Origin of the sequence: Luedemannella helvata (genome assembly GCF_039528415.1) — a bacterium.
Classification (GTDB): domain Bacteria; phylum Actinomycetota; class Actinomycetes; order Mycobacteriales; family Micromonosporaceae; genus Luedemannella; species Luedemannella helvata.
In genome coordinates, this window is the sequence record NZ_BAAALS010000021.1 from 56,447 (window position 1) to 113,075 (window position 56,629).

Consider the following 56,629-nt stretch of genomic DNA (forward strand, 5'->3'; position numbering starts at 1 on the left):
GCCCCGCGCCACGCGCGCCCCGCGCCCCTCGCGCCCCGCGCCACGCGCGCCCCGTGGCCCCGGCCGGCGGTTTGGACGGAAAGGCGTGTTATTCGGAATCGCATTACACGCGGAACCGTCCAAACGTCGTCCGGCGCGCAGCGCGCAGCGGGCCGCGGGAGGGGCGCGGCGTGCGGAGGGCGGGACGCGGCGCGCGGCGGGCGGGCGGGGCGGGGAGCGGGTACTCGGGGAGAATGTCGGGGTGACTGACGCGGATCTTGAGTCGGGCGACCAGGGCGGCCAACCGCCCAGCTATCCGGAGGACGCGGCCCATGTCGCTCGGCGGATGGCGACCGCCGCCGAGACCGTCCGCGCCAATCACTGGTGGTGGGACGCGGCGGCCGACGCCTACCAGGCGGAGCACGGCGCCTTCCTCGGCGATGTCCGGTTTGTCTGGGGTCCGGAGGGCCTCGACGAGGCGGACGTGACGCTGCTCGGGGACGTTGCCGGGCGGCGGGTTCTGGAGATCGGGTCCGGCGCCGGGCAGTGCGGGCGGTGGCTCGTCGCGCGGGGCGCGCGGGCGGTCGCGGTCGAGCTGTCCGCGCGGCAACTGTGGCACTCGAGGAGGCTCGACGGGCGCTCGGGCGTACGGCTGCCGGCCGTCCAAGCCGACGCGAGCCGCCTGCCGTTCGCGGAGCGCAGCTTCGACGCCGTGTGCTCCTCGTACGGGGCGCTCCCGTTCGTGGCGGACGCCGGGGCGGTCTGTGCCGAGGTGGCCCGGGTGCTGCGGCCCGGTGGGCGGTTCGTGTTCTCGGTGACCCACCCGGTCCGGTGGAGCTTTCCGGACGATCCGGGCGAGGAGGGCCTGACGGCCGTTCAGTCGTACTTCGACCGCCTGCCGTACGTCGAGCAGGACGAGGAGGGGGTCGCGAGCTACGTCGAGCACCACCGGACGGTCGGGGACTGGGTACGGATCGTCGTTGGGTCCGGGCTGCGACTGTTGGACATCGTGGAGCCGGAGTGGCCGGTGGGACACGATCAGGCGTGGGGCGGCTGGAGTCCGCTGCGGGGCCGCTTGCTTCCTGGTACAGCCATTTTCGTCTGTGACCTTGACCCCGGAAATTTGCGCTGACCGTGTATTCCGACGAGTCGGTGGGGCGGAGTATGGCCGGCATTCGTCACGTTTTCGCACCGATCTGCCACTGCGGTCGATCTGGGGTGGGGGGAACGTTGGACCACGTGCTGATGCGCGGGGTAAGCTTCTCGATGCACTCGTGGGCCGCAACCTCGGCAGGGAGCAGGTTCGCGGTCGTCTCCATACTCCTGTGATCAACGGTGGTTGCGGAAGTCATGCGCGGCGGCTGGCCCGCGGGCGTCTTTCAGGTCTTCTAGACACCCAAATCCACCGGAGCAACAGCCCAGATGACGAGCAGCATCGAGACCATCTCGAGCGGCAAGGTCGCCGTCGACGACCTCGGTTCCGAGGAAGCGTTCCTCGCCGCGATCGACGCGACCATCAAGTACTTCAACGACGGCGACATTGTCGAAGGCACCGTCGTCAAGGTCGACCGGGACGAGGTCCTGCTCGACATCGGCTACAAGACCGAGGGTGTCATTCCCTCGCGCGAGTTGTCGATCAAGCACGACGTTGACCCGTCGGAGGTCGTCTCGGTTGGCGACCACATCGAGGCCCTGGTTCTCCAGAAGGAGGACAAGGAGGGCCGCCTGATCCTCTCGAAGAAGCGTGCGCAGTACGAGCGCGCGTGGGGCACCATCGAGAAGATCAAGGACGAGGACGGTGTGGTCCGGGGCTCCGTCATCGAGGTGGTCAAGGGTGGCCTCATCCTCGACATCGGGCTGCGCGGCTTCCTGCCCGCCTCGCTCGTCGAGATGCGTCGTGTCCGCGACCTGCAGCCGTATGTCGGCCGCGAGCTCGAGGCCAAGATCATCGAGCTGGACAAGAACCGCAACAACGTGGTCCTGTCCCGCCGGGCCTACCTCGAGCAGACCCAGTCCGAGGTGCGCAGCGAGTTCCTCAACAAGCTCGCCAAGGGCCAGGTCCGCAAGGGCGTCGTGTCCTCGATCGTCAACTTCGGCGCGTTCGTCGACCTTGGCGGCGTGGACGGCCTCGTGCACGTGTCCGAGCTCTCCTGGAAGCACATCGACCACCCGTCCGAGGTTGTCGAGGTCGGCCAGGAGGTCGAGGTCGAGGTGCTCGACGTCGACCTGGACCGCGAGCGCGTCTCGCTGTCGCTGAAGGCGACCCAGGAAGACCCGTGGCGCCAGTTCGCCCGCACCCACGCGATCCAGCAGATCGTGCCGGGCAAGGTCACCAAGCTGGTGCCGTTCGGCGCGTTCGTGCGCGTCGAGGACGGCATCGAGGGCCTGGTGCACATCTCCGAGCTGGCCGAGCGCCACGTGGAGATCCCGGAGCAGGTCGTGCAGGTCGGCTCGGACGTCATGGTCAAGGTCATCGACATCGACCTGGAGCGTCGCCGGATCTCGCTGTCGCTCAAGCAGGCCAACGAGGGCTTCGTCGAGGGCGAGGAGCACTTCGACCCGACCCTCTACGGCATGGCCGCCACGTACGACGCCGAGGGCAACTACGTCTACCCGGACGGCTTCGACCCGGAGACCGGGGAGTGGCTCGAGGGCTTCGACAAGCAGCGCGAGGAGTGGGAGCGGCAGTACGCCGAGGCCCGCGTGCGCTGGGAGGCCCACACCAAGCAGGTGCAGACGGCCCGCCAGGCCGACGCCGAGGCCCCGGCCACGCCGGCCGGCGCCACCACCGGCGGTGCGTCGTCCACGACGCCCGCCAAGCCGGCCGAGGAGCCCCAGGGCACCCTCGCCACCGACGAGGCGCTCGCTGCCCTCAAGGAGAAGCTCGCGGGCGGCAAGGTCTAGCGCAACACCACAACGGCCGGTCGGGACCCAGTCCCGACCGGCCGTTCGCGTTCCCGAACCTGCCCGCCCGCGTGGCCCCGCGCCCGCGGGGGCCTACCCGCGCCCGCCGCCCGAGCCTGCAAAGTGCGCACTTCGCACGTCATGCGGACCGGGATAGCCGCCAAAGTGCGCACCTGGCCGGGATGGTCACGGGGTTCGGTGAGTTGATCACGCCGTGAGGTGGGCCCGTCATGGGCCGCCCGCCGTCACGCGTCGCGGTGCGGCGTCGGCCGGGCTCAGGGGAGGTGCCAGACTGGCGCCATGCTGTTCGTGGGACTCACCGGTGGCATCGGCGCCGGCAAGACGGCCGTCGCCACGCGCCTCGCCGAGCTGGGCGCGATCGTCATCGACTCGGACGCGCTCGCCCGCGAGGTGATCGCCCCGGGTACGGACGGACTGGCGGAGGTCGTGGCCGCGTTCGGCCCGGAGATCCTCGCCGCGGACGGGTCGGTGGACCGCGCCGCCTTGGCCCGCCGGGTTTTCGCCGATGAGGGTGCGCGCCGCCGTCTGGAGGCGATCATCCATCCGCGCGTCGGCGCGCGTACGGCCGAGATCGCCGCGGCGGCGCCGCCCGGTGCGGTCGTCGTCAACGACGTGCCGCTGCTGGTGGAGGCGAACCTGGCCGACCGGTACGAGCTGGTCGTGGTGGTGCAAGCGCCGCAGGAGCAGCGGATCGCGCGGCTGGTGGGCACGCGGGGGATGGCCGAGGACGAGGCGCGGGCGCGCATCGCGGCGCAGGCCGACGACGCGGCCCGGCGCGCGGTGGCCGACATCGTGATTCTGAACGACGGCACGCCGGAGCAACTGAGAGACCGGGTCGACGAGGTGTGGCGTTCCCGACTGCTGCCGAGTGCCGCGCAGGACAGGTAGGGCCACCCGCGACGGCCGGTGAACGCGTGCGATGACGCACCGCGCCCATCCGCGCGGGGCGCCCTCCGGCGGCGCTGCGCGCCGCTGGGGCTGCTCCCTCGCGCCGGGTCGATCGAGTCGGTGTGGAGACTCGTCGTGCCCCGGACGGCCGCCGCGGGCGGCCTACGCACCGACCGTACCGTTGGGTATCACGCGACACAATCGCAATCCCGTGGGGCGATCAGCACGTCCCGTAATCCGGTCTTGTCAGGGCCCCGGCGTACGGTGGAGCCATGCTCGACATCCCCCGCCTCGACGGCACGTTCCAGGTGGTCAGCGACTATCAGCCGGCCGGTGACCAGCCGGCCGCGATCGATGAACTGGCGCGCCGGGTGCGCCGCGGCGACCGCCACGCGGTGCTGCTCGGCGCTACGGGCACGGGCAAGAGCGCCACGACGGCATGGCTCGTGGAGCGGTTGCAGCGGCCGACGCTCGTGCTCGCTCCGAACAAGACACTCGCGGCCCAGCTGGCCAAGGAGTTCCGGGAGCTGATGCCGCGCAACGCGGTGGAATATTTCGTCTCCTACTACGACTACTACCAGCCCGAGGCCTACATCCCGCAGACGGACACCTACATCGAGAAGGACTCCTCCATCAACGAGGAGGTCGAGCGTCTGCGGCACTCGGCGACGATGTCGCTGCTCACCCGGCGCGACGTCGTCGTCGTGGCGACCGTGAGCGCCATCTACGGCCTGGGTACGCCGCAGGAATACCTGGAGCGTGCCGTGAAGCTGCAGGTCGGCACGGAATGGGACCGCGACAAGCTGCTGCGCCGCCTGGTCGACATCCAGTACACGCGCAATGATCTGGCGTTCAACCGCGGCACGTTCCGGGTGCGTGGCGACACGCTGGAGATCATCCCGGCCTACGAGGAGCTGGCCGTGCGGGTGGAGCTGTTCGGCGACGAGGTCGAGAAGCTCTACTACCTGCACCCGTTGACGGGCGACGTGGTCAGGGAGGTCGACCAGTTGCTCATCTTCCCGGCGACGCACTACGCGGCGGGGCCGGAGCGGATGGCGCGCGCGATCGCCGACATCGAGGCCGAGCTGGAGGAGCGGCTGGCCGAGCTGGACCGGCAGGGCAAGCTGCTGGAGGCCCAGCGGCTGCGCATGCGGACGAGCTACGACCTGGAGATGATGCGCCAGGTGGGCTTCTGCTCGGGCATCGAGAACTATTCGCGCCACATCGACGGCCGCGAGGCAGGCAGCGCGCCGCACTGCCTGCTCGACTACTTCCCGGACGACTTCCTCACGGTCATCGACGAGTCACACGTGACCGTGCCACAGATCGGCGGCATGTACGAGGGCGACGCGTCCCGCAAGCGCACCCTGATCGAGCACGGCTTCCGGCTGCCGAGCGCCGCCGATAACCGGCCGCTGCGGTTCGACGAGTTCCGCGACCGGGTGGGCCAGACGGTCTACCTGTCGGCCACGCCGGGTCCATGGGAGTTGGAGCAGACCCAGGGCGAGTTCGTCGAGCAGGTTATCCGCCCGACCGGCCTGGTCGACCCCGAGGTCGTGGTGAAGCCGACCAAGGGCCAGATCGACGACCTCATGCACGAGATCAAGGTGCGTTCCGAGCGCGACGAGCGGGTGCTGGTCACCACGCTGACCAAGAAGATGGCCGAGGATCTCACGGACTACCTGCTGGAGCACGCCATCCGGGTGCGGTACCTGCACTCCGAGGTGGACACGCTGCGCCGCGTGGAGTTGCTGCGCGAGCTGCGCAAGGGCGACTACGACGTGCTGGTCGGCATCAACCTGCTGCGCGAGGGTCTCGACCTGCCCGAGGTGTCACTCGTGTCCATTCTGGACGCCGACAAGGAGGGCTTCCTGCGCAGCGGCACGTCGCTGGTGCAGACGATCGGCCGGGCGGCCCGTAACGTCTCCGGCCAGGTGCACATGTACGCCGACAAGGTCACCCCGTCGATGGCGCACGCGATCGACGAGACGAACCGCCGGCGGGCGAAGCAGCAGGCGTACAACGAGGCCAATGGCATCGACCCGCAGCCGTTGCGCAAGAGGATCGGCGACATCCTCGACGACATCTACCGCGAGGCGGACGACACCGAGGCCAAGTTCGCGGCCGGCGGCAGCGGCCGACAGCAGAGCCGCGGCAAGGCGCCGGTCAAGGAGACGCGCAGCCGCAGCCGCGCGATCTCCGCGCCCACGGAGGGCATGGCCCGCGCCGAGCTGGCCCAGCTCATCTCCGACCTCACCGACCAGATGCTCGCCGCGGCCCGGGAGCTGCAGTTCGAGTTGGCCGCCCGCATTCGCGACGAGATCTCGGAGCTCAAGAAGGAGGTCCGCCAGATGGACGTGGCGGGCGCGCGCTAGCGGCAGCCCGGGCGAGCCAGCCGCCGATCCGCCGGATGAGATCGTCGCTGGCAGCGTTCTCCGCGTGGCCGAAGCCGGGCTCGATCCACAGCTCGCTGGTCTGCCCGGCCGCCGCGTGCAGCGCGTGCGCGTGGTCGAGTGGGAAGTACCGGTCGGCGTCGCCGTGCACCACCAGCAGCGGTACGGGCGCGAGCCGCGCGGCGGCCTCGGTGGGGGACTCCGGCAGCTGATCGGCGGGCCAGGCGACCGCCGACACGCGCGTGCGCAACGCCACCCGGCTCACCACGCGCCCCAGCCGTCGCTCCACCACCCAGTGCAGCCGGCGCATGGGCACCGTGTCCCGGTAGTACCAGCGGCTGGGCCCGCTCACGGCGGCGACGCCGACCAGGAAGTCCGCGGGAAACGCGGCCGCGTGCCGGACCACGCACGCCGAGCCCAGGGAGAAACCGACAGTGGCGACCGACGCGTACCCGAGCGATCGCGCCCAGTCGACGGCCGCCGCCACGTCGTAGATCTCCTGGTCGCCGACGGTCGACGCCCCGCCCGAGCGGCCATGCCCCCGGAAGTCGAAGGTGACCACCCCGCCGAATTCGGTCAGGATGGCGGCGACCCGCCGCATCGCCGGCGTGCGCCATGATCCGGTGAAGCCGTGCGCCGCCACGAACGCCAGGTCCGTCGACGGACCCGGGTCGTGCTGCGCCGACAGGACGACGCCGTCGGCGGTGCGCAGCTCGGCCACGGTCAGGCGGGTACGTCGTTGAAGTGCTCGACCACGGGCGGGGCGGCGAAGTATGGCCCGATGAGGCCGCGCCACTGGCCGAAGCGCTCCGTGTCGCGGAAGTTCTCGAGGTGCGCCTCGACGGAGTCCCACTCGACCAGCAGGACGAACCGCGACGGCGACTCGATGCCGCGGGTCATGCGGACGGACCGGCAGCCGGGGGTGCCGCGCAGGATCGGGTGGGCCTTGCCGTACGCGGCGGCGAAGTCGTCCTCCTGGCCCGGCGTGACGTCGATCAGAGCAACTTCAAGAACCATGTGCGCAGCTTGCCATGGCGGCCGGCGCGCCGAGGCGCCGTGTTTCAGCTCCCGGTACGACTGTGATCTACATAACGTGCCGGCACCTGAATCAAGCTCATAAACCACTTCTGACCTGGCGGGTATCAATGTGATGAGAAGTTGCCACCCTCCTGCCCGTGACTGCGGTTCATGCGCAAGAATGGGCCAGACAACTGGAGGGGAGTATTCCCCGACGACAGGGTCGTCAGCACGGCGAGACCGGAACCCAAACCCGGTCGGACCCGGCCCTGTCGGCTGCCGGGCGCGTCGCCGGCGGCGGAAGAGACCTCCGCTGAACCATGCGGCGCCTCGGCGTCGGGCTCCGAGTCCGACAACGGGTGCCGCGTGTCCTGCGGAGGTTCTGGGCGCATGCATGTGCCGGGCTGGATCTGGGCCGTCACCCTCATCGGGTTGACCGGTCTGCTCATCGTTGACCTACTTCTGGTGGCGCGGCGGCCACACGTACCGTCGACCCGGGAGTCGACCCTCTGGGTGAGCTTCTACGTCACCCTGGCGGTGCTGTTCGGATTGGGCATGTGGCTCTTCTGGGGGCCGAAACATGCCGGCGAGTTCTATGCCGGCTGGCTCACCGAGTACAGCTTGTCGATCGACAACCTGTTCGTTTTCGTCATCATCATGAGCAGGTTCGCCGTCCCCCGGATCTACCAGCAGAAGGTCCTGCTCATCGGCATCGTGCTGGCGCTCGTCATGCGCGGCATCTTCATCGGCCTGGGCGCTGCCGTGGTCGAGCGCTTCGTATGGGTGTTCTACATCTTCGGCGCGTTCCTGCTCTACACGGCGTGGAAGTTCATCAAGCAGGGGGAGCCCGACGACAGCGACTTCAAGGAGAACGCGCTGATCCGGTGGAGTCGCCGGGTCCTGCCGATGACCAAGAAGATCGAGGGCCCGCACCTGACAGAGGTCGTCAACGGCAAGCGCCTGTTCACCCCCATGATCGTCGTGATGATCGCCCTCGGCACGACGGATCTGCTGTTCGCGGTCGACTCGATCCCGGCGATCTTCGGCCTCACCCGCTCGCCGTTCATCGTCTTCACCGCCAACGTGTTCGCCCTCATGGGCCTGCGCCAGCTGTACTTCCTCCTCGGCGACCTGCTCGACCGGCTGGTCTACCTGTCGATCGGGCTGGCCGTGGTGCTGGCCTTCATCGGCGTGAAGTTGGTGCTGGAGGCGCTGCACGAGAACAACGTGCCGTTCATCAACGGCGGCGACCCGGTGCACGTGCCGCACATCCCGATCTGGCTCTCGCTGCTGTTCATCGTCGCTTCGATGGGCACCGCCGCCATCGCCAGCCTGGTGAAGTCGCGCAACGACACCCGTCGCGCGGTCCGGCAGGCCGAGCAGAACGGGCCCGTGAGCGCCGACAGCGTGTGAGCTGACGGCTCAGTTGACGACGACGCGGTGGGCGGCGACGAGGGTCGCCGCCCGCTCGCCGGCGACCTCCTCCAGCACCACGCGGCCGTGCGGCTGCGAAGCGTGCAGCACCCACCGCTGGTCGCCGTCGGGCGTCTGCGCCACGAAACCCACGTGGTCGACCTTGCCGCCGGTCGCGAAGAAGTACAGGTCGCCGGGACGCTCGCTGCCCAGCGGTACGGGAGCGGTCGACGCGGCCTGGTCGGCGGCGTCGCGCGGCACGGTCACCCCGAACCGGCGCCAGGTCAGGTGCACCAACCCTGAGCAGTCCACCCCGTACGCGGACGCGCCGCCCCAGATGTAGGGCACGTCGCGCAGGCGGTCCGCCATCGCGACGATCTCCTGGGGGTCGACCGGCGGGGCGGCCGGCTCGGGCGTGACGTCGTCCTCGACCGCCCAGGCGGGCTCGAAGCGGCCGGGCACGGCGACGGGCAGCCAGCCGTCGTGCGAGCGACCCGAGGCGACCAGGCGCGTGCCGAACGTGACGCCCGGCATGACCAGCGCCCCGTCGGGCTCGTCGCGCAGCGTGGTCGCGGTCGCGTCGACGAGGTGCACCATGCCGGAGCGGTCGGGGGCCAGCTCGATCTCCTCGTCCTCGGCCGCGCCGCGCCGGCCCCGCCGTCGGCCCGTGGCGACCCGGATGCCGGCGGCGAACATGCTGTCGACCGTGGCGAGCTGGTACGACGGCAGCCAGCCCGGGTAACCCCGGGGGTCCAGCGACGTCGGCTGGCCCAGGGCGATCACGTGCGCCCAGTCACCGCGCAGCTCCAGGATCCGCACCCGCTCGCCGAGCAGCAGTTGGGTGAGCACGCGCCCCCGCAGGTCGTCGCGGTCGGCGGGGGTCATCTCGTTGACCCACATTCGCGGCTTGGCCGGATGGCTCAGCGCCGGACTGTCGACGGGACGCACCCGGTCGGGGCCGACCCACAGCGTCGCGACGGCGACGCAGACGGTGGCTTCCTCACCCGGCGACAGCGTGGGCTCGCTCAGCGCGAGAAGGGATCCCAGGCTCACGTTCACTCCCAAGACGGTGGCACGTCAGATTCGTTTGCACAAGGCATCAAACCGGCGATCCCGAGGCCGGGCGCGTCGGGTAGGACAACGGCCGGTCCGGCATAGCCCGGACCGGCCTTCACCAGCGGTTCCGCCAACCACCAGGCGGCGTCGAGGTCGCTCGTGGCGGTCGTGCCGGCGGCGGCGACGAGGCTCGCCGCGGCGCCCACGCCGATCGGTCCCTCCATCATCGATCCGACGACCGTCCCGAGCCCGTACTCCTCGGCGAGCGCCAGCATGGTGCGGGCCGGACCGAGGCCGCCGCACTTGGCCAGCTTGATGTTGACCAGGTCGGCCGCCCGCCGGCGGATCACCTCGACGAGGTCACGCGGCGACCACACGGCCTCGTCGGCGAGGATCGGCGTCGACACGCGGTCGGTCACCCAGGCCAGCCCGTCCAGGTCGGCGCGGGCCACGGGCTGCTCGACCAGCTCCACGTCCAGGCCCGCGTCCTCGATGGCGCGGATGACGCCCACCGCTTCGCGGGGCGTCCATCCCTGGTTCGCGTCCAGGCGCAGGGCCGCGGCCGGTCCCGCGGCCTCGCGGGCCGCGCGCACCCGGGCCAGGTCACCCGCCGCGTCGGTGCCGACCTTGATTTTGAGTACGTCGTACCCGTCGGCGACCCGCGCGGCGGCCGCCTCGGCCAGCTCCGCCGGGGTGCCCGCCGAGAGGGTCACGTCCGTGGGCACGCGCCGCGCGGCACCGGAGCCGCCGAGCAGCCGCGCGAGCGGTACGCCCAGCCGCTGGGCCGCCAGGTCGTGCAGCGCCACGTCCACGGCCGCCTTGGCGGCCTCGTTGCCGGCCACCGCCCCGCGGACGGCGCGGCACAGGCCGAGCAGCTCGTCGGGGTCGCGGCCGCGCAGCAGCGGGGCGAGCACCTCGTCGACGCAGGACTGCGAGCCGGCCACGGACGCGCCGGTCACCTGCCACACCTGGGGTGCCTCGCCGTAACCGACATGACCGGCGTCGTCGGCGACAGTCACGACCAGAGTGGTCATCGTGGTGGTCCGCCGCAGCGCCGTCACGAACGGCGTGTGCAGCGCCGCCGTGACCCGGCGGGAACGCACCTCGGTGATCGCCACGGCCCAGCAGCCTAGCTCATGGCCGGGGCGAGATCGTGGCGGTCGCGCCAGCTGGCGGCGGCGATCCGGGCCAGCAACGCGCAGGCGTCATCGGCCACGTCGTTGCGGGCCAGCGGCGTGGTCGCGCACACCGCGAGCACGTACGGCGGGGCGTCGGCCGGGAAGATGACGCCCGCCCCGTGGCGTGCCCCCATGACCCAGCCGTTCTTGTGCGCGATGCGCGTACCGGGCGGCAGGCCGGCCGCGAGATCCTCCACGCCGCGCTGCGCCTCCAGTGTGGCGAGCATGGCCCGCGACGAGGCCGTGGACACGAGCGGGGGACCGGTGACCACGGCCGACAGCAGGGCGCCGAGGTCGGCCGCCGTGACCGTGTTGGTGATGCCCGCGTCGCGGGCGGCGGCGTCCTCGATGCCCCGACCGACGACGCTGTGCCGGGCGCCGACCGCGCGCCAGGCCTCCGCCACCGCGGCGCGGCCGACCCGGTCGAGGACCAGGTTGGTGGCGAGGTTCGACGAGCGGGTGATCATCCGGTCGGCGAGCCAGCGCAGCCGCACCTCGCGGCCCAGCGCGGCCCACACCCCCGGATCGTTGTCGTAGCGCTCCGTGCAGGCGAACGCGGGCGCCCCGGGCGCGGACGAGGCGAACTCGTTGACGACCGGCACGGCGGCGTCGAGGTCGAGCCGGCCGGCCTCCACCAGCCGGTACGCGGCGGCGAGGACGGCGACCTTCATGGTGCTCGCGGCGTAGTGCTCGACGTCCGCGAGACGCGCGACCGCGGGCGGGGCGTCCAGCCGGGCGCACCAGACGGACACGGTTCCCTCGACGGCGTCGAGTTCCGGCATCAGGTCCAGCAGGGCCGCGCTCACGGCGGGCACGTTACCCGCCGTGAGCGGCCGGCAGCGCGGCGGTACTGCCGCGTACGGTCAGCCGGGGCGCCAGGAGGCTGGCGTCGGGCACGATCTCGCCATCCAGCTTGCGCATGAGCAGGGTGACCGATTGCGCGCCGACCTCCTCGGCGGGGATCAGCACGGACGACAGCGTCGGCTCGGTGCGCTCGGCCACCTCGTCCGGGCAGATCGCCACGACCGACAGGTCGTCGGGCACCCGCCGGCCGTGCGCCGCGAGCGCGACCATGATGCTCGCGACCGCGGCCTCGTTGTGCACCACCAGGCCGGTGACCTCGGGGTGGCGGGTGAGCAGCGTGTGCACGGACGCGGCGACCTGGTCGGTCTCCTCCTCGCACGCGATGGCGATGCCGCTGAGGCCGAGGCGGTCGGTGGCGTCGAGGAAGCCGGCGCGGGTGCGCTGCGCGAAGCCCGTGCCGCGCTCGTACACCGCGGGCGGGGCGCCGAGCAGCGCCAGGTCCTTGTGGCCGAGGCTGGCCAGGTGCTCCACGCATGCCGCGCCCGCCTGGAAGAAGTCGAGGTCGACGCAGGTGAGCCCGTCGGGCTCGGCCGGGAAGCCGATGAGCACGCTGGGCCGGTCGAGCTCGCGCAGGAGCGGGACCCGGGTGTCGTTCAGCTCGACGTCCATGAGCACGATCGCGTCGACCATCGCGCTGGCCGCGACCCGCCGGAGCCCGTCCGGGCCCTCGTCGGCGGTGACCAGCAGGACATCGTGGTCGTACTGCCGGGCGGTGGTGACCACCGCGATGGCGAACTGCATGAGTACCGGCAGGTGCATGCCGGACCGCAGGGGCAGCACGAGCGCGATGACGTTCGACCGGTTGCTGGCCAGCGACCGCGCCCCGGCGTGCGGGTGGTAGCCCAGCACCCGGATGCTCGACAGCACCCGCTGGCGGGTCGTCGAGGAGATCGCGCGCTTGCCACTGAGCACGTACGACACTGTGCTCGGGGCCACGCCGGCGTGGCGGGCCACATCGGTGATCGTGACCATGGCGCTCCGGAGAGGTCGGGTACGCGGGGAGGACACTACGCCTCGGCTCCCGGTCCGTCGAATCTCAGCTCCGCGACCCGGGTGCCGGGCGCGTCGAAGATCAGGTACAGGTCCCGGACGCCGGTGGCGTCGGCGGCCGGGGCGGACACCTCCGTCCAGGCGTACCCGCTGCCGGTCGGCGGGACGGTGAGGGTCGCGACCACCTGGCCGCGCACCGGGTCGTCGACGCGCAGCGTGATCGTGCCCGCGCTGTCGGCGGCCTGCGCGACCCGGGCGCCCACGGCCCGCACGCCCCGGCCGAGGTCCACGCCGTCGAAGGTGATCCAGGCGCCGGGCTCGATCGCGCCGACCGCGTCGCCGGCCACGGTGGACTCGTCGACCAGCGCGATGCCGCAGTAGTCGTCGTGGTCGGCGGCGCGCAGGGACCGCCCGCTCACGGCTCGCGGGGCGATCTGCTCGCCGCGCACGTCCACGACCGCGGTCGCCCGCACGTCCGTGGCCGAGGCGCCCACCATGACGGTGTGCCGGGCCTCCTCGACGACCATCCGGCCCTGGGTGACGTCCCAGAAGGCCAGGTCGGCGGCTCTCAATGGCAGCGTGACCGTGGCGGACCCGCCCGGCGCAAGGCGTACCTTCGCGAAGCCGCGCAGCTGGCGCACCGGCAGCTTGACCCGCGAGCGCTGCTGGCGGGTGTAGAGCTGCACGACCTCCGCCACCTCGTACGCCCCGGTGTTGACGACCTCGACGGTCACGGTGACCTCGCCGTCGGCGTCCAGCGCGGGGGAGCTGACCCGCAGGTCGCGGTACTCCACGCGGCTGTAGGTCAGGCCGTGGCCGAACGGGTAGAGCGGGGTGCCGCGGAAGTACAGGTAGGTCGCGTCGCTGGCGATGATGTCGTAGTCGAGCAGGTCGGGCAGGTCGGCGTCGTCGGCATACCAGGTCTGGGGGAGCCGGCCCGCCGGGCTCACGTCCCCGAGCAGCACCTCGGCGAGCGCGTTGCCGAACTCCTGACCGCCGTGCGCCGACCACAGGATCGCGGGCACGTGCTCGTCCGCCCACCCGATCGCGTACGGGTAGCTGCTGGTCAGCACCAGCACGGTCGACGGATTGGCCGCGTGTACGGCCTCGATGAGGCGCTGCTGGGTCGGGGGCAGGTCGAGGTCGACCCGGTCCTCGCACTCTCGACCATTGATCAGCGGGTGGTTGCCGAGCACGACGATCGCCACGTCCGCCTCGCGGGCGGCGGCCACGGCGGCGTCCACGCCCGAGCGGACCGGTTCGATGCTGAGGCCGAGCGCCTCGGCGGGCGTGCGCGCGGTGGCGCCGAGCGAGCCGTCCTCGGTCGCGGCCACGTACCGGTCGCTGGCGACGTGCTTGAGGACGAGCGCGCCGTCGGCGCGCTCGGCGAGGCGGAACGTCTCGCGGACGACCCAGCCGTTCGGGCCGGGCTGGTTGTTGACCAGCGGGGCGCCCTCGGTGCCGGCTGCGGTGACGTGCCGGCCGTTGGCCACGGCGCGCAGGGAGTAGACGCCGTTGCCCCAGTCGAACAGGTCGAACTGGCCCTGGTCGGAGGCCAGGTCGAACTCGCCCTGGCCGGCGGCCAGCCGCAGCGCGGCGCCGTCGGCGTGCTCGGCGGCGGTGACGACCCGGTCGCCGCCGGCCTCGCGCAGCACGACCCGGTCGACGCCGTCCTCGTGGCTCACGACCGCGTCGCCGAGGCGGTCGGTCAGGCCGCGCCGGGCGGTCGCCTGGTAGGGCAGCGTGCCGCTGTACCAGTCCTCGAAGAGCACGTCGGACAGCGGCCCGAGGACGGCCACCTTCCTCGGCGCGGCCAGGGGCAGCAGGCCGGCGTCGTTCTTGAGCAGCACGATCGCGGCACGGGCGGCCTCCCGGGCCAGCCGCTGGTGCTCGGAGCAGTTGATGACGTCGGCGGTGATCGCCGCGAAGGGGTTGGCCTCGGCGGGGTCGAACTCGCCGAGGCGGAACCGGATGGCGAAGATGTGCCGCAGCGCCGTGTCCACGTCGGCCTCGGTGATCAGGCCCCGCTCCAGCGCCCCGGTGACGCGCGCGATCGTGATCTCCGACTTGGCGTCGTTGTCCGTGAAGCTGTCGACGCCCGCCTTCAACAGCGCGGCGGTCGCGGCTGCGTGGTCGGGGTAGTAGGCCTGCGATTCGACCACGTTGGACGGTGCCTGCGCGTCGCTGACCACGAGGATCTCGTCGGTGGTCCAGGTGCGCAGCGCCTCGTTGATGAGCGGGCTCAGGTGCGCGGGCCGGTTGTTGACCAGGTTGTACGACGCCATGACGGCGACCGCGGCCCCGTCGGCGATGGGCGCCCGGAACGGCGGCAGTTCGTACTCGTGCAGCACCCGCGGGCTGAGGTTGCTCGACGTCCGGTCGCGGCGGGTCTCGTTGTTGTAGCCGAGGAAGTGCTTGAGGGTCGGCGCGGTCTTCAGGAACACGGGGTGGTCGCCGCGCAGGCCGCGCGAGTACGCGGTGCCCATGGCACCCGTCAGCAGCGGGTCCTCGGCGTAGCCTTCCTCGTTGCGGCCCCAGCGCGGGTCGCGCAGCTGGTTGACCACCGGGGCCCAGACGTTGAGGCCGGCCCGCTCGGGGTCCTTGTGGTGCAGGCCGCGTACCTCGTCGCCGACGGCCTCGCCGACCCGGCGCACCAGGTCGAGGTCCCAGGTCGCGCCGAGGCCGACGGCCTGAGGGAAGACCGTGGCCTCGCCGAGCCACGCGAGCCCGTGCAGCGCCTCGGTGCCGGTGCGGAACGTGCCGACGCCCAGCCGGTCGATGGCGGGCTGATGCTGGTGCAGGAGAGCGATCTTCTCCTCGAGCGTGAGCCGGGAGAGCAGGTCGGTGATCCGGTCGGCCAGGGGGACTGCGCCGTTGGTGTAGGCGCTGGCCTCGGAGTCGCTCATCGGGACGCACCCTTCTTCAGCATCGCGAGCGGGTGGAGCAGGGCGGTCGAAGCGCTTCGACGCGCCACGGGAGTGGCCGTTACCCAGGACTTTCGAAGCGCTTCGACGAAGGGTCGAAAGTTACCCCGTTCAAAACCGGGGCATTTCCGGATTGTTAGCCGGAGCTGTCGGCCGTGTTTCGAAAGCGAGGCTCAAGCAGCGTCGCACCGGCATTGGTCAATCGTCAAGGGGTCGGCAGATGCCGATGTTCGTACCTACCATGAGGTAAGCGCTTTCAGATTGGTGCCGGGAGCGCGCCGGTACTGGTGGGGAAGCATCGGAAGCGCGAAGGTCGGCGGCGCGGCGGGCACCGCGCCGCCGATCGCGACGTCGAAAGATCCGGCCCGGCCGGCGCGGTGCTGATGCGGCCGGCGTGCGCCGGCATCAGGCGGTGGGAAGCCGACCGGAGTCCACTGTCTCCAGTACGCCCGCCGCGCCGCCGGTCGCGGTCGCGTTGTACCCGAGCGTCGAGGCGACGATGCGCGCCCCGCCGGCCTGCGGCGCGACCGTGCGCGCGGCGAGTTCCGCGGTGGCGACCTCGATCACCCACGGCGCGAGGGGAGCGTAGTAGCCGCCCAGGAGGACGACCTCCGGGTTGACCAGGTTCGCCAGTATCGAGGCCCCGTGCCCGAGGTCGCGGCCGAGCTGGGTCAGCACGGCGAGCACCTCCGGCTCGCGCTGCTGGGCCCGGCGGACCACGTCCGCCACGCCGATCTCCGCGTCGACGAGCGAGTCGTGCCCGAGCTTGCGCAGCACCGCGCCGATGCCGGCGACGGCCTCCAGGCAGCCTGTCCGGCCGCAGGGGCAGGTGGGCCCGGCGGGGTCGATCGCCAGGTGGCCGATCTCGCCGCCGAAGCCGCGCGCGCCGCGCAGCAGCCGGCCGTCCGAGATGATGCCCGCGCCGATGCCGGCCTGGCCGGTGAGGTACGCGAGGTTGGCGACGCCGGCGTGCGCGCCGTAGCGGTACTCGGCGAGGACGGCGAGGTTGGCGTCGTTCTCGACGGCGACGGGGTAGTCCGGATTGCCGAGCGCGGCCCTGAGGTCGTCGCGGAGGCCGACGTCGCGCCAGCCGAGGCTGGTCGCGCTGCGCACCACGCCGCCCGCGTCGACCAGGCCGGGCACGCCGACGTTGATGCCGAGCACCTCGCGCCCGTCGTCGCGCACGCGGGCCACCGCCCGGCGGGCGAGGGTCGCGACCGCGGCGACGGCCTTGCTCGACCCGGCGCCCTGTCCGGTGAACGAGCGGCGCCACGTCAGGAGGCGCTCACCCCGGAGGTCGACCGCGACCGCGGCGAGGTAGTCGGTGCTTATTTCCAATCCGACGGCCGCGTAGGGCGAGCCGTCGACCACGATCATCGTGGCCGGCCGGCCGATGCGGTGTTCGGTCAGACCGGTCTCCCTGAGCAGGCGGCGGTCGATGAGCTCGCCCACCAGGCTGGAGACCGTGGTCTTGTTCAGGCCGGTCGCGGCGGCGATGTCGGCGCGCGAGCAGGGCGCGTGCGCGCGTACGAACCGCAGGACCACCGCTAGGTTGGTGGCCCGGACATCGGTGAAGTCCGCCGGTTGTGGACCGTTGTGCGTGGTTATCAACTGAGCCCCATCTGCCTCGGTCGGACCATCATCCCCCACGTCCCCCCGCTCGGGGCAGGTCCGGTCGCTACAGGCAGGGCGACCGATCCCTTGTGGCGGCTGGCGTCGTGGTCTAGTTTGTTTAGTCGCCAGACCAACTAAGTCTACAAACGCTCAGTGACCTCACGCCAGTAGGCGACCATCCCCTTAACCCTGATTCGAAGGGCCGAGAGCGCGATGACCAATCCCCTGTCCCGTCGGCGCACCAGTCGCCGGACCTTCCTCACCGTCGCGGGCGCCGGCGCGGCCGCCGCAGCCGTCGGCGGCAGCGGCCTGCTGGCCGGTTGCGACAGCTCGGGTGGGAACAAAGGCCCCGGCACCACGAGCAAGGACGACATCAACAAGATCATCCCGAACTACATCCAGAACACCTCGGTCAAGGCCGACATCCCGTCGGTGACCGGTGCCGCCGGCGCCGTCTCCGACCCGGTGTTCCTGTCCTACCCGGCCTCGCCGGTGCAGACCGTCCCGTCCACCCCCGGCTCCGGCGGCTCCTACACCACCATGACGCCGCTGTGGGGCGCCATTCCGCCGGCCAGCGGCAACGCGTACTACGACGCGGTGAACCAGGCCCTCGGCACCACGCTGAAGATCCAGGCCGCGGATGGCAACAACTACGGCGACACGCTGCCGCCGCTGTTCGCCGCCGACAAGCTGCCGGACTGGATCCAGATCCCGGGCTGGAACACCACCAACCTCAACTTCGGTTCGGCCGTCGCCAAGTTCGTCGACCTCACCCCGTACCTGTCCGGCGACAAGATCTCGGCGTACCCGAACCTCGCCAACATCCCGTCGGGCGCCTGGTCGGCCGGCGTGTGGAACGGCAAGCTCTACGGCCTGCCGGTGTACCCGTCCAACGCCACGTTCGCCGGGGCGGTCTTCTTCCGTCGGGACATCTTCGACAAGCAGGGCATCAACCCTGACTCGATCAAGACCGCGGAGGACCTCAAGGCCCTCGGCGCCCAGCTGACCAGCAAGACGGCCGGCCAGTACGCGTTCGGCGACGTGTTCGGCGACGTCGGCAACTACGCCGCGCAGCTGTTCGGCTTCCACATGAAGTGGGACCAGGACGCCACCGGCAAGATCGTGCACAGCTACGAGACCGAGGGCATCATCGCCGCCCTCGAATGGCACGCGTCGCTGGCCAAGGCCGGCTACATCCACCCGGCCGACATCGCCCGCACCGACCAGAACGCCAAGCAGCGGTTCTGGAGCGGCAAGACGGTCATCGCCGCGGACGGCACGGGTGCGTGGAACGGTCAGGACGCCAAGTCCGGCACGGCCGCCAACCCCGGCTACGTGCGGCAGGCGTTCAAGTTGCTGTCCGCCTCGGCGGGTCAGACCCCCAGCATCGAGCTGCAGCCCGGCGCGTCGATGTTCGCCTACCTCAACGCCAAGCTGACCGAGGCCCAGGTCAAGGAGCTGCTGGCGGTCGCCAACTACCTCGCGGCGCCGTACGGGTCCAAGGAGTGGCTGGTGGTCAACTTCGGCGCCGAGGGCCAGACGTACACGATGAAGGACGGCAACCCGGTGCTGAGCGAGAGCGGCAGCAAGCTGGTCGCCACCACCTTCCAGTTCCTGGTCACCGCGCCGGCCGTCACCACCGTGCAGGAGGGCTTCACCCAGGTGGCCAAGGACTACGCCGCCTGGCAGGCCGACACGGTCAAGTACGCCCGGACGCCGATCTTCTTCGGCATGAACATCACCGAGCCGGCGCAGTACTCCTCGATCGGGCAGGCCGTTCAGGACACGATCTCCGACGTGAAGGTCGGCCGCAAGCCGATCTCGGCGTTCACCGACGCGGTGGCCGCGTGGCGTAAGAACGGCGGCGACGAGCTGCGCAAGTTCTACGACGATATCCGCAGCAAGTACGTGACCGGCGCGTCGTCGGCCCCGACGCCGAGCAGTTGACCGTCGTGATCCGGCGCCCCGGCCGTAAGGCCCCGGCGCCGGATCACCAGATGTGAGCCGGGGTCGACGCCGCGCGGTCCCGGCCGGCACCTCATGTACCGCCCTGACAGGAGCACCGTGGCCACCATCACGCAGCGGGGCGACGCCGGGCCCGAAAAGGCCGACGCCCCCACACCCGAGCCGCCGCCGCGTACCAACAGGCTGACCGCGTGGCAGAAGTTCAAGCGCGACCGGACCCTGCTCATCATGGTCGTGCCGGCGATCGTCCTGCTGATCGTCTTCGCGTACATCCCGATGCTCGGCACGGTGACCGCGTTCCAGCACTACGACATCTACTCCGGCTTCCGGGGCAGTCCCTGGGTCGGGTTCCACCAGTTCGAGCGGCTGTTCACCGACCCGATCTTCTGGCACGCGCTCGAGAACACGCTCGTCATCAGTGCCGTGCAGCTGGTGCTCTTCTTCCCGATCCCGATCCTGCTCGCCCTGCTGCTGAATTCGATCATGAGTAGCCGGGTCCGCTCGTTCGTGCAGTCCGTCGTATACCTGCCGCACTTCTTCTCGTTCGTGCTCGTGGTCGCGGTCTTCATGGAGATGCTCGGTGGCGCGGGCGCGCTCAACACCTTCCTGATCCAGAACGACCTGCCGACCTGGGACATCATGACCGACCCCGGATCGTTCAAGTACCTGGTGACGGCCCAGCTGGTCTGGAAGGAAGCGGGCTGGGGCATCATCGTGTTCCTCGCCGCGCTCGCGATGATCGACCAGAGCCTGTACGAGGCGGCGGCCGCGGACGGCGCGGGACGCTGGCGCCGGCTGTGGCACGTGACGCTGCCGGGCATGCGCGGCGTCATCGTGCTCATGCTCGTGCTGCGGCTGGGCAACGCGCTCACGGTCGGGTTCGAGCAGATGCTCATCCAGCGCAAGGCCGTCGGCCGGGACGCCTCCGAGGTGCTCGACACGTTCTCGTACTTCTACGGCGTGGTCGCGAACAACTTCAGCTACGGCGCCGCCGCGGGCCTGTTCAAGGGCGTACTGTCGCTGATCCTGATCCTGGCGGCCAACAAGCTCGCGCACGCCATCGGGGAGGATGGGTTGTACCGGCGATGACAGTCCTGACCACGAACAAGGTGCGCCGTCGGCCCAGCCACCGGCCCGTCTGGGAGGAACCGCCGACCGCGGCGGGCCAGGCCGGCAAGGGCTTCGTCCTCTTCCTCACGGTGGCCATCGTGCTCGTCCCGATCTACATGATCGTGATCACGAGCCTGTCCACGCAGCAGTCGGTCAACCTCGCCGGCGGCATGGTGTTCATCCCGCAGGGCGGCATCACCACGGAGGCGTACCGGCAGATTTTCGACAACCCGCTCATCCTGCACTCGCTCTGGGTGAGCGTGTGGACCACGGTCGTCGGCACGGTGCTGTCGATGGTCGTCAGCGTCCTGTGCGCCTACGGGCTGTCGCGGCGGGGCTCGTTCGGGCACCGCACCCTGCTGATGATCCTCATCATCACGATGTTCTTCAGCGGCGGCATCATCCCGAGCTTCCTGCTGGTGTCGGCGCTGGGCGGCTACGGCAACTACTGGTCGCTGATCCTGCCCAGCGCGGTGAGCGTGTTCAACATCCTCATCATGCGCGGCTTCTTCATGGCGACGTCGGAGGACATGATCGAGGCGGCCCGACTGGACGGCGCGGGGGAGTGGCGCACCCTCTGGTCGGTCGTCCTGCCGACGTCGAAGGCGGTGCTCGCGGTCAACACCCTCTTCTACGCCATGGGGTACTGGGGATCGTTCTTCAACGCGCTGCTCTACCTGCCCGACAACGGCATGTGGCCGCTACAGATGATCATTTACACGTACACGATCCAGGGCAACGCGATGCCCGGCAGCGGCCTCACCACCATCGGGCAGAACCTGGGCCACCAGCAGATCGCACCCCTGTCGCTGCAGATGGCCGTGGTGACGCTGACCCTGATCCCGATCCTCGTCGTCACGCCGTTCATGCAGAAGCACTTCACCAAGGGCGTGCTGCTGGGCGCCGTCAAGGGCTGATTCCCGTTTGCGGGGGCCGCGACGCGGCCCCCGCAAACGTGTCTACGGCTGGTCGAGGGCGTCCACGCGGGCCAGTTCGTCGGCCGACAGCGCGAAGCCGAACAGGTCGCCGTTGGCGCGGATGCGCTCCTCGCGCGTCGACTTCGGGATCACCACCACGCCGTGGTCGATGTGCCAGCGCAGCGCGACCTGCGCGGGCGTGACGCCGTGCGCCTCGGCGATCTCCTTGAGCACGGGCGAGTCCAGGTCGGCGTTGCGCAGCGGGCTGTACCCCTCCAGCACCACGCCGCGGGCCTGGTGCCCGGCGAGAAGCGTCGGGTCGTTGCGCGTCGGCCCCCACGGGATCTGGTTGACCGAGGGGATCTCGCCGCTCGCGTCGGCCAGCTCGTCGAGCTGGTCGAGGCTGTAGTTGCTGACGCCGATCGCGCGGGTGAGGCCCGCGTCGCGGGCGTCGCGCAGGTGCTGCCAGGTCGGCGGGCTCGCCTGCCCCTCGATGGGCCAGTGGATGAGCCACAGGTCGACATAGTCAAGCCCCAGCTTGGCGAGGCTGTCGTTGATGGCCTGCGGGGCGCGGTCGGCGTCGCTGGGACGCAGCTTGGTGGTCACGAAGACCTCCTCGCGCGGCAGGCCGCTGTCGGCCAGCGCGCGGCCCACCTGCGCCTCGTTGCCGTACGCGGCGGCCGTGTCGATGTGGCGGTAGCCGGCCTCCAGCGCCACGCGCACCGCGCGGTAGGCGTCCTCGCCGGTGGCCTGCCAGGTGCCGAGGCCGAGCAGTGGCAGCGCTACGCCGCCGGGCAGGGTCACCGTCGGCTGGTTCGTGGGAACGTCGTCGCTCATGGCTCCCATCCTGCCCCGTGTCGGGCCACGGCATGCCGACATGCCCTGGCCGCGATTCATGATCACAATCTTGCGGTCGGGGCACGTACGATATCGCTCACCATCGATATCGATGGGCGTCCCTAACGGAAGGATCCCCTGCGATGCGTCCGTCTACCCGTCTCATCGCCGTCCTCGCGGCCCTGGTCGCGAGCCTGACGGTCACCGCCGCGCCGGCCCAGGCCGCCCCGACGACCGACTTTCGCGCCGACTCCGGAGACCGCTGCGCGTACGGCGCGGCGAAGGGCACGTTCGACTGGAACCCGCTGACCGTGTCCATCCTGCCGGCGGTCCATGCGACCGGCTCGGTCATCGACCGGCCCGCGCCCAACGACGTGACCGCCTGCCGCGACGACCTGATGTACACGGTCGTCACGTTCTCCGCGTACACCCGGGGTGTCCTGGTCGACACCGAGGCGGCCAGGGCCGACAACGGGGTCGCCGACCTCAGGCTCGCGCTCATGGCCCGCGGGAGCGTGATCGACACGGTGGTCGTGCAGGTCTGCCGCCACTCCACCGTGCCGACGTTCGCCCCCGTGGACTACTGCGGCCGGCCGGCAGCCTACGTCCGCCCCGACCTCAAGGGGTAACCGCTTCGCGGTCGTGGCTGCCGCCTCGACGCGTGACCGGCCGTGCTCCCGCGCCGGCCGGTCACGCGCCGACCGCTCAACGAAAATCAGCCACGAGTACGCCGTCGGCGCCGGTGAGCGGCACGGTCACGCCGTCGAGGGAGACCTCGGCCGGCGGCCGGGCGTCGGCCACCCGGGGCAGCTCGACGCGCGCCACCCGGCGCGGTCCGCTGACGGTCAGCTCCAGCCGCTCGCCGGACCGGCGGGCGGTGATCGTGGTGGTGCCGTCCACGTCGTGCACCACGGCCGTCGTGTCGGTCACGTCGTACGCGAGCAGCGTCAGCGGCCCGAACGGTCCGTCGCCGACCGTGTCGCCGGGCTCCACCGTGGCGATGAGGGCGCCCCGGCGCACGAACAGCGGGGTTTGCCCCAGCGCCGTGGTCACCCTGGCGTAGCGGCCGCCGGTGTGCACCTCGCCGTCCCAGAACCGCACCCAGTCGCCCTCGGGAAGGTAGACACTGCGGGTGCCGCTCGGGTCGGTCATCGGCGCGACGAGCAGGTCCGCCCCGATGCGGTACTCCAGGTCGGCGTGCCAGGTGGCCGGGTCGTCGGGGGAGTCCTCCAGCAGCGGGCGCATCCAGGCCGTACCGCTCTCGGCCGACTCGACGGACGCGCTGTAGAGGTACGGCATGAGCCGGTAGCGCAGGCGCAGCGCGTCGATCGCCAGCTCGGCCGCGTCGGCCGGGAACTCCCACGGCAGCCGGCTGGTCGTGCCGTGGAAGCGCACCATCGGCGAGAACGCGCCGAACTGCGCCCACCGCACGTACAGGTCGGGGGTGGGCGTGCCGCCGAAGCCGCCCACGTCGTGTGACCAGAACGGCACGCCGGACAGCCCGTACGACAGGCCGGCGCGCACCGTGCTGGCCATGGCCGGGTAGGTGGCGTTGATGTCGCCGCTCCACTGTGCGGAGTGCCGCTGCCCGCCGAGGAACGACGAGCGCGCCCAGACCAGCCCGTGGCCGGCGACCTCGCGGGTCACCGCCTGGACCATGTCGTTGAACAGCAGGGTGTAGACGTTGTGCAGCTCGACGCCGGTCATGCCGTTGTGGGCCACGCAGTCGGCCGGCACGCCCTCGGCGAAGTCGGTCTTGAAGGCCGCCACCCCCTGCCGGAGCAGGGCCCGCAGGCGCTCGGAGAACCACTCGACCGCGGCCGGGTTGGTGAGGTCGAGGATGCCGCACGCCGGGTACGACCCGTGCCACACGTCGGCGACGTACGTCGTGCCGTCGGCCGTCCTGAGGAACAGGCCCAGCTCGTCGGCCTCGGCGAACGCCGGGCTCAGGTGCGAGATGTACGAGTTCATCCAGAGCGAGACCTTGAACCCGGCCCCGGTCAGCTCGCGCATCATGGCGTCGGGGTCGGGGAAGGTCACCGGGTCCCACCGCAGGTCGGACCAGTGCCCGTCGGTCTGCCAGTAGCAGTCCAGGTGCAGCACGTCGCAGGGGATGCCCATCTCGCGGATCTTGCGGGCCCGGCCGAGGGCCTGCTCCTGGCTGTCGGCGAAGAAGCCGGACGACAGCCAGGTGCCCATGGCCCACTTCGGCGGCAGCAGCGGCTTGCCGGTCAGCGCGTCGAAGCGGCCGAGGACCTCGTCCGGCGTGGGGCCGGCGAGCACGTAGTAGTCGATGAGGTCGTCCGGCACGAGGATCTGCACGACGCTGTGCGTCGACTGGCACAGGTCGAACTCGGTCGGCAGGCCGGAGTCGACGACGACGCCGTAGCCCCTGCTGGAGATGTAGAACGGCACGTTCTTGTACGCCCGGTCGGATTCGGCGCCGAAGGCGTCGAAGTTCCACATCAGTGCCCGCTGGCCGCGCTTGTCCAGCGTGGTGAACTTCTCCCCGAGGCCCACGAAGTGTTCGTCGGCAGCCGCCGCGAAGCTCTCGTGGTAGGCGGCGACCGAGCCGTCGACCATGGAGCGGCCGAACGGCAGCGTGCGCAGCCGGCCGCTGATGTCGGTGATGCCGCGGTCCTCCTCGACGAGCAGGTTGCCGGCCGCGTCGACGAAGCGCAGGTGCCACGGGTCGAGCGTCAGCTCGGCGGTGATCGGGCCGGCGGTCAGCCGCACGGTGCCGTCCTCGACAGCGGCGGTGGCCGTGGCGCAGCGGCCGGGCCGCACCAGGGTGGCCGCCCGGGCGGAGCGGCTGCGGGCGTCGGGGTCCTGGCTGAGCCGGACGCGGATGATGCCTTCCCCGGCGGCGCTCAGCTCGACCGTGAGGGTCTGCCCGTCGCTCGTGATCGCCTTGGCCGTGACCGTCCCGGTGTCGAGGCTGGTCACCTCCGCGGCCGAGAGCGCGGCGAGCCCTTGTTCGCCGGGCGCGCGGACGGGCAGTTCGGGCGGATCGGCGACGAACGTCTCGTGCGGAACGAGAGGCGGTCGGAACGGCATCGGAAACTCCTGCTGTCTCGGCCTTCGGCAAGCGATGTGGCATTAGTTTTTCCGGTAACCCAACAAACGTCAACGCCTGCGGCGAGGAAAAGGGCGATCTTTAGGTGCGTATCCCAGCCGGCCCTCGCCTGACCCGGTCGTCAGCCGTCCCGCCCGACGTGCGCTGGCCCGGACCCGTCCATCCCTGCCCGGACGGTGACCGTCATGACGGTGTCCGGCGTGAGCCGGACGCGCCGGGGCAACCCCCACGGGGTGTGCACGACGACGTCGCCGGTGCCCCGCAGCCCCGCCGTGAGGCCGTCCGGCGACCAGACCAGGCGCTCCACGGTGACACCTCCGCGCGCCCGTACCCCCTGGATCTCCCCGGTCGGCCAGGCCGCCGGCAGCGCGGGCAGCAGCCGCAGCTGTTCGGGGACGGGCGGGGCGTCCGGTGGCCGGGCCGGGCCGGCGCCCACCAGCATCGCCACCACCAGCGCCGGCAGGCCGCCGCAGATGTCGACGTTGAACAGGTCGCCGGCGTTGTGGGTGGAGACGAGGTTGGGGCGCCAGTACCGGCCCGCGAGGCGGGTCAGCACCTCGTACGCCGGCTCGGCCAGGCCCAGCGCGGCAGCCGCCAGGCCCAGCTGGACCAGGCCGAACGCCATCTCGTCGCCCTGCTCGCGCCACCAGGCCAGCCGCGCGGCCACGGCCGCCCCGGCCGCCGACCGCAGCGTCGGATCAGCCAGCAACGGCGGGTCCGGCTCGTACCACAGCCCGTACAGGTGGGAGGCGTGGCGGTGCCCGTGATTGTCCCGCAGCGCCGGGTGCAGCCACTCGGCCAGGACGCCGCCGCGCACCTCGTAGGCGGGCAGCGCGTCGTGCAGCGCGCGCCACGCCGCCGCGCGCGGGTCGGCCAGCCCGAGCGCCCCGTGCGCCGCGAGCAGGTTGCGCAGCAGGTCGCGAACGGCCGCGACGTCCGCGGTGGCGTCCAGCGCGGCCTGCGCCTCGCCGCCACCGGGGTTGTTCTCCGGCGAGTACGACGGGACGAACGTCGCCCGTCCGTCCTTGATGGTCACGAAGTCCAGGTAGAAGTCGGCGGCCTCGACCATGAACGGGTACGCCCGCGCGCGCAGGAACGCCAGGTCGCCCGAGTACCGCCAGTGATCGGCGTAGAGGCGGGCCAGCCAGGCCGCGCCCGCCGTCCAGAAGGTCAGGCACCAGCGCGGCCCGAAATGGTTGGCCAGGCCGTGGGTGCCCAGGTGCGCCGGCACGAGGATGCCCCGCGCGCCGTAGAGGCGCCGCGCGTTGCGCCGGAAGTCCTCGCGGCACGCGTCGAGCAGGTCGAACAGCGGCAGCATCAGCTCGGGCGTGCCGGTCGCCTCCAGGGCCGCGACCGCGGCCTGCAGGTTGCCGTCAAGGGTGTACCCGGACGCCCACGCGGGGTGCCACGTGCCGCTCCACACGCCCTGCAACGCGGGCGGCAGCTCGCCGGTGCTGGAGATGATCGCGTACCGGCCGGCGTCGTAGAGCGCCGCGATGACGGCCGGGTCGGTCGGGTCGGCGAGCAGCTCCTCCGACGAGGGGGCCGCCGGGGCGCCGAGGATCAGCCGGGAGCGGCCGAACAGCGCGCCGTGGGCGGCGGCGTGCGCCGCCAGCAGGTCGTCGCCGCCGGGCAGCGCGTCGAGCGCATCGAGGTCGTCGCGCGGGGCGGGGGCCGCAACCGGGGGCGGCGGGTGGCCGGTCACGGTCGTGCGGGCCAGCACGACCAGCTCGGTGACGTCGGCGAAGCGCACGGCGTCGCCCGCGGGCGCGGTGGCGCCGTCGCAGCGCAGGCGCGTTGTGATGGCGTACCCGCTCCCGGTGTGGAAACGGCCGCGCAGGGTGAGCCCGGCGCGGTCGGTGACCAGCTCGTGGGCCACCGGCCGCCGCGGCTCGCCGGCGACGGGCCGCAGCAGCAGCGTGCCGGCGACGGGGTGGTCGGCGCGCAGGCGCACGACGACGACGTCGTGGGGGCGCGAGACGAACGTCTCGACCCGGACCTCTCCCCGTCCGTCGTGCCAGGCGTGGGCGACCAGGCCGGTCGCGAAGTCGGTCGCGCGGATCCAGTCGGCGGCGGGGTCGAGCGTGAGGGTCAGCGTGCCGGCGCCGATGAACGGGTCGATCCAGCGCAGCTCGGCGTAGCCGGGGTCGGCCTTCCCGGCGACCGTCACGACCAGGTCGGCGGCCTCCTGCCGGCGGCCGTCGCGCAGCAGCCGGCGCAGCTCGGGCAGCACCTCGGCGGTGGGCGGCGGGTCGAGCGGCGCCTGGACGGGGTGCCGCAGCCGTTCGTGGGCCAGGTCGATCGCGATCGCGCCCGGTGTCCCGTGGACCACCGCGCCCTGGCGGCCGTTGCCGGTGATCAGGCCGTGCTCCCAGGTGGGTGCGGGGGAGCGGGAGACGAAGCCCCGCTCGGGTACGCGGACGCCATTGACGACCAAGGTCACCTGGCCTAGTTTGGCTAACGACTAAACAAAAGGCAATCCGGGGGCGCCGGTGGACTGGCCGAGGGGCATGGCGGGGCGGCTCTGCTACGGCGGGGACTACAACCCCGAGCAGTGGCCCGAGTCCGTGTGGCACGAGGACATGGCGCTCATGCGCGAGGCCGGCGTCACCCTCGCCACCGTCGGCGTCTTCTCCTGGGCGCTGCTGGAGCCGGCCGAGGGCGAGTACGACTTCGGCTGGCTCGACCGGGTGCTCGACCTGCTGCACGACAGCGGGATCGCGGCCGCCCTCGCGACCCCCACCGCCTCGCCGCCGCCGTGGTTCACCCTCGCCCACCCGGCCGGCCTGCCGGTCGACGCGGCCGGGACCCGGCTCACCCACGGCAGCCGCGACACGTACTGCCCCTCGTCGCCGGAGTACCGTGCGGCCGCGCTGCGCATCGCCACCGCCCTGGGTTCGCGGTACGCCGGGCACCCCGCCGTGGCCATGTGGCACGTGCACAACGAGTACGGCACGACGTGCCACTGCGACGTGACCGCCGCCGCGTTCCGGGACTGGCTGCGCCGCCGGCACGGGTTCCTCGACGCGCTCAACGCGGCCTGGACGACCTCGTTCTGGAGCCAGCACTACACCGACTGGGCGCAGATCATGCCGCCGCGCGCCACCCAGTACCTGCACAACCCCGCGCTCGCGCTCGACTTCAAGCGGTTCACCTCCGACGAACTGCTCGCCTGCTTCGTTTCCCAGCGCGACGCGCTGCGCGCGATCGACCCGTCCGTGCCCATCACGACGAACTTCGTCCTCGGCGGCTGGGTGCCCGTGTCGCACTGGGACTGGGCCCCGGAGGTCGACTTCGTCTCCATCGACCACTACCCGGGCTCGTCGGCGCCGCTCGCGGCCGAGGAGGAGACCGCGTTCGCCGCCGACCTGGCGCGCGGCTGGGCCGGCGGGCGGCCCTGGCTGCTGATGGAGACCGCGCCGAACCTCATCTACGAGCCCGGCCGGATGGCCGTCAAGGAGCCGGGCCGGATGGCGCGGCTGGCCCTGTCGTACGTGGCCCGCGGGTCGCGGGGGTCGCTGTACTTCCAGTGGCGGGCGCCCGCGGGCGGCGCCGAGCTGTACCACTCGGCGATGGTGCCGCACGCGGGGGCGGACAGCCGGGTGTTCCGGGAGAGCGCGGCGCTCGGCGCCGTCCACCGGGAGCTGGGGCCGGCCCTGTTCGACGGGGCGGTGGTCGCGTCGGCGGCGATCCTGTGGGACGACGAGGCGTGGTGGGCGTCGCAGGCGCCCGCGTTCCCGTCCTCGTCGCTGGACTACCTGGCCGCCGTCCGGTCGGTGCACGGGGCGCTGTGGCGGGCCGGGGTCACCTGCGATGTCGCCCGACCCGGCGCGGACCTGTCCGGGTACCGGTTGGTCCTCGTGCCCAGCCTGTACCTGGTCTCCGACGAGGCGGCCGCCGCGCTGCGGTCCTACGCGGAGGCCGGCGGGACGGTCGTCGTCTGGTACTTCAGCGGCATCGCCGACCCGGCGCCGCGCGTACGGCTCGGCGGGCATCCGGGGGCGTGGCGTGACCTGCTCGGCGTACGGGTCGAGGAGTGGCTGCCGCTCGCGCCCGACGCGTCCGTCTCCCTGTCGTCCGGAGGTACGGGCCGGCTCTGGTCGGAGCGGGTACGCCTGGCGGGGGCGTCGGCGGTCGACTCCTACGCCGACGGGGTGCTCGCCGGGTTGCCGGCGGTGACCCGCAACGCGGTCGGGGCGGGGGCGGCCTACTACGTGTCGACCTCGCTCGAGGACCCCGGGCGGTTCCTGGCGTCCGTGTGCGCGGCGGCCGGGGTGGCGCCCGTGGTGGCGGACCTGCCGGCGGGCGTGGAGGCCGTCCGCCGGGTGAACCCGGACGCGCTGGTCATCATCAACCACACGGCCGCCGACCAGCCGGTGCCCTCGGCCGGCGTGGTGCCCGCCGGCGGGCACCTCGTCGTCCCGGCCGGGCCGCCGTAAAGCCCTGAATGCCGGGCAAAAGCGTTTGTACACTCTCAAAATGAGCGAGACGCAGGCCAACGGCCCTTCGAGCGCGCAGGGCGTGGACGAGAAGGAGGCGGCCGGCTTCGAGGTCGCGCCCGACTCCGCTACCGCGCACGGCAGCGAGAGCGAGAACCCGGCGATCCCGTCGCCGACGCCGAAACCCACCGCTCGGCCGCGCACCAACCGGGACTGGTGGCCCAACCAGCTCGACCTCTCGGTGCTGCGGGCCCACTCGCCCAAGAGCAGCCCGCTGGGCAGCGGGTTCAGCTACGCCGAGGAGTTCGCCAAGCTCGATGTCGAGGCGCTCAAGCGGGACATCATCGACATGCTCACCACGTCGCAGGACTGGTGGCCGGCCGACTTCGGCCACTACGGCGGCCTGATGATCCGGATGAGCTGGCACGCCGCGGGCACCTACCGCATCCACGACGGGCGCGGCGGCGCCGGTGACGGCGGTCAGCGGTTCGCCCCGCTCAACAGCTGGCCGGACAACGCCAACCTCGACAAGGCGCGGCGGTTGCTGTGGCCGGTCAAGCAGAAGTACGGCCAGCAGGTCTCCTGGGCCGACCTGCTCGTCCTCGCCGGCAACGTGGCGATGGAGTCGATGGGCTTCACGACGTTCGGTTTCGGCTTCGGCCGCGAGGACGTCTGGGAACCCGAGGAGATCTTCTGGGGGCCCGAGGACGCCTGGCTCGGCGACGAGCGCTACGTCTCCGAGAAGGAGATGTCCGCCGGGGTCGGCGCGACCGAGATGGGCCTCATCTACGTCAACCCGGAGGGACCGCGCGGCAACCCCGACCCGGCCGCGGCGGCGCACTTCATCCGCGAAACCTTCGCCCGGATGGCCATGAACGACGAGGAGACGGTCGCCCTCATCGCCGGCGGGCACACCTTCGGCAAGACCCACGGCGCGGCCGTCGCCGACGACCACGTGGGCCCGGAGCCCGAGGCCGCCCCGGTGGAGGCGCAGGGCCTCGGCTGGCTGAGCAGCTACGGCACCGGCAAGGGCCCCGACACCATCACCAGCGGCCTCGAGGTGACGTGGACCGACCGGCCCACGCAGTGGAGCAACCGCTTCTTCGAGATCCTCTTCGGCCACGAGTGGGAGTTGGCCACGAGCCCCGGCGGCGCCAAGCAGTGGGTCGCCAAGGACGCTCCGGAGATCATCCCGGACCCGTTCGATCCCTCGAAGAAGTACCGGCCGACGATGCTCACGACCGACCTGTCCCTGCGGGTCGACCCGGTGTACGAACAGATCTCGCGCCGCTTCCTCGAAAACCCCGACGAGTTCGCGCTCGCCTACGCCAAGGCCTGGTACAAGCTGTTGCACCGCGACATGGGTCCGGTCAGCCGCTTCCTCGGGCCGTGGGTCCCCGAGCCGCAGCTGTGGCAGGACCCCGTGCCGGCCGTCGATCACGAACTCGTCGGCGACGCCGACATCGCCGCCCTCAAGACGAAGGTCCTGGAGTCCGGCCTCACCACCACCCAGTTGGTGATGACCGCCTGGGCCGCCGCGGCGAGCTTCCGGTCCACCGACAAGCGCGGCGGCGCCAACGGCGCCCGGATCCGCCTCGAACCGCAGCGCGGCTGGGCGGTCAACGAGCCTTTGCAGCTGGAACAGGTCCTGGACACCCTGGAACGCGTCCAGCGCGAGTTCAACGACGCCGACGGCGCGAAGATCTCGCTCGCCGACCTGATCGTGCTGGCCGGCACCGCCGCCGTCGAGAAGGCGGCCCGTGACGGCGGCGTCAGCGTGACCGTGCCGTTCCACCCGGGCCGCACCGATGCCAGCCAGGAGCAGACCGACGTCGAGTCCTTCAAGGTCCTCGAGCCGCGCGCCGACGGGTTCCGCAACTACCTGCCCGCCGACGAGAAGACCTCGCCGGAGGTGCTGCTCGTCGACCGCGCGTACATGCTCAACCTGACCGTGCCGGAGATGACCGTCCTCGTCGGTGGCATGCGCGCGCTCGGCGCGAACGTCGGCGGCGCCCGGCACGGCGTGTTCACCGACCGGCCCGGCGTACTCAGCAACGACTTCTTCGTCAACCTGCTCTCGGCGGGCAGCCGGTGGCAGCGGTCGGCGTCCGAGGAGCATGTGTACGAGATCCGCGACGTGGCCAGCGACCAGCTGAAATGGACCGCCACCACGGTCGACCTGATCTTCGGCTCGAACTCGCAGCTACGGGCCCTCGCGGAGGTCTACGCCAGCGCGGACGCCCACGAGAAGTTCGCGCACGACTTCGCCGCGGCGTGGACAAAGGTGATGGACCTCGATCGGTTCGACCTGGTGCGCTCCTCGTAGTGATGAACCACGGTGGCACCAAGCTGCTGACGGTCACGGACCGGCCGCGGTTCACCCGCTGGTCAGCTCGACGATGATGGGGGCGTGGTCGGAGGGCCCCTTGCCCTTGCGGGCCTCGCGGTCGATCCACGCCCTGCCGACCCGGTCGGCGAGGTCCTTCGACGCGTAGACCAGGTCGATGCGCATGCCCATGTCCTTGTGGAACATGCCGGCCCGGTAGTCCCAGTAGGTGAAGGGGTTGGGCCCCTTCATGGGCTCGGGCACCACGTCGTGCAGGCCGAGGTCGAGCAGGGCGACCAGCGCGGCGCGCTCCTCGGCCGTCACGTGCGTCGAGCCGACGAACGCCGCCGGGTCCCACACGTCGGAGTCCGTGGGGGCGACGTTGAAGTCACCGCACACCACCAGGGGCGTGCCGGCGGCCAGGGTCGGCGCGAGCGCGTCGCGCAGGGCGGCGAGCCAGTTCAGCTTGTACGCGTAGTGGGGGTCGTCGATGGTGCGTCCGTTCGGCACGTACACCGACCAGACCCGCACCCCGCCGCATGTCGCGCCGATCGCGCGTGCCTCCGGGTCGGGGAAGCCGGGCTGGCCCGCAAAGCCACGCTCCACATCGGCAAGGCCGACCCGCGACAGCAGGGCCACCCCGTTCCACCGGCCGTCGCCGTGCGCGGCCACCTCGTAGCCCAGCTCGGCGACCTCCGCCTCCGGGAACGTGGCGGTCTTGGTCTCCTGCAGGCACACGACGTCGGGGCCGGTGGTCCGCAGCCAGTCGAGCAGGCGGGGCAGTCGGGCGGTGACGGAGTTGACGTTCCAGGTGGCCAGGCGCATGCCCCGACGTTAGCCCGCGCCTGTGACAGCCACACGGACCGACCGGCGGTCGGATGGGGGCGCGTGGGCGGGTCAGGTCACACCCGGATAAGGGTGACCAACGCGCTGGCGTAGTCGCCGGTGGGCAGGGTCAGGGGGAGGCCGTGGGTGAGCAGGAGGGCGCCCGGGTGTTGCGTGCCGGTGTCCTTGTCGCGGTAGGTCGCCGCGGGGTCCAGGCCGCGCAAGGGCAGCGGCTGGGGGTGACGGCCGAACGTCGGGGCCGGGCGGTAGGCGAAGACGACCGACTCCGCGCCGTCGCGCGAGACGTACTGGACGGCGGTCACGGGCGCGCCCGGCGGGGCGAGGCGGTACTGGCGGCCGTGCTGCACGATCGGGCGGATCCGCTTGTACTGCGCGACCAGGTCAGCCGCCTCGGCCAGCTCCTCGGGCGACCATTCGGTGAGGTTGCCGCCGATCGCCAGGACGCCGGCCATGGCGACGTGGAAGCGGAAGCGCAGCGGGGTGACGCGGCCGTTGAGCCAGTTGGGGCTGTCGGTCACCCAGGCGGCCATGATGGCGGCCGGGTACACCTGGCTGAAGCCGTACTGGATGCTGAGCCGGTCGTACGCGTCCGTGTTGTCGGAGGTCCACACCTCGTCGGTGTGGGCGAGGATGCCGAGGTCGACCCGGCCGCCGCCGCCCGCGCACGACTCGACGCGCAGCCGGGGGTGGTCGGCGCGCAGCCGGTCGAGCAGGTCGTACACCGCCTGGATGTGGTCGATCCAGAGGCGGTCGGCACCGTCGGCGGCCTCCGGCCAGCCGGCCTCCGTGAACGGGCGGTTGAAGTCCCACTTCAGGAAGTCAATCTTGTGGTCGCGCAGCAGGCCGTCGAGCCAGCCGTGCGCCCACGCCGCCACGTCCGGGCGGGCGAAGTTCAGCACGAGCTGCTGGCGCACCTCGGTGCGGGCGCGGTTGGCGCTGTGCAGCACCCAGTCCGGGTGCGCGCGGTAGAGGTCGCTGTCGGGGTTGACCATCTCGGGCTCGACCCACAGGCCGAACCGCATGCCGAGCCGGTGCACCTCGTCGATGAGCGGGGTCAGCCCGTCGGGGAACCGGTCGGGGTTCGGGGTCCAGTCGCCCAGCCCGGCGTTGTCCGACAGCCGCTTGCCGAACCAGCCGTCGTCCATCACGAACAGCTCGACGCCCAGCGGCGCGGCCAGCCGGGCCAACCGTTGCTGACCCGCGACGTCGACCGCGAACCCGGTGGCCTCCCACGAGTTGTACACGACCGGGCGGACCTCGTCCGGCCTCGGCAACACGTGCTCGCGGACGTGCTCGTGCCACCCGCGGCTCGCGGCGCCGAACCCGCCGTCGCTGTAGAGGCCGCAGAACACCGGGGTACGCAGGCAGTCGTCGCCCGCCAGCCGCCACGTCAGCGCGTCGTGCCCGTACCCGCCGAACAGCTGGACCCGGTCGGTCGGTGAGCGGTCGACGGTGATCCGCCAACTCCCGCTCCACGCCAGCGCCGCGCCCCACACCTCGCCGGCGTCCTCGGTCGCGTCGCCCGCGTCCACCATGACCCACGGGTTCGCGTGGTGGCCCGTGAGCCCTCGGCGGCTGGTAAGCGTCGTCTCGGCGCGGGCCAGGGTCACGCGCTCCACCTGGCTCTCCGAGCTCCAGTGGCCGGTCACGTGGCTCAGCCGGTAGTCCGGTCGGGGCGGTAGCGTCCAGCACGCGGAGTCGGCGCGGGTGACGAACGCGGGCGGGTCAGCCGGGTGGCGCAACGTCGTCCAACGCTCGATGACGTCGCAGCCGTCGTGAACCCGATAGTGCAGGTCGATGGTGAGCGGATAGTGCTCGTCCGCATAGCTGAGCGTGAGCGTCGCGCCGCCGGACTCCTCCTCGACGTGCTCGCCGACGAGGACCGGCTGCACCGGGCGCGTACCGTCGGAAAACTGCACCTGCAGGCTGCTGACCCCGAACCGGGCACCGCCCGCCACCAGGTACTCCTCCGGATGGCCGGGGCCGTCGACGCCCACGCCGTACACCGGGCCGTGCGGCGCCATCGCCGCCGCCTGGGCGAGCGTGAGCGGGGCGCCCCAGTGCAGGTGGGCAGGCAGTTCGCGGTCGCTGACGCGCAGCGCGTACGCCGTGTGGGGGGTGGACAGCAGCCAGGTTCGGGAGTTCGCCGCGGAGCGGATCGACGACATTTGAGGCAGCCTAATGTGCGCTAGCGGACGAGGTAAGCCCGTCGTTCCTCACGTACTGTGCCCCCCATGCAGGCACCCTTCATCTCGCACCGGCTCCGCCTGGAGGTCGCGGTCGAGTCCGGCACCCTGAGCTGCCGCGCCATTCTCGACGGTGACGTGGTCGGCATCCGTTCGGTGCCTGAGCCGTACGGAATGGGCAACCTTTGGGAAGGCCTGGGCCGGGGCCATGAGGCCGAGGGGAAGCTGATCTCCGCCGGGCGGCGGCTCGGCCGAACGCTGCTCGACGAGGCCATCCTCGGCCGGCTCGCTGAGGTGATCGACGGGCTGCCGCCCGACAGCGTGCTGGAGATCGTCGTCGAGGCGAACCCGGCCGGGCTGTCCCTGCCGTACGAGCTGATCCGCCTGCCCGACGACCGGGCCCTCGCGCAGCTGCCCCAGGTGACCCTCGTGCGCCGCCGCTCCGGCGCGAACCGGGGCGCCGCCGCCCTGCCGGTCGCCGGCCCGCTCAAGGTGCTCGTCGTGGCGGCCGCGGCCGACCACGAGACGCGGCTGCGCTCGCTCGCGCCGCTGCTGGAGACGGGCGTACCAGCGCAGTTCACCGTCCTGGAGGTCGCCGACCTCGCCCAGGTGGAGGAGGCCGTGCGCGCCGACGCCTACCACGTGGTGCACATCGACGGCCCCGGCGGCGCACCCAGCCTGCAGCTCACCGACGAGGACGGCCGTCCGTCGCCGGTGACCCCGGTCGAACTCGTCCGCGCGGTGCGGCGCGACGACGAGCCCGTTCCGGTGATCTTCCTGGCGGGCGGCTGCGTGGGCGTCGACGGGGTGGCCGCCAACCTGATCCGCTTCGGCGCCGACCGGGTCGTGGTCATGCAGGCGCGGCCCGCGCCCGGCTACGCGGTGCACCTGGCGGCGGCCTTCTACCGCCGCCTCGCGGAGCAGAACGGCCCGGCCGGCGTCGCCCTCGCGTACGCCCGCACGGTCGTGGTGCCCGGCGGCGACGAGACGCCGCAGTACGGCCTGCCGACGCTCCTCGCGACCGACGACGACCGGCCCGTGCTGGACGCCTACGCGACGCCGCGGTCGCTGGACGGCGTGGGCCGGGTCGGCAACGCCGGCTACCCCATGGAGCTGCCGCCGGGCCGGCTCGTCGGCCGGGCCGAGCAGGTGAAGGCCACCGTACGCGCGCTGCAGCGCCCCACCGGCAACGGCCCCGGCGGCGCCGGGGTGATCCTCACCGGCGCGCCCGGCGTCGGCAAGACGTCCGTCGCCGGCCGGGTCATGGCCCGGCTTCGCGGCCAGGGCTGGACGATCGTCACGCACAGCGGCCGGTGGAACCCCGAGGCGCTGCTCACCGGCCTCGCGGACGCGCTCGCCAAGGAGTCCTCGATGGAGGAGGTGAGCCGGCTGCTGCGCGACGCGGCCGTCGACGACGCCGGAAAGCTCGGCGTCGTGCGGCAGCTGCTGCGCGCCCGGCGGTTGCTGCTCGTCTTCGACGGCCTGGACCAGAACCTCAGCGAGTACGGGGAGGGACTGGCGGACAGCGGCTTCGCGTCCGTCCTCGCCAGGCTCGCGGCCTCGGCCGGCAAGGGCCGCCTGCTGCTGACGGCGCGCGACAGCTCGCCGGCCGCCGGCCTCGACCTCACCCGCGTCGACGTGCCCCCACTGAACCGCCAGGAGGCGCAGCGGCTGGTCGACCGCATGACCGGCCTGCGGGCGCTGGACGAGGCGACCCGCGCCACGGTCGTCCGGACGGTCAGCGGGCTGCCCCGGCTCGTGGAGCTCGCCGACGCGCTGGCCCGCGACGGCGCGGCCGACTTCGCCGCCGCCCTGGCCGCCATCGAGCGGGCCCCCGCCGACGCCCGCGAGGTCCTGGTCACCGCGCTGTTCCGTCGCCGTACGCACGGCGAGCGGGAGGCGCTGCTGCAGGCCAGCACGTGCCTGGGCCCGATCAGCGCGGAGGACCTCGCGGTCGCGCTGCACGGCCCGCACGTCGGCCAGTTCGACACGGACGACGCCGAGCGGGCCCTGACCGCGCTGGTCGACCTCGCGCTCATGGCCCGCGTGGAGGGTTCGGGCGGCGTCCGGTACGCGGCCCAGCCCTGGGTCGGGGAGGCCGTGGCGGCGCACCACGACGGCGAGGCCGGCGAGCGGCACGCGCGCGCGGTCGCGGTGCACGACCGGCGCCGCCACGCCGGCACGGCCACGTTCGCCGACCTCAGCGAGACCGTGCGCCACCTCGCGGGCGCGCACAGCTTCGGCGGGGTCGCCACGGTGGCCGTCGGTGGCCTCGACCGCCTGGGCGGCGCGTTGAGCCGGGCGGCGCTGCTCAACCAGGTGACCCGGGCGGTACCCGCCGAGACGGCCGGCTTCCTGGAGCTGGTCTACCGGGAGCTGGACGAGCTGGGCGCGCTGGGCCTCACCGGTGCGGCGCGCGCCCGCGCCGCGGACGTGCTCGGCGGCGAGCTGCGCATCGCGGCCCAGCAGCCGGCCGAACTCGCGGCCCAGCGCGGGCTCAGCCTGCTGCTCAGCCGCGCGGGCGAGCTGGAGCTGGCGGCCGGTGACCAGGTGGCGGCGGAGGCGCTGTTCCGCGAGGACCTCGCGGGCACGGAGCGGCTCGTGTCGGTCTTTCCCCGTCACCCCGTGCTGCGCCGCGACCTGAGCGTGTGCCACGAGCGCCTCGGCGAGGTGTGGCTGGCGGCCGGCGACGTCGACGAGGCCGAACGGCACTTCCGGCGCGGCCTCGCGCTCCTCGCGCAGCTCGTCGAGGCCGACGCCGCCGACCCGGCGTTGCGACGCGACCTCAGCGTCGCGCACAACAAGCTCGGTGAGCTGATGCTCGCGGCCGGCCGCACCGCTGAGGCGGCCGAGCGCTTCGAGTCGGCCCTGCAGATCCGGCAGCGGCTGCTTGATGCCGAGCCCGGCGATCCCGAGCGCCAGCGCGACCTGACGGTGTCGCTGGAGCGGCTCGCCGACGCGGCCCTGGCCGCCGGCCAGCCGGAGCAGGCGCAGGGCCTGTTGCGCAAGGCGATCACGATCCGGGAGGACCTCGTGGCCGACGACCCCACCAACGTCACGCACCAGCACGAGCTGAGCCTGCTGGAGGTGCGCCTCGGCGGGGCCCTGGCCGCGGCCGGCTCGGTCAGCAAGGCCGAACACAGCCTGCGCGAGGGGTTGGACGTGCTCAGCCGGCTCGCCGCCAACGCCACCGGCGACGCCGTGCTCCGCGAGGACCTGCGCTACGCCTACCACCACCTCGCCGAGGTGCTCACGCGCCGCGGCCGCAACCGCGAGGCCCGCGAGATGCGGGAGCGGGAGAGCGCGCTCGTCGCGGCGCCGGGGTGTCGCTCTGACGACCTGTCGGTTGATATCGATGCCACATCTGAGTTGAGATAGGACCCGTGGATGGGGTGAGGGCACCGGTGCGGGTTTTCCTTTCGTACGCACAGGAGTCCGCCGGGCACGTGGCGGCCGTCCGGCAGCTGTGGGAGCTGCTGCGCCGGCTCGGCGTGGACGCCCGGGTGGCGCTGCCCGGCCCGACGGACGGCCGTGACTGGGCACTGTGGACACAGCACGAGATCCGCAGCGCGGACGTCGTGCTCGTGATCGCCTCCCCGGCGTACGCGAGCCGCGCGGCGGCCGAGGCGTCGTTCATCCGGGAGCTGCTCTACCGCAACCTGCCGGCGGGCAAGTCGAAGTTCCGGCCGCTGGTGCTGCCCGGCCGGTCGGTGACCGAGCTGCCCGACTGGTTCGGTCCGACCATCGCCCAGCACACCCGGCTGCGCGTCCTGGACAGTGCGGCCGTGGCCAGCCTCGTCTCGGACCTCACGGGCGCGCCGCCCGCGCCCGGCCACCACGAGGTGTCGCTGCGGGTGTCCGTGAGCGGCGACGACGTCTACAGCCGGGTGGAGCTGGCCGGCACGGTGATCAGCGAGCGGGTCGTGCCCCTGCCGTGGGGCTTCGACGACTTCTGGCAGACCCTGACGCTGCCGGCCGAGCAGGCCACCGCGAAGCAGATCTCGGCGGGCCGGCGGCTGGGCCGCTGCCTGTTCGACGAGGACTCGCTCACCACGATCAAGGGCCTGGCCGGCACGGGCGTGCTCGACGTGGTCGTGGAGTGCGACGACGACGCCATCGACTGGCCCTTCGAGCTGATCCGGCTGCCCGACGACCGGGTGCTCGCCACGATCCCGGGCGTGCGGATGACGCGCCGCTCGCACGGCGTGCGGGCGCCCGTCATGTCGCCCACGCCCGGGCCGCTGAAGATCCTCGTCGTGGTGCCCGGCGACGTGCCGGTCCGCTCGCCGGACCAGTGGGCCGGGCTGGTGCGCACGCAGGTGCGCCTGCTCGCCGCCACGACGGTCACCGAGTTGGCGCAGGCGCTGGCGATCGACGCGTACCACGTGTTGCACCTGGCCGACTCGGCCACGGACGGGTTCGGACTCGCGGACCTGGCGGGGCTGGTGCGCGTGCAGCGCGCCGCCGGGCGGACGCTGCCGCTCGTGGTGCTCGCGGGCGCGACGGCCGGGGTGCCGGCGGCGCTGGGCCTGCTGCGGGCCGGCGCCGACCGCGTGGTCACCCTGCAGGCGCCGGCCTCACCCGCGTACACGGTGGGTCTGTATACCGCGTTCTACCGGCACCTGACCGCGCACAACGCGCCGGTCGCGGCCGCGCTGGGCGCGTCGCGCGCCCAGCTGGGTACGGGCGCCGCGGCCGTGCCCGAGTTCGGCCTGGCCACGCTCGTGGCGGCGGCGGGCGACCGGCCGCTGTGCGACCCGATCGCGCCGCCCGTGCCGCTGCTCGGCGGCCTGGCGCTGGCGGCGGTCGCGACAAGGTCCGAATAGCGCGGCGGCGGGATGTGGCCACACACGTGTGTGGCCACGGTGTGAACCGCTGTGGACATCGTGTGGCGACCCGGCGCGGGAGGATAGCCTTCCGCGCCGGGTCGGCCTGATCAGCCCTGGTGCTTGCGGCGGGCGGCGAGCCGGCCGCGCTGGGTCTGGTCGAGGATCACCTTGCGCAGGCGAACGGCGATCGGGGTGACCTCGACGCACTCGTCCTCGCGGCAGAACTCCAGCGCCTGCTCCAGGGACAGCTTGCGCGGCGGGATCAGCTTCTCCGTCTCGTCCGCGGTGGACGAGCGCATGTTGGTGAGCTTCTTCTCCTTGGTGATGTTGACGTCCATGTCGTCCGAGCGCGAGTTCTCCCCGACGATCATGCCCTCGTACACCTCGGTGCCGGGCTCGACGAACAGCGTGCCGCGCTCCTGCAGGTTCGTCATCGCGAACGCGGTCACCGCGCCGGCGCGGTCGGCCACCAGGGAGCCGTTGTTGCGGGTGCGCAGCTCGCCGAACCACGGCTCGTAGGACTCGAAGACGTGGTGCAGGATGCCGGTGCCCCGGGTGTCCGTGAGGAACTCCGTGCGGAAGCCGATGAGGCCGCGCGCCGGCACGAGCCACTCCATGCGGATCCAGCCCGTACCGTGGTTGACCAGCTGTTCCATGCGGCCCTTACGGCTGGCCAGCAGCTGCGTGATCGCGCCGAGGTGCTCCTCCGGGGCGTCGATGGTCAGCCGCTCGACCGGCTCGCAGGTCTTGCCGTCGATCTCCCGGGTGACGACCTGCGGCTTGCCGACCGTCAGCTCGTACGACTCGCGGCGCATCTGCTCGACGAGGATGGCCAGCGCCAGCTCGCCCCGGCCCTGCACCTCCCACGCGTCCGGGCGCTCCGTCGGCAGGACCCGTAGCGACACGTTGCCGACCAGCTCCTTGTCGAGGCGGTCCTTGACCATCCGCGCGGTGACCTTGGCGCCCTTCACCCGGCCCACGAGGGGGGAGGTGTTCGTGCCGATGGTCATCGAGATGGCCGGCTCGTCGACCGTGATGCGCGGCAGGGCGACCGGGTTCTCGGCGTCCGCGAGCGTGTCACCGATCATGATCTCCGGGATGCCGGCGACCGCGATGATGTCACCCGGGCCCGCCTGCTCGGCCGGCTTGCGCTCCAGGCCCTCGGTCATGAGCAGCTCGGAGATGCGTACCCGCTCGGTCGTGCCGTTCTCGCGGCACCAGGCGACCGTCTGCCCCTTGCGGATGACGCCCTGGCGCACCCGGCACAGCGCGAGGCGGCCCAGGAACGGCGAGGCGTCCAGGTTGGTCACGTGCGCCTGTAGGGCCGCGTCCTCGACGTACGTGGGCGCGGGGATGGTCGACAGCAGCGTGGAGAACAGGGGCTCCAGCGAGGTCGAGTCCTCCGGCACCGCGCCGTCGGCGGGCTGCTTGAGCGAGGCGATGCCGTCGCGGGCGCACGCGTAGATGATCGGGAAGTCGATCTGCTCCTCGTCCGCGTCGAGGTCGAGGAACAGCTCGTACGTGTCGTCGACGACCTCCTTGATGCGCGCGTCCGGCCGGTCGACCTTGTTGATGACCAGGATGATGGGCATGCGGGCCTTGAGGGCCTTACGCAGCACGAACCGGGTCTGCGGCAGCGGGCCCTCGCTCGCGTCGACGAGCAGCACGACGCCGTCGACCATCGTGAGGCCGCGCTCGACCTCGCCGCCGAAGTCGGCGTGGCCGGGTGTGTCGATGATGTTGATGGTCGCGGGATCGCCGCTCTCCGGCACGTACCGGATCGCGGTGTTCTTGGCGAGGATCGTGATCCCCTTCTCCCGCTCCAGGTCCATGGAGTCCATGACCCGGTCGGTGAGCTCGGCTCGGGCGCCGAAGGCACCTGCCTGTCGCAGCATCGCGTCGACAAGTGTGGTCTTGCCGTGGTCGACGTGCGCGATGATCGCGACATTTCTGAGGTCAGCGCGCTTGGCCGTGGGGCGGGTATCCTGCATGACGTCCATTGTCCGGGTCGTGTGGATCCGGCTGTGCGGCGGCCCCACAACTCGTGACGTGGTGGCCACGACGGGGGAGGCTCGTGTGACGACACGTCACGGGCGGGGTCGGTGGGCCGTGCCCATGATGGTCGCGGGGGCGGTGCTGGTGGTGCTCGCCACAGGAACGGCCGGGTGGGCGCTGCTCATGTCGGACTCCTCGCCGTCGACGGCCCAGGCCGCGCCCGGCACCGGCGCGGTGGTTACGACTTCCGGGGTCACGACCATGCCGCACCCGCCGACCAGCGCGACGCCGTCGGCCAGGCCCACGAAGGCGAAGCCGACCCCGACGAAGACCCGCACGAGTGCGCGGTCGGTGCCGGCCACCAGGCCGCCCAAGAAGGACCTACCCCCGCCGCCGAACAACAAGAGCGGCCCGACCAGCGGTCCGGACTGCCCCAGGAAGACCGGCACGGACGCGTCGAGGAGCGCCGTCCGCAACGCGTTGGTGGCCGCCGGCGCCAGGGACTACTGGCCGGACGCGGCCTACCCGCCCTCGGGCTATGACGGGGAGCTACCCACGATCACCGTGCCGGCCAGCCTCATGAAGGCCATCGCCTGGCAGGAGAGCGGCTGGCAGTCGACCATTCTCGCGTGTGATGGCGGCATCGGCACCATGCAGGTCATGCCCGGGACGGCCAGTTGGCTCAACGAGCGGTTCGGCCCGAACTACGACGTCAACACGCTGGCCGGCAACGTCGCGCTGGGCGCCGAGTACCTCGAATGGGAGATCGTCTATTTCGGCGCCTTCTACTTCGGAAGTTTTGATCTTGATGCGACGGCGCCGGTGAGTGCCGATGGCAAGGAAATGGTGCTGCGCGACGTGGTCCTCGCCGCCTACAACGTGGGTCCGGGAGAGGTTGAGATCGACGGCGACGGTGACGGGCAGGGCGACTATCTGAGGGTCCCCAACCAGCGCTACGTCGACAACGTCACCGCCCTGATCACGGAGTGCGTCTGCCTGTCGTACTGAGGTCCCGCCGGCGGGCGCCCGGTCCGAAGCAAGGGGTAAATGTCTAAAAGCGGACAAATACTCCTTTTAGGCAATAGCCTGGGCGAATGTGGCATAGATCATTGCGCCGCGCGCCGGCCCTCGTCGGCGTCGTGGCGCTGCTTGCGCCGGCCGGCCCCGCCGAGGCGGGCGGCCAACCGCCCGTGGCGGCGGCGACCGCCCCCGCACCGCCCAGTTCGACCGCGGCCGCGCCGGCCCGGGCCGCGGCCCTGACCGCGACCGTGTGGACCGGTGGTGACCGGCTGCGGATGCGGCACAACGCCTCCACCGAGCTGCGGATCGCGGGCCGGCTCGCGCACGGCGTCCGGCTCAGCGTGCGCTGCCAACTGGCCGGCGAGCACATTGCCGGCACGGTGCGCCGCACGGAGCTGTGGGTGCGGTTGAGCAACGGAATGTTCGTCTCGGACGCGTACGTGAAGTGGCGGCCGGGGCGGCCGTCGCTGGCCTGGTGCACGACCGTGAAGGGTGGCGCGCCGCCGACGCGCCCGCGCTTCATCCGGTGGGCGGCGCGCAAGGCGCAGGCCGCCAACCACACCTACAAAGTGCCCGTGTCCGTGACCGTGGCCCAGGCGATCCTGGAGTCCGGGTGGGGGCGCAGCGCGCTGACCAGGCAGGGCGGCGCGTTCTTCGGGATGAAGTGCTTCGGCACGCCCGGCCCGATCGCGTTGGGCTGCCGGTCGTACCGGACGACGGAGTGCGGCAGCGCGAACTGCTTCCGTACGAGCGCGCGCTTCCGCACGTACTCCGGTGCGAGCCGGTCGTTCCTCGACCATGCCCGGCAGTTGGCGACCCTGGAGCGCTACCGGCCGGCGTTCAGGCACGTCCGGGATCCGGACCGGTTCGCGATCGCGGTGCACCGGGCCGGCTACGCGACCTCCCCCACGTACGCGAAGAACTTGATCAAACTGATGAAGCAGTACAACCTGTACCGGTTCGATCCGGGCGCCGGCGTACACGGCGCCCGGTTCGACCACCGTCGTCAAGCCTCGCACTACCTGGGAGTACGACGAGCAGGGCCGGATGGTGAAGACCACCGACCCGCTGGGCAACGCGACCCGTTACGACTACGACCAACTAGGTCGCATCAGCAAGAAGACCGACGCCGCGGGCGCCGAGACGACGTACCGCTATGACGAACTCGGCGACCTGCTGTCGACGACCGACCCGACAGGTGCGGTCAACTCGGCCACCTACGACTACCTCGGCCGGACGGTCACGACCAGCCAGGCTGTGCGCCAGACCGGGCAGGTCAACACCACCACGTATTCCTTCGGTCCTGGTGGCTGGCCCAACAAGGTAGTCACCCAGGACGGCGTGACGACCTCCACCACATATAACGCGGTGGGTCAGCCGAAGACGGCCACCGACGGCGCAAACAAGGTCACCAGCTACGAGTACGACGGCGCCGGTCGCCAGGTGCGCACGACGGCGCCCGACGGCACGTACACGACCGTTACCTACGACCTGGCCGGCCGGATGGTCTCGACCGCCTCGTTCGACGCGAACAACGTCCAGTTGCAGTCGGCGTCGACCAGCTACGACCTCGCTGGCAACGTGGTGGCGTCAACGGACGGCCGGGGCCATACGGTGCGGGTCTCGTACGACGCGACCGGCGTTCCGGTCGAACTGGTGGAGCCGATCTCGGCCTCCGGCTCCATCGTGTCCACGTTCGGCTACGACAAGCAGGGCAACCGAACCCGGTTCACCAACGGGCGCGGCGAGGACTTCCTCGTCACGTACAACGCGTGGAACCTGCCCGAATCACAGGTCGAGCCTGAGACCGCGGCGCACCCGAACACGGCCGACCGGACCTTCACGTTTGCTTACGACGCGGCGGGCCAGCTCACGAAGCAGCAGCTGCCGGGCGGCGTGACGCAGACCAGCACGTATGACGAGGTCGGTAACCTTGTGCGGCAGTCCGGGGCGGGGGCAGAGGCGGCCACGGTTGACAAGGTCTTCGACTTCGACGCGGCCGGTCGGCTTACCGGGTTTTCCGGGGCGGGCGGCACCAACACCATCGCGTACGACGACCGAGGCCTGCCGACGCAGGTGACCGGCACGTCCGGGAACTCTCAGTTCTCCTACAGCCGCGACGGTCGGCTCAAGTCCCGGGTCGACGAGGCGGGCACCACCACCTACGGTTACGACACCGCTGGCCGGCTGGCGACCCTGTCCAATCCCGATGCGGGCGTCGCGATGTCGTACGCCTACAACGACGTGTCCCAGGTCTCGAAGATCACCTATGGCTCGTCGGGCAACTCGCGTACGTTCGGCTACGACGCCCTGCACCGGATGATCAGCGACGAGCTGAAGACGCCGGGCAACACCTCGCTCGCGAAGATCGCCTACAAGTGGGACGAGAACAGCAACCTGCGCGAAAAGACCACGGTTGGGTTTACCGGTGCGGCGGTCAACACGTATGACTACGACTGGGCCGACCGGTTGACCTCGTGGAACAACGGATCGACGACCACCGTGTACGCCTACGACAAGGCCGGCAACCGGGTGCAGGTCGGCGCGCAGACGTTCGCCTACGACGAGCGCAACCGCCTGCTGACGGGCGACAGCTCGACGTACGCGTACACCGCACGGGGCACCCTGGCATCGGTGACCACCGGCTCGGTCGTGCAGAACACCACGGTCGACGCGTTCGGCCAGGTCATCTCGCAGGACTCGGGATCGGGCACGCGGACGTACGCCTACGACGCCCTCGGGCGCGTTGTGCGGCCGGGCTTCGCCTACAGCGGCCTGGCGAACGACCTGGCGGGCGATGGGGACGCCGATTACGTTCGGGATCCGGCCGGCGGTGTGGTGGGCACGACCTCAAGCGCCGGTCAGCGCCTGGTGTGGACGGACCTTCATACGGATGTGGTGGGTCAGTTCACCGCGACCGGCACGGCGCTGTCGGGTTCGACGGTGTACGACCCGTTGGGCCGGGTGCTGTCGAGCGCAGGGCTGCTGGGGTCGCTGGGCTATCAGTCGGAGTGGACCGACTCGGCGACCAACCGGGTGAACATGCACGCGCGTTGGTACAACCCGGCGATCGGACAGTTCGACACGCGGGACACGGCGAACAACTCGCCGATGCCGAACTCGATCAATGCGAACCGGTACCAGTACGGCGACGGCAACCCGTTGACGACGACCGACCCGACGGGGCACTGGGGCTTCAATCCGTTCAAGGCTGTGGCGAACGCGGCCCGGGCGGTGGTGTCGACGGTGCGGACCGTTGTCAACACGGTCCGTTCGACGGTGTCGTATGCGGCCTCGTACGCGGCGTCGTATGCGGCTTCGTACGCGAGGTCGGTGGCATCGGCGGTGAAGACGACCTATCACAAGGTGAAGAAGAAGGTCGTCGCCGTTGCCAAGCATGTGGCCAAGAAGGTCAAGCAGGCCGTCCACACGGTAAAGAACAAAGCCAAAGCGTTTAAGAAGTTCGTGGCGAAGAAGGTCCACCAGGCCAAGCAGAAGGTAAAGAAGTTAGCCGCGAAGGTTAAACAAGCGGCGAAGAAGGTGGCTGCGAAGGCGACCCGGGTGGTGAAGAAGGTCGCGACGACGGTGAAGGACGCGGCCGCGGCCACGAAGAAATGGGTCGTCGAGCACAAGGATGTGCTGTTGGAGGTCGCCGCGATCGGTGGGGCGATCCTGGCTGGGATGGCGTGTACGGCGGTGACCGCGGGTGCGGGTGCGTTGGCGTGCATGGCGGGTTCTGCGGCTCTGATCAATTTGGCGAAGGATGCCGCGCAGGGTGACATTCACTCGCTGGGCGACGCGTTGGGTTCGCTGGGCACGGGTGCGCTGTCAGGGTTCGCCGGTGGTGCCGGCGGGATGCTGGGTTCGAAGGCGGCGGCGTGGGCTGCCGGGAAGTTGGGTTCGGGTCTGGCGAGCAAGGTCGGCACCGAGTTGGTGGAGAACACCGTTGGTGACATGGCCGAGCAGGCGTTGAGTACGGGTCATGTGGATCTGAAGTCGACGTTGTCCTCGGCTGTGCCGGGCGGGGGCCTGTTCAACCGTAAGCGTCCCGCCGGTGGTGGGGGACTGCCTGCGGGTGCGTCCGGATTCTCTGGCGGCCCGGCGTGTTCGCGTCCGCACAGTTTCGCGCCGGACACTCGGGTGTTGATGGCGGATGGGTCGCGTAAGCCGATCGGTGATCTTCAGATCGGTGACCGGGTCAAGGCAACGGATCCGCAGACGGGTAGGTCGGCATCGAAGCCGGTGACGTTGTTGCACCGCAACCATGACCGGGACCTGGCCGATGTCACGGTGATCGACAAGCGGACGGGCAAGTCGAGCGTTGTGAAGACGACGGCGAACCATCCGTTCTGGAACGCCACGGCCCGGGAGTGGACTGAGGCGAAGGACCTCAAGCCGGGCACCGAGTTGCTTGGTGCTGACGGGCGTACCGCTGAGGTGGTTGCGGCGGTCAAGGTGTGGACCGGCCTGGACTGGATGCACGACCTCACCATCGCCGACATCCACACGTACTACGTGGTGGCTGGCGACACGCCAGTCCTCGTACACAACTGCGGAACTGGACGGAACGCTGCAGGAAAACCGTGCGGCTGTGGAGCGCCTCGAAACTTTGTTGTTGATTCGGCCGGCGTAACAGAGTCGGTTCCAGTGCATCAGATTTCACATAGCGGGCCATATGCCGACGTTGCCCAGAACGTCGACAATGCGGTGGCAAGTGGCGCGAGTCCTCTGCTAAATCGGCAGACCGGCAGGGGCAATATTAGAGCGAATCGAAATGCGGCCCAAGCAGGTGAGCCGCGTCCCGGCGACCTCGGAACGGACGCCAACGGGGAAGACCTCTCCTGGGAGGAGTTTCCCTTCGCGTCGTCCGCTCAAGGAGGGACCGGTGCTACACTTCGCCTTATCAACAAAGACCAGAATGTCTCGCATGGCCGCGATTCGCTGTGGCCATTCCTTCGGGACAATGGAGTGAATAACGGCGATCCGTACTTGGTCCGCACTACACCTTGAGGTTTGTTCATGCCTTCCATCTATCTTGAAGTCTTTCAGAACGCCTTGGCTTCCCTTGGCCGTCCGGTAGTGGCCGTACTGGCGCCCGGAGTGCCGGAAGCCGACGTTTACGCGGCGTTGGGTGATGAAACTCCGGACGCGGTGGTGGAATGGTTCACGTGGTGTAATGGCGTTCTAGACAGGCCGGGTCAGCGAAATGATGATGTAGCATTGATTCCCGGATATGCTCCTGTTTCGATTGTTGATGCCGTGGCTTTGCGGGCAAAGTACGTTGGCGATGGCGTACTTGCCCCCACATGGATTCCGTTGCTGGCTGGACCAAGTGGCGACTTATTCGCCGCGGTCTGGTCGCATAAGGCAAACGCCAGCGTGGCCGGCGTATTGATCGGTGAGCCAACTGAGATTGAGTTCGACAACATTAGGCAAATGGTTGACTTCTTTATTGCTTGCATTGAGCGCGGTGCCTTCTTTGTCAATGAGCAGCAGATGTGGTCAGTTGATCCAGATCTGTATGATGCCGTTTATGCGGAGATTGCTTCCGGTGGCGCGTAGAGTACCTGGGGTTGCGTGGGTGCGCCATTAAGCGGGTGAGCGGCGCTGTGGCATCCGCGAATTGATGCGTTGTAGTGGTGTGATTGGAGCACAAGACCTTCCCGGACCCCTCATCTGGCGTCCATTCGTGCGCAAATTGTGCCACTACAATCTGTATTCGAACCGCGACGTTGTGCGTCGAAGGTCGTGGTTGTGCGCCCCGGTTGATGTCAAAACTGATGTCAGCTACTTGCTATAACCGTAAATGCACCGATGTGTTGCCGGGCGCTGTCGTACGAGCTGACGGTGGGCTCGGCAGGGCTTGGGCAGGTGCTGCTTCGGGCTAGGCGATATGTCGGTGCCTCGGCGCGTAGCGTCGTGGCGTCGATCCCCAGTACTGCCCGCCTGCCCGGCCGGTGAAGGGATCGTGACGGCCTGATATGACCGGGTTCGCCAGCTCCTCGCCTGCGCTCATGTTCTGTTGCGTGGGTGCGTGCGCGCGGGCCGAAGGTGTAGCGCGCGCGTGCGTCCGGCGTAGCCGGGCGCTCTTGATACCAGTGAAGCGTTTTGTAGCCAGCTCGGCTGACGTTGCGTGATGGCTGTCTATTTCCTGTGGCTGCGCCGACGGGTGAGCTTCGGCGTGTCGCCGTCGGCAGGCGGCTGCGTGGCCGTGCTGGCGGCTGGTCCTGCCGCTGCGGCGAGTTCGGCTTGGTAGCGGTCGATTTCGTCCTGGTCGAGGCCCTGGCGCTGGCCTTCGAGGACGGCGGCGAGCAGGTTCATCTCGGCTTGGAGCTCGGCGGCTCTGGTCTTGTCGCGAAGGTTCTCCATCCATTCGACGGTCTTGGCGGCGAACGCGTCGCGGGTGAGCAGGTACTGGGCGAGGCCGGCGCTGACGGTCGGGCCGGCAGGGGAGGCCGCGGGCTGGCCGTCGAGGATCTTGATGGTCTGGGGGGCGTCGGGGTGGACGAAGGTGCCTTTGCCGGCCATGCCGTAGGACAGGCCGAGGGCCTGCAGTTCGCGGAGGGCGCGTTGGGAGGTCATGGCGGACACGTCCCACCGGTCGGAGATCTCCTTGGCCGACGGTAGGCGCTCGCCGGGGCGGAGTCTGCCGTCGCGGATCTGGTCGGTGAGGTCGTCCACCACGCGCTGGAACAGCGCCCGTTTGTCGGCTGGGTCGTACGTCATGCCCGAATCCTAACGCTACCCGACTAGCACGTGTAGCCCTGCCTAGAAACTTCTTTGGCTCGGATCTTGCAGTTGCACAGATAGCACGTGCTAGTGTGCCAGCACGGATGACAAGCCCTAACAGGAGGGCTTGCGTGATCAAGGAGTTCAACCACCATGATGGTGCTACCTCTCGACAACAGCCGGAGCCTGCTGGTCCTCAACGCTCCGGTACCACAGTTCAAGGACAAGGCGAACGGGATCGCCGCGACCGACCGGGACACCGGCGCGCCGTTGGTGGAGGTCGCGGTCGCGTTGAGCGTGGACGGCGCAACCCCGCAGGTGTTGCGGGTGTCCGTGCCGCAGCCGGGCGTTCCAAAGGACCTCGTGATGGGTCAAATGGTCAAGGCCACGGGCCTGACGCTGATCGCGGGGGAGAAGAACGGCCGGGCCTGGAATCTGTTCCGCGCCAACGCTTTGACGGCGGTGAAGGCGTGACGGACCCAGGCAAGCTGATCTACCTACCGCTGGTTGTGGCCGCCCCGGCCGCCGCGTACTTCGTGGCCCGGTTCCTGATCGGGTTGGTGCGGTACGCACGAGCGGACAAGGCGGTCCGGCCGATGCTGCGCAAGGCATGGGGGATCAAGGCCCGGTGGAAGCGCGACGCGCGTCGGGTCGGGTTGACGCAGATCGAACGGGGCCGGCCGAAATGGTGGTCGTCCACCCCGGCCACGACGGTGATCGAACGGGAGATGATCCCCACGGTCCGGGTCACCGCGCAGTGGTGGGGCGTCCTGGTGGACGCCTGCACCGTGGGGCGCCTTGGCCTCAACGAGTTTCAGGACGCGGCGGGACATCTGGCCGACGTCTGGAAGGTGCCACAGGTGCGGGTCGAACAGCTACGACCCGGCGTGATCAGGCTGCGGGCGATCCTGCGCGATCCACTCACCGAATCATCACAAAAGACCGACGCGGGTGGGCGTTCTGCTGTGCCTGCAACGGCTCTAGCCGTGCCGGCGCTGAAGGCGTCCGCGCCGATACGGCGCCAACCTGCGCCCGGTCGGACACCTACGGGACCGTTATCGCCTTGGCAGTTGCCGGCCGATCCGGGCGTCTGGCATGCCGGAGTGGACGCCGACGGCAACGCGGTGACCGTCCGATCCTCTGGTGTTTCCGGGGCGGTGGTCGCGGGCCTTGCCGGGTACGGGAAGACGTCATTCCTCAACGCCCGCCTGGTCCAGTTGGCCCCGCTGCCGCAGGTCCAGTGGGTGCTGATCGACGGGAAGGGCGGCCCGGACTACGACGACCTGTTCGCGCGGGCATGGCTGTCGGCCAAGGACGAACCAGAGCAGGTCCGCGACCACCTGGCCACCGTGCATCAGCTAATGGTGGACCGCCAGCACGCGATCCGCGAGGTGCTGGGCTGCAAGAACATGTGGGACGTCGGCCCATCGCCGACGTGGCCGCTGGTACTGGTGGTCATCGACGAGGCCCACACGTTCTTCAACCAGTCCAAGGGCACCGACGGCCCTTCCAAGCGGCTGGATGCTCTCGCGCGGGAGACCACCAGGCTGGTGGAGGAGTTGATCCGTAAGGGCCGCAACGTGGGCATCCAGGTCATCCTGGCCACGCAGAAGGCCACAGCCGACGCGATCCCGACGAAGATCCGCGATAACTGCCAGGTCGCGATCTCCTTCGCGCAGCGCACCAGCGAGGCGGCGACCGCGATTCTCGGCTCGGACATCACGGCCTCACCGGGCGAACATCCCCGCAGGTTGACCGACCCGGCCTACATCGGCGTCGCGTCGATGGTCGCACCCCACCGGCCCGGGTTCACCCTCGTCCGCACCACGCACGTCCCCGACGACCTGGCCGACGTGATCGCCACCCGCAACGCGCACCTGGTCCGCGATCCCGCACAGCTGCTGCTCGGGCAGCGGATGGCCATCTCACGAAGTCACCTCGTCGCCAGGGAAGGCGGCGGTCCAATCCGCCAAGATCACCCCGCCGCCTTCCCCTTCGTCAAGCCCTTCCAGCACGCTGAAGAGGACTCGCTGTGATGATGCCCCACACCCCTGACCCTGTCGAAGCCGACGCCTTGGCCCGCGTCATCCTCGCCGGTGACACCTTGCGGTCCGACGCGTGCGAGCACCCGATTCGGATGGTCGGCTCCGGTCTGCTCGTCGAAGCCGACACCGGTCGGATCCTGCACCGGCACACCGGTGACGGTGCGGCGATCACGGTGCGGTGCCGTAACCGTCGGGCATCGGTCTGCCGGGCCTGTTCGGCGCTCTATCGCCTGGACGCCTACCATCTTGTCGCCGCTGGGCTGCGTGGCGGCAAGGACACGCCTGCGGTTGTGGGTGAGCGGCCGCGGCTGTTCGTCACGCTGACCGCACCCTCGTTCGGCACCGTGCACCTCGGTCCCGCCCATGACGGGACACCCCGCCGCTGCCACCACGAGCGTCGCAAGGGCGCAAATGCTTGTGGCCGTTGGCATCTGACCGGTGATCCGGCGATCGGCACCCCACTCGACCCGAAACACTATGACTACACCGGGCAGGTGTTGTTCAACGCCCACGCCGGGCTGTTGTGGCGCAGGTTGACCATCGAGGTCCGCCGGGCGTTGGCCAGGACGGCCGGGCTGTCCCGCAAGAAAGCTCACGCGCAGGTGCGGGTGGTGTTCGCCAAGGTCGCCGAATTCCAGACCCGCGGCTGCGTGCACTACCACGCCATCGTCCGCCTCGACGGCCCGGACGGTCCCGGATCGGCCCCGCCAGACTGGGCCACTGTCGAGGTGCTGGAGACCGCGATCCGCCACGCGGCCGGCACGGTCCACCTGGCCAGCCCCGCAACGGCGACAGTCGCAGCACGTGACATGCGCTGGGGTCGCCACCTCGACATCCAGCACCTGCCGTCTGACGACCCGGACGGATCGGATGTCGCGATCGCCCGCTACGTCGCGAAGTACGCGACGAAGGCGGCCGAGTTCACCGGGGTGACGATCGCAGCGCTGTTCTGCCGGTCCTGCAACGGTCTCGGCGTGCGCGACGGCCGGGATCGTGAGGAGATGCTCTGCCGGGTCTGCGGCGGGTCCGGTCGGCGTCCCGGCGTGAACCTGTCCGACCTGCCCGCGCACGGGCAGGCATTGGTCCAAGCCTGCTGGCAGCTGGGCGGCATTCGCGCCTTCGCGTCGTTGCGGCTGCGCCGCTGGGCGCACCAAGCCGGCTACCGGGGCCACGTCACCACAAAGTCCCGGTCGTACTCCACCACGTTCGCCGCCCTGCGCAGCGAACGCGGCGAGTACAACATCGCTCGGCACGCCCAGTCGCTGGGCATCGACCCGAACGCGCGCCAGCTGATCGCGGTTGGGGACTGGCGCTACGTCGGTGACGCCCTCCGCACACCGGACCCGAGTCTCGGCGGTGGTCGGCCGTGAGCCCGGACCTGCTGACCGTCGAAGACGTGATGGCCCGCCTCCAGCTCGGCAAGCACCTGGTCTATGACCTGATCCGCTCCCAGCGGCTGGCCTCTGTCCAGATCGGACGTTGCCGGCGCATCCCAGTCCAGTCCCTTAAGCACTACGTCGACTCCCTGGTGAAGGAGGCTGCCCCTCATGGCCGGTAGTAGGAAAGCCAACGGCGAAGGAACCGTGTTCCAGCGCCTCGACGGCCGCTGGCAGGGTGCGGGCTACGTTTACACCAGTGACGGGTCCCGCAAGCGTGTCTACGTCTACGGCGACACCCGCAAAGAAGCCAACGACAAACTGGCCGACAAGCTCTCGGCGTCGAACCGGGGCGTTGTCGTCGCCGCTGACCCGAATCTGACCGTCGGCGACTACCTCAACCACTGGCTGCACACGATCGCCAAACCGAGGATCCGGACGACCACCTTCGCCACCTACGAGGGCCTGGTGCGCCGCTTCCTCATCCCCGGCCTCGGTGCACGGCGGCTGGGCACGCTGACCGTCCGAGACGTCCGCACCTACCTCGACGAGGTAAGCAACGCCTGCCAGTGCTGCGCGCAGGGCATCGACGCCAAACGCGACCCCACCAACCGGCACAAACAGTCCCGGCCACGCTGCTGCGCGATCGGCAACTGCTGCAACAAGACCGTCCGCCCGGCCACCGTCCGCTACATCCGCGGCGTCCTGTCCGCCGCCCTCGCCGACGGGGTCCGCGAAGACATCCTCGGCCGCAACGTCGCCTCCGCCGTCAGGCTCTCCAGCCCGAAAAGCGACTTCCAACCGTTTACCGCGAAGGAAGCCAGCAAGTACCTGATGACCGCGGCGTCCAACCGGTACGGGGCGTTGTTCGAACTCGCCTTGCGCACCGGCATGCGCCAAGGGGAAATCCTCGGTCTGAAATGGACAGACATCGACCTACGGCGCGGACACCTCTACATCCAACGCACCCTCGCCCGCACGAAGGGCGGCCCAACGTTCCAGCCGGTCAAAACCTACCGGTCCGCCCGACGCATCCTCGTCCCCACCAGCTGCCTGACCTCGCTCAAACGCCAGCAGTGGCGCCAGGGCGTCGACCAACGCGAGGCAGGCGAGCACTGGCAAGACACCGGCCTGGTCTTTACCAACCCGCACGGCGGGCCGCTCGACCCACGAGTGGTCTTCACCAACCACCGCGCCATCTGCGACATGGCCGACATCCGATACATTCGGTTCCACGATCTCCGGCACACCTGCGCGAGTCTTCTCCTGGAGCAGGGCGTCGAACTGGTGACGATCAAGGAACTGCTCGGCCACGCACAGATCTCCACGACCGCCGACATCTACTCCCACGTCCGGGTCCGACTACAGCGAGGTGCCATCGAAGCCATGAACGCCGCCCTCACCGATCACGGCGACCCAGACGACCACGACGACGAAGACGAACCGCCCCTCACCGCAGCCCTCCGTTAAGTCGGCACAGCCCACCACCCACCGCGCCCCGTCCTCGGCTCCCACGGCCCTGGACGGGGCGCTTCACATCGCCGCCACGTCGCCGCCCAGCAGGGACACCAACCCGGGTTTGGTCATTCACGTGCCCTGACGTGCGCCGGCGTTGATGTCACCGCTGATGTCACCATCGCCAACCATCCATGCCGAGTCGACGGTGGCCGGCACGAAATACCTGGTAGATGGCAGAATCCCGGGCATGAACTCGCCACGCGGTCCGTGAGAACCCCACACGTACTATGTACTCGCAGGCCAAACGCCGGTCTTGGTCCACAACTGTGGCGGTGGCGTTGACGCCAAGGGAAACCCGTGTAGTTGCGCAGCGGCTGGCCCGACTAATTGGAATCCAAATAGCCGGCCGACGTTCGGTCATACATTCAGTGAGCATGGCGCTGGGCCGCAAAATACTCGAAGCTTGACCGACCGGGCGAGAAGCACTGGCAATGATCAGGGACAGTGGGCGAATAATGCAGATGCCGCTGATTGGCTGAAAAGCCAGTATGATCCGAATGCGGGACCTCGTCAGGTTCCGCTGCCGGAAGGGATGGGCACGGTGATCAAGCCAGACGGAAGTGTGGTTCCGGCGACGCATGTGCAACTCGTGCCCGGCAGAAATGGTCCCTACAAGACGGCGTTTCCGATAGTCGTAGGTGAGTAGTGTGGCGCCCTTTAACGTCACGCTCACTCGTCCGGTGACCGTAATTCCGACGGTTGCGATGCCCTCTGACCTCGACTTTGATTCAGTGGTAATGGAGCTGTGTCAGGTGCTTTCCGAGACGGACTGTACATTCAGAATTGGTGGATTCGGCCAATCAAATTGGCCGGTAGACGTCCGGTATGATCTATCGACTTTGGTTGAGCAGCTTCCGGACGTGCTGAGTCAGATTAGGTCGCGCGAGTTGGCTGAGATAGACTTTTACGGGCAAGGAGTCGAGAGGACCTTGCGCTTTGGCGTGGGTGAGGAGCGCGTCTTTGTTTCGTGCATTTCACGCACGCGATGGGTGCCCGACCCTGCTGAAGAAGAGTTGGGCTATTCCGAGCTTTTGTCGATGCTGGAGTCGGTGGCGGCCGAATTCTCTGAGTCCGTGCAGTTGATCTGGCCACAACTCGCAGAGATGAAGCCATTCTCTGAGTGGCGTTCTAGTACGGCAGGCACGGTTCGCCGTGTGAGCTGCCAGGATGCAGGAAGACAGCCACCGCCCGATCATTGAATGTTGTGGACAAGTCAATATCACGGGCGGTGGCTGCTGCCCACAGCGTAGCCGTGGCCGGCTGGCGGCGGGTGTTCGAACAGGCCGTCGATCGGATCGCGGTGCGGTTCACCCGGATCGAGCCGCGGCTGACGGTGCGCGACATGCTCCTGGGTCTGCTGTCGCCGGTGGAACGCAAGAACTGCTGGTGGCTGGCCGAACAGGCCGGCCACCGCGGGCCGGCGCGGATGCAGCGGCTGCTACGCGACGTCGTCTGGGACGCCGAGGCCGTCCGCGACGACCTACGCACCTTCGTGGTGGAACACCTGCACCACCCGGACGCGATCCTGATCGTGGACGAGACCGGGTTCCTCAAGAAGGGCACCGGATCGGTCGGAGTGCAACGCCAGTACTCTGGCACCGCCGGACGGATCGAGAACTGCCAGGTCGCGGTGTTCCTGTCGTATGCCTCCCCGCACGGGCGAGCGTTGATCGACCGGCGGATCTACCTGCCGAGACTCTGGCGCGACGATCCGGACCGGTGCACCATCGCCGGAATACCTGACGATGTCGGGTTCGCCACCAAGCCAGCCCTGGCCACTGAGATGATCACCGCCGCGCTTGATGCCGGGGTCAACGTCGGGTTCGTCACCGGCGACGAGTGCTATGGCCGCGACCCGCAGTTACGCGCCGTGCTGCAGGCACGCGGGATCGGCTACGTCCTGGCGGTGGCCCGTAACCACTACACCCAGGTCACGACCGCGACCCGGGAACGCGTCGACGTCACCGAGGCATGGCTGCTACGGCGGTCCTGGCAACGCAGGTCAGCCGGCCACGGGTCCAAAGGCCAACGCTTCTACGACTGGGCGTGGGTCGCCCTCCACGACGACACCGAAGGTCATCACAGCCTGCTGATCCGCCGCAACCGTGCCGGAGAGCTAGCCTTCTACCGCTGTTGGACCCCGCATCCGGTGCCGCTGGCCACGCTCGTCGCTA

At 70.5% G+C, this 56,629-nt stretch carries 40 protein-coding genes and 1 pseudogene; 25 read left to right on the top strand and 16 right to left on the bottom strand.

What is annotated here, in order from left to right:
• Window positions 1–325: 325 nt before the first annotated feature.
• The 4 genes and pseudogenes from ABD191_RS20300 (at window position 326) to uvrB (ending at window position 6,167) form a co-directional block, all read left to right on the top strand.
• Window positions 326–1,111 (top strand): class I SAM-dependent methyltransferase, encoded by a 786-nt coding sequence (locus ABD191_RS20300; protein WP_344084394.1) that lies wholly within the window; start codon window positions 326–328, stop codon window positions 1,109–1,111.
• Window positions 1,112–1,401: 290 nt separating this feature from the next.
• Complete coding sequence (gene rpsA / locus ABD191_RS20305) at window positions 1,402–2,883, top strand: 30S ribosomal protein S1 (RefSeq protein WP_344084284.1); 1,482 nt, start codon at window positions 1,402–1,404, stop codon at window positions 2,881–2,883.
• A 300-nt stretch (window positions 2,884–3,183) separates the two neighbouring features.
• Window positions 3,184–3,789 (top strand): annotated as a pseudogene (gene coaE, locus ABD191_RS20310) (dephospho-CoA kinase); the annotation flags it as partial.
• Window positions 3,790–4,064: 275 nt separating this feature from the next.
• Window positions 4,065–6,167, top strand: a complete 2,103-nt coding sequence (gene uvrB / locus ABD191_RS20315) for an excinuclease ABC subunit UvrB (protein ID WP_344084287.1) — start codon at window positions 4,065–4,067, stop codon at window positions 6,165–6,167.
• Here the strand turns inward: uvrB and ABD191_RS20320 are convergent.
• Entirely contained in the window at window positions 6,124–6,906 is a 783-nt protein-coding gene (locus ABD191_RS20320; protein ID WP_344084290.1) for an alpha/beta hydrolase, read from the bottom strand. The genes uvrB and ABD191_RS20320 overlap by 44 nt on opposite strands.
• A 2-nt stretch (window positions 6,907–6,908) precedes the next feature.
• Complete coding sequence (locus ABD191_RS20325) at window positions 6,909–7,202, bottom strand: antibiotic biosynthesis monooxygenase family protein (protein ID WP_344084293.1); 294 nt, start codon at window positions 7,200–7,202, stop codon at window positions 6,909–6,911.
• 390 nt (window positions 7,203–7,592) lie between these two features.
• Between ABD191_RS20325 and ABD191_RS20330 the strand changes: the two genes are divergently transcribed.
• Window positions 7,593–8,615 (top strand): TerC family protein, encoded by a 1,023-nt coding sequence (locus tag ABD191_RS20330; RefSeq protein WP_344084295.1) that lies wholly within the window; start codon window positions 7,593–7,595, stop codon window positions 8,613–8,615.
• Window positions 8,616–8,624: 9 nt separating this feature from the next.
• Here ABD191_RS20330 and ABD191_RS20335 read toward each other — a convergent pair whose 3' ends face one another.
• From ABD191_RS20335 to ABD191_RS20360, 6 genes are all read right to left on the bottom strand, one after another.
• Window positions 8,625–9,668 carry a C40 family peptidase gene (locus ABD191_RS20335; RefSeq protein ID WP_344084298.1) on the bottom strand — a complete coding sequence of 348 codons (1,044 nt, stop codon included), beginning with the start codon at window positions 9,666–9,668 and terminating at the stop codon, window positions 8,625–8,627.
• Between the two features lie 2 nt (window positions 9,669–9,670).
• A complete protein-coding gene (locus ABD191_RS20340) occupies window positions 9,671–10,789 on the bottom strand; it encodes a mandelate racemase/muconate lactonizing enzyme family protein (protein WP_344084301.1) in 1,119 nt (372 codons plus the stop codon).
• 11 nt (window positions 10,790–10,800) lie between these two features.
• On the bottom strand, window positions 10,801–11,631 hold the full coding sequence (locus tag ABD191_RS20345; protein WP_344084397.1) for a serine hydrolase: 831 nt from the start codon (window positions 11,629–11,631) through the stop codon (window positions 10,801–10,803).
• Between the two features lie 34 nt (window positions 11,632–11,665).
• Window positions 11,666–12,685, bottom strand: a complete 1,020-nt coding sequence (locus tag ABD191_RS20350) for a LacI family DNA-binding transcriptional regulator (RefSeq protein ID WP_344084304.1) — start codon at window positions 12,683–12,685, stop codon at window positions 11,666–11,668.
• Between the two features lie 35 nt (window positions 12,686–12,720).
• Window positions 12,721–15,609: a glycoside hydrolase family 3 C-terminal domain-containing protein gene (locus ABD191_RS20355; protein ID WP_344084307.1), complete on the bottom strand. Its 2,889-nt coding sequence runs from the start codon at window positions 15,607–15,609 to the stop codon at window positions 12,721–12,723.
• A 423-nt stretch (window positions 15,610–16,032) separates the two neighbouring features.
• Complete coding sequence (locus tag ABD191_RS20360; protein ID WP_344084310.1) at window positions 16,033–17,172, bottom strand: ROK family protein; 1,140 nt, start codon at window positions 17,170–17,172, stop codon at window positions 16,033–16,035.
• Between the two features lie 282 nt (window positions 17,173–17,454).
• Between ABD191_RS20360 and ABD191_RS20365 the strand changes: the two genes are divergently transcribed.
• The 3 genes from ABD191_RS20365 (at window position 17,455) to ABD191_RS20375 (ending at window position 21,233) form a co-directional block, all read left to right on the top strand.
• On the top strand, window positions 17,455–19,188 hold the full coding sequence (locus ABD191_RS20365; RefSeq protein WP_344084313.1) for a type 2 periplasmic-binding domain-containing protein: 1,734 nt from the start codon (window positions 17,455–17,457) through the stop codon (window positions 19,186–19,188).
• A 117-nt stretch (window positions 19,189–19,305) separates the two neighbouring features.
• Window positions 19,306–20,295, top strand: coding sequence for an ABC transporter permease (locus tag ABD191_RS20370; protein ID WP_344084316.1), 990 nt, complete (start codon window positions 19,306–19,308; stop codon window positions 20,293–20,295).
• Window positions 20,292–21,233, top strand: a complete 942-nt coding sequence (locus ABD191_RS20375) for a carbohydrate ABC transporter permease (RefSeq protein WP_344084318.1) — start codon at window positions 20,292–20,294, stop codon at window positions 21,231–21,233. The genes ABD191_RS20370 and ABD191_RS20375 overlap by 4 nt, the downstream gene beginning before the upstream one ends.
• A 42-nt stretch (window positions 21,234–21,275) precedes the next feature.
• Here ABD191_RS20375 and ABD191_RS20380 read toward each other — a convergent pair whose 3' ends face one another.
• Complete coding sequence (locus ABD191_RS20380) at window positions 21,276–22,070, bottom strand: aldo/keto reductase (RefSeq protein ID WP_344084321.1); 795 nt, start codon at window positions 22,068–22,070, stop codon at window positions 21,276–21,278.
• Between the two features lie 143 nt (window positions 22,071–22,213).
• Here ABD191_RS20380 and ABD191_RS20385 point away from each other — a divergent pair, with 143 nt between their 5' ends.
• On the top strand, window positions 22,214–22,699 hold the full coding sequence (locus ABD191_RS20385; RefSeq protein WP_344084323.1) for a hypothetical protein: 486 nt from the start codon (window positions 22,214–22,216) through the stop codon (window positions 22,697–22,699).
• Window positions 22,700–22,775: 76 nt separating this feature from the next.
• On the opposite strand, the gene ABD191_RS20390 is transcribed toward ABD191_RS20385, so the two are convergent.
• Complete coding sequence (locus ABD191_RS20390; protein WP_344084325.1) at window positions 22,776–25,127, bottom strand: TIM-barrel domain-containing protein; 2,352 nt, start codon at window positions 25,125–25,127, stop codon at window positions 22,776–22,778.
• Between the two features lie 140 nt (window positions 25,128–25,267).
• Entirely contained in the window at window positions 25,268–27,589 is a 2,322-nt protein-coding gene (locus ABD191_RS20395; protein ID WP_344084327.1) for a glycosyl hydrolase family 95 catalytic domain-containing protein, read from the bottom strand.
• A gap of 49 nt (window positions 27,590–27,638) precedes the next feature.
• On the opposite strand from ABD191_RS20395, the gene ABD191_RS20400 reads away from it, so the two are divergent.
• Both ABD191_RS20400 and katG read left to right on the top strand, forming a co-directional pair.
• Window positions 27,639–29,585: a beta-galactosidase gene (locus ABD191_RS20400; RefSeq protein WP_344084329.1), complete on the top strand. Its 1,947-nt coding sequence runs from the start codon at window positions 27,639–27,641 to the stop codon at window positions 29,583–29,585.
• A gap of 40 nt (window positions 29,586–29,625) precedes the next feature.
• Window positions 29,626–31,911, top strand: coding sequence for a catalase/peroxidase HPI (gene katG, locus ABD191_RS20405; RefSeq protein ID WP_344084332.1), 2,286 nt, complete (start codon window positions 29,626–29,628; stop codon window positions 31,909–31,911).
• A 51-nt stretch (window positions 31,912–31,962) separates the two neighbouring features.
• Here the strand turns inward: katG and ABD191_RS20410 are convergent, their stop codons facing one another.
• Both ABD191_RS20410 and ABD191_RS20415 read right to left on the bottom strand, forming a co-directional pair.
• Window positions 31,963–32,736 carry an exodeoxyribonuclease III gene (locus ABD191_RS20410; RefSeq protein ID WP_344084335.1) on the bottom strand — a complete coding sequence of 258 codons (774 nt, stop codon included), beginning with the start codon at window positions 32,734–32,736 and terminating at the stop codon, window positions 31,963–31,965.
• Window positions 32,737–32,813: 77 nt separating this feature from the next.
• The gene (locus ABD191_RS20415) at window positions 32,814–34,925 is read right to left on the bottom strand and encodes an alpha-galactosidase (protein WP_344084338.1); all 2,112 of its coding nucleotides are present in this window, start codon (window positions 34,923–34,925) and stop codon (window positions 32,814–32,816) included.
• 66 nt (window positions 34,926–34,991) lie between these two features.
• On the opposite strand from ABD191_RS20415, the gene ABD191_RS20420 reads away from it, so the two are divergent.
• Both ABD191_RS20420 and ABD191_RS20425 read left to right on the top strand, forming a co-directional pair.
• On the top strand, window positions 34,992–38,321 hold the full coding sequence (locus ABD191_RS20420; protein WP_344084341.1) for an AAA family ATPase: 3,330 nt from the start codon (window positions 34,992–34,994) through the stop codon (window positions 38,319–38,321).
• A gap of 26 nt (window positions 38,322–38,347) precedes the next feature.
• Window positions 38,348–39,769, top strand: coding sequence for a TIR domain-containing protein (locus tag ABD191_RS20425; protein WP_344084345.1), 1,422 nt, complete (start codon window positions 38,348–38,350; stop codon window positions 39,767–39,769).
• 110 nt (window positions 39,770–39,879) lie between these two features.
• Here the strand turns inward: ABD191_RS20425 and typA are convergent, their stop codons facing one another.
• Together typA and ABD191_RS20435 are read right to left on the bottom strand one after the other, a co-directional pair.
• The gene (typA, locus tag ABD191_RS20430; protein ID WP_344084347.1) at window positions 39,880–41,763 is read right to left on the bottom strand and encodes a translational GTPase TypA; all 1,884 of its coding nucleotides are present in this window, start codon (window positions 41,761–41,763) and stop codon (window positions 39,880–39,882) included.
• A gap of 96 nt (window positions 41,764–41,859) precedes the next feature.
• On the bottom strand, window positions 41,860–42,129 hold the full coding sequence (locus ABD191_RS20435) for a hypothetical protein (RefSeq protein WP_344084350.1): 270 nt from the start codon (window positions 42,127–42,129) through the stop codon (window positions 41,860–41,862).
• On the opposite strand from ABD191_RS20435, the gene ABD191_RS20440 reads away from it, so the two are divergent.
• The 4 genes from ABD191_RS20440 to ABD191_RS20455 all read left to right on the top strand — a co-directional run bounded on the left by ABD191_RS20440 (window position 42,119) and on the right by ABD191_RS20455 (window position 48,349).
• A complete protein-coding gene (locus ABD191_RS20440; RefSeq protein WP_344084353.1) occupies window positions 42,119–42,775 on the top strand; it encodes a transglycosylase SLT domain-containing protein in 657 nt (218 codons plus the stop codon). The two genes, ABD191_RS20435 and ABD191_RS20440, sit on opposite strands and share 11 nt — an antisense overlap.
• Window positions 42,776–42,861: 86 nt before the next feature.
• Entirely contained in the window at window positions 42,862–43,947 is a 1,086-nt protein-coding gene (gene gsmA / locus ABD191_RS20445) for a sporangiospore maturation cell wall hydrolase GsmA (RefSeq protein ID WP_344084356.1), read from the top strand.
• The gene (locus ABD191_RS20450; RefSeq protein WP_344084359.1) at window positions 43,835–47,797 is read left to right on the top strand and encodes a polymorphic toxin-type HINT domain-containing protein; all 3,963 of its coding nucleotides are present in this window, start codon (window positions 43,835–43,837) and stop codon (window positions 47,795–47,797) included. The genes gsmA and ABD191_RS20450 overlap by 113 nt, the downstream gene beginning before the upstream one ends.
• Window positions 47,798–47,806: 9 nt before the next feature.
• A complete protein-coding gene (locus tag ABD191_RS20455) occupies window positions 47,807–48,349 on the top strand; it encodes an SMI1/KNR4 family protein (RefSeq protein WP_344084361.1) in 543 nt (180 codons plus the stop codon).
• 582 nt (window positions 48,350–48,931) lie between these two features.
• On the opposite strand, the gene ABD191_RS20460 is transcribed toward ABD191_RS20455, so the two are convergent.
• Complete coding sequence (locus tag ABD191_RS20460; protein ID WP_344084364.1) at window positions 48,932–49,513, bottom strand: GntR family transcriptional regulator; 582 nt, start codon at window positions 49,511–49,513, stop codon at window positions 48,932–48,934.
• 156 nt (window positions 49,514–49,669) lie between these two features.
• Here ABD191_RS20460 and ABD191_RS20465 point away from each other — a divergent pair, with 156 nt between their 5' ends.
• The 8 genes from ABD191_RS20465 to ABD191_RS20500 form a co-directional block, all read left to right on the top strand.
• The gene (locus tag ABD191_RS20465; RefSeq protein WP_344084367.1) at window positions 49,670–49,990 is read left to right on the top strand and encodes an SCO3933 family regulatory protein; all 321 of its coding nucleotides are present in this window, start codon (window positions 49,670–49,672) and stop codon (window positions 49,988–49,990) included.
• Window positions 49,991–50,112: 122 nt separating this feature from the next.
• Window positions 50,113–51,552 (top strand): FtsK/SpoIIIE domain-containing protein, encoded by a 1,440-nt coding sequence (locus ABD191_RS20470; protein ID WP_425560787.1) that lies wholly within the window; start codon window positions 50,113–50,115, stop codon window positions 51,550–51,552.
• On the top strand, window positions 51,552–52,931 hold the full coding sequence (locus ABD191_RS20475; RefSeq protein WP_425560785.1) for a replication initiator: 1,380 nt from the start codon (window positions 51,552–51,554) through the stop codon (window positions 52,929–52,931). The genes ABD191_RS20470 and ABD191_RS20475 overlap by 1 nt, the downstream gene beginning before the upstream one ends.
• Entirely contained in the window at window positions 52,928–53,119 is a 192-nt protein-coding gene (locus tag ABD191_RS20480) for a helix-turn-helix domain-containing protein (RefSeq protein ID WP_344084373.1), read from the top strand. The genes ABD191_RS20475 and ABD191_RS20480 overlap by 4 nt, the downstream gene beginning before the upstream one ends.
• Window positions 53,109–54,407: a tyrosine-type recombinase/integrase gene (locus ABD191_RS20485; RefSeq protein WP_344084376.1), complete on the top strand. Its 1,299-nt coding sequence runs from the start codon at window positions 53,109–53,111 to the stop codon at window positions 54,405–54,407. Before ABD191_RS20480 ends, ABD191_RS20485 begins: the two co-directional genes overlap by 11 nt.
• 451 nt (window positions 54,408–54,858) lie before the next feature.
• Window positions 54,859–55,101, top strand: coding sequence for a hypothetical protein (locus tag ABD191_RS20490; protein ID WP_344084379.1), 243 nt, complete (start codon window positions 54,859–54,861; stop codon window positions 55,099–55,101).
• A complete protein-coding gene (locus ABD191_RS20495) occupies window positions 55,094–55,654 on the top strand; it encodes a hypothetical protein (RefSeq protein ID WP_344084382.1) in 561 nt (186 codons plus the stop codon). The genes ABD191_RS20490 and ABD191_RS20495 overlap by 8 nt, the downstream gene beginning before the upstream one ends.
• Before the next feature lie 71 nt (window positions 55,655–55,725).
• Window positions 55,726–56,629: IS701 family transposase (locus ABD191_RS20500; RefSeq protein WP_425560788.1), on the top strand; the 904-nt coding region annotated here is incomplete at its 3' end.

Excerpts from the sequence above, each read along its gene's own strand:
- ABD191_RS20390 (WP_344084325.1), bottom strand. The coding sequence starts at position 25,127 with ATGCCGTTCCGACCGCCTCTCGTTCCGCACGAGACGTTCGTCGCCGAT.
- ABD191_RS20455 (WP_344084361.1), top strand. The coding sequence starts at position 47,807 with ATGCCTTCCATCTATCTTGAAGTCTTTCAGAACGCCTTGGCTTCCCTT.
- ABD191_RS20385 (WP_344084323.1), top strand. The coding sequence starts at position 22,214 with ATGCGTCCGTCTACCCGTCTCATCGCCGTCCTCGCGGCCCTGGTCGCG.
- ABD191_RS20470 (WP_425560787.1), top strand. The coding sequence starts at position 50,113 with ATGCTGCGCAAGGCATGGGGGATCAAGGCCCGGTGGAAGCGCGACGCG.
- ABD191_RS20420 (WP_344084341.1), top strand. The coding sequence starts at position 34,992 with ATGCAGGCACCCTTCATCTCGCACCGGCTCCGCCTGGAGGTCGCGGTC.
- ABD191_RS20450 (WP_344084359.1), top strand. The coding sequence starts at position 43,835 with ATGGTGAAGACCACCGACCCGCTGGGCAACGCGACCCGTTACGACTAC.
- ABD191_RS20350 (WP_344084304.1), bottom strand. The coding sequence starts at position 12,685 with ATGGTCACGATCACCGATGTGGCCCGCCACGCCGGCGTGGCCCCGAGC.
- typA (WP_344084347.1), bottom strand. The coding sequence starts at position 41,763 with ATGCAGGATACCCGCCCCACGGCCAAGCGCGCTGACCTCAGAAATGTC.
- ABD191_RS20475 (WP_425560785.1), top strand. The coding sequence starts at position 51,552 with ATGATGCCCCACACCCCTGACCCTGTCGAAGCCGACGCCTTGGCCCGC.
- ABD191_RS20345 (WP_344084397.1), bottom strand. The coding sequence starts at position 11,631 with ATGCCGGAACTCGACGCCGTCGAGGGAACCGTGTCCGTCTGGTGCGCC.
- uvrB (WP_344084287.1), top strand. The coding sequence starts at position 4,065 with ATGCTCGACATCCCCCGCCTCGACGGCACGTTCCAGGTGGTCAGCGAC.
- ABD191_RS20365 (WP_344084313.1), top strand. The coding sequence starts at position 17,455 with ATGACCAATCCCCTGTCCCGTCGGCGCACCAGTCGCCGGACCTTCCTC.
- ABD191_RS20485 (WP_344084376.1), top strand. The coding sequence starts at position 53,109 with ATGGCCGGTAGTAGGAAAGCCAACGGCGAAGGAACCGTGTTCCAGCGC.
- ABD191_RS20415 (WP_344084338.1), bottom strand. The coding sequence starts at position 34,925 with ATGTCGTCGATCCGCTCCGCGGCGAACTCCCGAACCTGGCTGCTGTCC.
- ABD191_RS20375 (WP_344084318.1), top strand. The coding sequence starts at position 20,292 with ATGACAGTCCTGACCACGAACAAGGTGCGCCGTCGGCCCAGCCACCGG.
- ABD191_RS20355 (WP_344084307.1), bottom strand. The coding sequence starts at position 15,609 with ATGAGCGACTCCGAGGCCAGCGCCTACACCAACGGCGCAGTCCCCCTG.
- gsmA (WP_344084356.1), top strand. The coding sequence starts at position 42,862 with ATGTGGCATAGATCATTGCGCCGCGCGCCGGCCCTCGTCGGCGTCGTG.
- katG (WP_344084332.1), top strand. The coding sequence starts at position 29,626 with ATGAGCGAGACGCAGGCCAACGGCCCTTCGAGCGCGCAGGGCGTGGAC.
- ABD191_RS20325 (WP_344084293.1), bottom strand. The coding sequence starts at position 7,202 with ATGGTTCTTGAAGTTGCTCTGATCGACGTCACGCCGGGCCAGGAGGAC.
- ABD191_RS20330 (WP_344084295.1), top strand. The coding sequence starts at position 7,593 with ATGCATGTGCCGGGCTGGATCTGGGCCGTCACCCTCATCGGGTTGACC.
- ABD191_RS20300 (WP_344084394.1), top strand. The coding sequence starts at position 326 with ATGGCGACCGCCGCCGAGACCGTCCGCGCCAATCACTGGTGGTGGGAC.
- ABD191_RS20380 (WP_344084321.1), bottom strand. The coding sequence starts at position 22,070 with ATGAGCGACGACGTTCCCACGAACCAGCCGACGGTGACCCTGCCCGGC.
- ABD191_RS20460 (WP_344084364.1), bottom strand. The coding sequence starts at position 49,513 with ATGACGTACGACCCAGCCGACAAACGGGCGCTGTTCCAGCGCGTGGTG.
- ABD191_RS20465 (WP_344084367.1), top strand. The coding sequence starts at position 49,670 with ATGATGGTGCTACCTCTCGACAACAGCCGGAGCCTGCTGGTCCTCAAC.
- rpsA (WP_344084284.1), top strand. The coding sequence starts at position 1,402 with ATGACGAGCAGCATCGAGACCATCTCGAGCGGCAAGGTCGCCGTCGAC.
- ABD191_RS20410 (WP_344084335.1), bottom strand. The coding sequence starts at position 32,736 with ATGCGCCTGGCCACCTGGAACGTCAACTCCGTCACCGCCCGACTGCCC.